We start from the raw sequence: 56,066 nt of genomic DNA on the forward strand, positions 1-56,066 counted from the left end.
GAGGAAGTCTCATGCACGTTCAACTTCACCCGAAATACCGCGTTTGCAAATTGATGCTGGCCGTGGCCGCCGCCGTGATGATCAACACCACAGGCATGCAACTGGCCGCCGCCGAAACCACTCCCGCCGCGACGACAGCCCCCATGCAATGTGCCACTGAAGCCACACCGCGCTACACCAAGACCCCCACCGGCTACCTCATGGTCCTGCGCATGGGCGACAACGCCTTCAAGGAACTGACCAAGCTGGCCATCGCCGAAAAAATCCCCAGCGCCTCCATCACCGGCATCGGTTTCGGCAATGTGAAGTTCGGTTTCTGGAACAAGGACAAGAAAGACTTCGACGCCAAGACCTTGAACAGCGTCGAGATGGCGAGCATCACCGGCTCCGTGGCATGGAAGAACGATCAACCTTCGATCCATATGCACGGCGTCGCCGGTGACGCCACGTTCCAGGCATACGGCGGCCACATCCTCGACTTCGAGGTCACCACCGGTTCGATGGAAATCACCGTGATCGTCCATCAACGTCGCCTGGAACGCGGCATTGACCCATGCATCGGCGCCAACGTGCTGGGTATTTAACTCAAGTTTCACGCTCCCGCAGGCCGTTTGCCTTGCCGGCATTCGCCACGGCGGGAGCCACTCTCCCCCTATTCAAACTACAAAAAAAGGGCGATTTCGATGAGCACTAAAACCACGGCGGTAACGATTGCACTGGGCGCCATTGCGCTGAGCACCCAGGCGCACGCCGACTTCCTGAGTGACAGTAAAGCCACCCTGGGACTGAGGAATTTCTACTTCAACAATGACAATCGCGACGGCACCGCCGCGCCTTCGAAAACCGAGGAGTGGGCGCAGGGCTTCATGCTCGATTACAAGTCGGGCTACACCGATGGCACCGTCGGTTTTGGCGTTGATGCATTGGGCTTGATGGGGGTCACGCTGGACAGTGGCAAAGGACGGCATGTCGGCAGTTCGATGATTCCTTCGGACAGCGACAACAGCGCCGTCGACGAATGGAGCCGGCTGGGATTGACCGGCAAGGTCAAGGTCTCGAAAACCGAACTGCGCCTGGGCACGCTGTTGCCAAAGTTGCCGATCCTGGTGGCCAACGACGGCCGCCTGCTGCCGCAGACCTTTGAAGGTGGCCAGGTCACCTCGGGCGAGTTCAAGGATTTGACCTTCACCGCAGGGCGAATCGAACACGCCACTGGTCGCGGTTCAACCGATCAGACGGGCTTGGCCGCCACCGGCGGCACCCGTGAAAGCAATGCGTTCGACTTCGCCGGCGGCGACTGGAAAATCACCAAGGACCTGACCGCGCAGTATTACTACGCCAACCTGGACGACTACTACACCCAGCAGTTTTTCGGCCTGATTCACACGCTGACGATCTCGGAAGGACAGTCACTGAAAACCGACTTGCGCTACTTCAAGACCGATGCCTCCGGCAAAAACAGTTCGGGCACCTCGGGCTACAAAATCAGCGGTTTCACCGAAGGTAACGATGGCGAGATCGACAATAAAACCTGGAGCGCCGCACTGATTTACACGGTGGGTGGCCACGGCATCACCGCCGGCTATCAGAGCGTTTCAAGTGGCAGCAGCTTCACCCAGCTCAATCAGGGCGGCCTGGTCAACAAGGGTGCTGGCGGCAGCAGTCTTTACCTGTACACCGACCGTTTGATTCAAACCTTCACCCGCGCGGGCGAACGCACCGCCTTCGGTCAATACGCCTATGACTTCGCGGCCATGGGCGTGCCCGGACTGAAAGCGTCCGTCATGTACCTCAGCGGGGACGACATCAAGACGACTTCGGGCGACTCCCAAAAGGAATGGGAGCGCGACATTGCCCTGGACTATGTGATTCAGTCCGGTTCGCTCAAAGGAGTGGGTTTTGGATGGCGCAACGGCAAGTCCAACAGCGAAGCGTCCCGTGACCAGGACCAGAATCGCTTGATCGTGAGCTACAGCATTCCCTTGCTGTAGAGCCACCGCGCGTACTGCAAGGTTTCAAGAGATCAGCGCTGAGTGGTCGTCAGCGCTGTTTTTTGGGGCTGCTTGATCAGTGTCGCGTCTTGCGCTCCAGCAATCGCACGCCCAGAGACAGCGGATAACACAGCGCAAAATAAATCGCGCCGACGAGGATGTAGATCTCCAACGGCATAAAGTACACGGAACTCAAGTCCTGAGCCCGCAACATCAGGTCGGGTGCCGCAATCAGCGAGGCCACCGAAGTGTCTTTCAACAGCGAGATCGCGACGTTGCCGATTGGCGCCAGCACGATACGAATGGCCTGGGGCAACACGACCCAGCGCAACACCTTCAGATGAGGCATGCCAATCGCCTTCGCCGCTTCCACCTGCCCCTTGGGCACCGCCTCCAGCCCCGAGCGGTAGATCTCCGACAGATAAGCCGCCGCATTCAATCCCAACCCGATCATCGCCGCCTGGAACGAACTGAACTGAACGCCGATTTCGGTCAGGCTGAAATAGACGATGAACAGTTGCACCAGCGCCGGGGTGCCGCGAAAGACCTCGATGTAGATCAGCGCCGCACGGCGCAATGGCCGGCTGTTCGACAGACGTGCCAGCGCCACCAGCAAACCGACAATCAAGCCGATGACCAACGCCCCGAACGCCAATTGCAACGTCGCCCAGGCCGCGGCCAACAATTCGACATGGGTTGCTTCCCACAACTCGCCATAACCCATATCAGTTCTCCTTGACCACTTTGAGACGGCGTTCGGTACGCGCCGCCCAGTGGGACAGCACCAGGCTCAACACCAGGTAAATGGTCGCCAGCAGAAAGTAAATCAGGTTGGTCTGGTAGGTTTCGCTGACCAGCATCCGTGCCTTGAACGTCAACTCTGGCACCGCCGCCGCCGAGGCCAGCGAGGTGTCCTTGAGCAGCCCGATGGCGAAGTTGGCCATCCCCGGAATCGCCACCTTGAACGCCTGGGGCAGCACGATGATGCGCATCGCCAGGGAACGGGTCATGCCGATGGAATACGCCGCTTCGCTTTGCCCGCGATCGATGGTGCGGATGCTTGAACGGAACACCTCCGACAGAATCGCCGCGCCATTCAGGCCGAAACCGATGATCGCCGCGCCAATCGCCGGCAAGGTGATGCCGATGTAGGTCAGGCCGAAGTACAGGATGAACAGCTGGGTGAGGATCGGGACGTTGCGAAAAATCTCCAGGTAGACGCTCGCCACCAGGCTCAACACCCGGCTGCGGGAAAGACGCATCAACGCCAGGCAAAATCCCAACAACGTCGCCACCACAAACGCCGCCGCCGTCAGGCCGATCGTCGTCACTGCACCGAGGCCCAGCACATTCAAAAAGTACGGGAGCATGTCGATGGCTTTGTGCAGGGCAATGGAATCAAACATCGATCAATGCTCCTGCACGGCACGGATGAAGGAGCGGGTGCGTTCGATCTGGCTCTCGCGAAAGATCTGCCGGGGCGGCCCCTGTTCGACGATGTTGCCGTCGGCCATGAAGATCACTTGATCGGAGACGCTTTCAGCGAAGTGCATTTCGTGGGTCACGATAATCATCGTCATGCCCTCCTCCGCCAGCTTGCGCATGACCCCCAGCACTTCACCCACCAGCTCCGGGTCCAGCGCCGAGGTGGCTTCGTCGAACAACATTAACTTGGGCTGCATCGCCAACGCCCGGGCGATGGCGATGCGTTGCTGTTGCCCACCCGAGAGCTGTTCCGGGTAGACGTCTCGCTTGGCGAACATGCCCACCTTATTCAGCAGGTCCTCGGCCAGTTCAACGGCTTCGGCGCGGCTGCGCTGTTGCACCTTGAGCGGGCCGAGGATGATGTTTTCCAGCACCGAAAGGTGTGGAAACAGGTTGAAGCGCTGGAACACCATGCCGATTTCGGTGCGCATGCGCGCCAGTTCCTTGTCGCTCATGGGCACTTTGCGGGTGCCCACCAGTCGCTGGCCGATCAGTTCGTTATCGATGTAAATGTCACCTTTGGTCGGCTCTTCCAGGTAATTGACGCACCGCAGCAACGTGGTCTTGCCCGACCCGCTGGGGCCGATCAGCGAAATCTTCTGACCTTGCTGCACACTGAGGTCGATACCCTTGAGCACATCCAGGCTGCCGAAGGACTTGTAGAGTCCCTCGATGCGCACCAGTGGAGTTGATTCAGCCATGAGCTATATCCTCGACTCAGGCAAAGGCCTGACTGAAATCACGCGGCGGGTGTTCGAATGGCCCGATCAGGCTGCCTTTCTCGTCACGGTCGACGCCGATGCGCGGGTCCTTGGCCGGAGGCACAAGGTAGTCAGGGTTCTTGATCCCGTACTTGGCGAGGATCGGGCGGATCTGATCCGTGGATTTCAACCAGCGCAGGCCCTGATTGATGCCGTCGAACAAATCCTGGTTCTGCGGATGAACGCCCCAGATCGCCTCGAACTTGGCGGTCAGGCTGGGGAATTTTTCATCGTAGGACATAGGAATCTGTTTGAGCTTGAGGCTCGGGTCCTGAAGGATCATGTAGTCGATGGTCGGGGCATCCAGCACCGCGAAATCCAGGCGCCCGGCCCGCACGTCGCGTAGGCACGAGTCGGTGTTGTCGTAGAGTTTGACCTCCTTCACCCCTTCGATTTTCTTCATGTCCGGGATGGTGAAATAGCCGGTGATGGCGCCGATGGTGCGGCCCTTCACGTCGTTCACGGTGATGGCGGTGTCGAACGGTTCGCTGTCACGCATGATCACGTAGGCGCCGGTGTAAAACACCGGGTCGGTCAACAGCAGGATCTTGGAGCGCATCGGGTTCCAGGCGAAGTTGCCGCCGAACCAGTCGGCGCGGCCTGATCTTACGGCCTCGACCACTGCCGGGAACCCCATGGTCAGCACGTCGAGCTTGAGCTCGAGGCGATCGGCAATGATCTTGAGCAATTCCAGATCGGTGCCGACCGGAACACCTTCGCGCAACGCCCCCAAAGGCATGTCGCCCAGGCAAGCGGCGGTCAGATAACCGGGACGCACGGTCTTGATCGGTTGGCCGGCGGCAAAGGCGAAGGACATCGGGCCCATCGCACTCCCGACCAATGCCGCCAATGTGCCGTAGCCAGTGGCCTTGAGCAGGCCGCGTCGGGAAAAACCTTGGGAATCAAACTTGAAGTCGGACATAGATCACCTATGGGCAAATTATTGTTTTGACCGGTGCAAGCCTTACTACTCAACAGCCCTCCGTGGCTCGATATCCCTGCGTTTCAAGACCGTGTCGCAACCCCCGCCAGAATGTCGATTGCGCTGAGGTGGGGCTTGCTGACCTGCTGACGACGGCGCTTGAGCACCACGTAAGCGGCGGAGACCACGCCAAGACTGACGAGGCTGGCAAGGAACTGGGTACGCAAGGATTCCTGGAACGCCATGGCGACCAAAACACCCGCAATCACTGCCACCACAGCATAGGACAGCCACGGAAACAGCCACATCTTGAGGGTCAGTCGGGCCGGCGCCGTGGCTTCTACCTGGCGGCGAACCTTGATCTGCGCCAGCGCCACCGCGAGGTACACGAACAGCATCACCGCACCGGAGGCATTGACCAGGAACAGGAACACGCCTTCTGGAGAAATGATCGCCGCCATGATCGCGATGTAGCCGATCACGCTGCTCAGCAGTACGGCCGCCCGGGGCACTTTGCGCCCGGTCAGCATCGACAGTTTTGCTGGCGCATCGCCGCGCTGACTGAGGCCGAACAGAATCCGCGAAGACACGTACAACCCGGAGTTCAGCGCCGACAGCACCGCCACCAGCACCACCGCTTGCATGATCATCGCGGCGCCAGGAATGCGCATGACTTCAAGCGCCGCCACGAACGGCGAGTGACCGGCAACGATTTGCCCCCACGGCACCACGCAGACAATCAGGAAGATCGAGCCGACATAAAAGGTGATGACCCGGAAGATCACCGAACGGGTCATGTTAGCCACGTTCTTGGATGGATCGTCGGACTCTGCGGCGGCGATGGTCGCAATCTCTGCGCCGCCGACCGCAAAGATGACCGTCGGCACACCCGCCAGAATCGCGCTGACGCCGTAAGGCATGAAGCCGCGGTCATTCACCAGGTTGCCCAGCAGGTCGCTGGTGCTCGGGGCGAAACCAAAGAGGTAGGCGCCGACCACGAAGATGAAGACGATGATCGCGAAGACTTTCAATGAAGCGAACCAGTATTCGAACTCGCCGTAGGACTTCACGGACAGGCAGTTGATGGCGGTCATGACTGCCAGCAGGCTCAGGCCGATCATCCACGCCGGCAATGGTATCCATTGCTGGAGAATATTGGCGCCGACCACCGCTTCCACCGCCACCACGATCACCCAGAAGTACCAGTACAACCAGCCGCTGGTAAAGCCGACCCAATTGCCCAGGCCGATTCGGGCGTATTCGGTAAAGGAACCGACGCCGGGCAGCGCCACGGCCATTTCGCCGAGCATGCGCATGACCAGCATCACCACGATGCCGGCAGCGAGATAACTGAGGAACGCCGCCGGGCCAATGGCCTGAATCGTTGCACTGCTGCCGACGAACAGGCCTGCACCGATGATCCCGCCGAGGGAAATCATCGTGATATGGCGCTGACGCAAGGCCCCGCTAAGGCGCTGCTGGCCGGGTTTTGTATCGGTTGGCTGGGCGTTGTTCACTGGATGACCTCCGCTTCAGGGTCTGGGGTCGATTGACCGGATAATTTCATCGAAGACTTTGCGCGAGGGGGACAACACACCGGATACTCTGTGCCGCCCGCTGACAGCCTGAAGAGTCGGTGGTGCCGGGACGAACCCGGCTGGAACGTTTCGATAGTCATGTGCGTACCCGTTGGGCTGAGCATGGCAGCCATTTTCTTATTGTGTTGCATGACAAGCATTACAACTCACACACTAATCACGGATTTTTAGCTTGTCAATGGGCTTTGTATCGGATAAAAAGCAATACAAATTTGCTTATTGTCTTGCTACAAGCATGACAAGCAGGGAACAGCACCATGAGTCAATTCGAACAATTGCTGGATGAACTGAAAGCCAGTGCCGCGTTGCAGCGCGACAAGGCCGAGACCCTTTACGCCCAATTGGCCGATTCATTGGCTGAAGCGATCGGCAACGGCAAGCTCAAACCGGGCGAGCGTCTACCGCCCCATCGCGAGTTCGCCAGTGCACTGGGGGTGAACATCACCACGGTGACCAAAGCCATGGCGGTGTTGCAACAGAAAGGCCTGGTAGAAAGCCGTCCCGGTCGTGGCACACAAGTCGCGCAGCCACGCCATCCCGCCGCGCAGTTCCAGTCGGCGCCGAGCAATGACCCCGGCACCGTCGACCTGAGCGTCAACCGCCCCGCCACCGACGGGTTCAATCGGGTCCTGGCGCAACTGCTGCCGCGACTGTCGAGCGATCCGCGTTTCGGCGACATGAAGGACTATCACCCTTCCGAAGGTCCGCTTTGGGCCCGTGAAGCCGCCGCCCAGTGGTTACGACACACAGGCGTCGAGGCCCAGGCCTCGCAAATGCTGATCGTCGAAGGCGCCCAGCATGGCATTGCCAATACACTGCGCAGCCTGACTAACAGCGGCGATACCGTGTTGGCCGACAGCGTGACCTATCAAGGCATCAACGCCTTGTGCCGTTCGCTGGGCCTGATCCTGGTCGGGGTCGACGCCGACGCTCGCGGCATGTCGCCCGAAGCGTTGCGCCTGGCGTGTGCCGAACATCAGCCACGGCTGCTGTTTCTGGTGCCGTCGATTCACAACCCTACTGCCATCACCCTGGACACCGAGCGCCGTGAAGAACTGGCCGCGGTGATCCGTGAAACCAACCTGCTGGTCATTGAAGACGACGTCTATCGGCCGCTGCTGGACCAATCGCCGCCCGCCTTTGCGGCGCTGATGCCGGAGCGCACGATCTACATTTCCGCCCTGTCCAAATGCATCGCGCCGGGGTTGCGCATGGGCTTTGTCATGGCGCCGCAACCGCTGGTGCAAGACATCGCCGCCATGCAACGCATCGACTGCTGGAGCACTTCGCCGCTGACCGCCCTGATCGCCACCCGGTTGATCGAGGACGGTCATGCCGATCAGTTGGTCTCGGAACAGCGCGAAGAACTGCGCATCCGCCAAGCGTTGCTGGCCACTCACCTTGAAGGCCTCGAATTTCAGCACAGCGCCACTGGCACGCACGCCTGGCTGGTGTTGCCGGAACCCTGGACCGGCTCACGCTTTGCCCGTCTGTGCCACGACCGCGGCGTCGTGCTGCTGGCCGGTGGCGCCTTCACCCTGCGTCCGGAACTCTCGCCGCAAGCGGTGCGAATCAACATCTCGGCGGCCCTGTCACGGGACTCGCTGATCAAAGCCTTGAACGTCATCAGTCAATTGGCGCGCCAGGGTCATCTCTACATGCACAACCGGATCTGAGGAACATGACACAGCCAGTTCATTGCGAAATCGCCGTCATCGGCGCAGGCGTTGTCGGGGTTGCCACCGCACTCTGGCTGCGCCGCCAGGGTTATCAGGTGGTGTTGCTGGAGCGCGATGCGATAGCTAGCGGAGCGTCCTACGGCAATGCCGGCACCCTGGCACCTTACGGTGTGATGCCGATTGCGCAGCCGTCGCTGCTCAAGGCGATTCCGTCGCTGCTGTTCTCGCAGGAATCGCCCTTCGTCATCAACTGGGCACGTCTGCCCCGACTGATGCCCTGGCTGTTGCGTTTTCTCAATGAATGCCGTGCTTCGCGCTGTGAAGCGAACACCCTGGCGCTGACAAAAATCCTCCAGCACACCTACGACGGCTATGCACCGTTGCTGGCTGACTGCCCGCAGGCCGATCAACATTTGCGCCACAACGGTTGCCTCTATGCCTATGGCACGGAGCAAGGTTTCGCCGGCGCCCAGGCCGCGATCCAGCTGCGCCGTTCGCTGGGGATTGCGCAACAGGTGCTGAGCGCTGCCGATGTCGATCAGCTGGAGCCGGCCCTCGCAGGCAAATCAGTGGCCGGCATCCTGTTCCCGGAGTCGTCGCACATGGACGATCCGCGCGCCTTCATCGAAGCGTTGGCCGCACCACTGGTTGCCGAAGGTGTGCTGCATCAGGCAACAATCACCGGTGTACAACGCCAGGCCGATGGCCTGCACCTGAGCAGCGCCGAAGGCAAGACCTGGCGCGCAGACCGGGTTGTGTTGTGCGGCGGAGCGTGGTCCGCCGCGTTGGCGCGTCAGGTCGGGGATCACATCCCAGTGGATACCGAACGCGGCTATCACATCGAATTTGATCTGCAAGACACGCTGCTCAATCGCCCCTGCTGCCCGGTGGAAAGCGCGTTCTACATGACGCCCATGGCCGGCCGCCTGCGCGTGGCGGGCACAGTGGAACTCGGTTCGATCAACGACCCGGCCAATCCAAAGCGCTTCGACTATCTGGAGCGACATGTACGCCGCGTCATGGGCCTGACTGAACCGGTCGCGCGCCGCTGGCTCGGGTTCCGCCCTTCGTTGCCAGATTCGCTGCCGGTCATCGGTCCATCGCCTAACGAGCCGCGAATGATCTACGCCTTCGGTCACCAGCACCTGGGCCTGACACTGGCGGGGGCCACCGGGCAGTTGGTCGCTGACTGCATTGCCGGTAAAGCCCCCTCCTGGCTGGACAGTTTTTCAGTGCAACGCTTCTGAACGATTCCATTTCAAAGGAGAACAATTGATGCACATCATCGAGCGTAAACACACTAACCAGCGCATGAGCCAGATCGTTATCCACGGCAAAACCGTGTACCTGGCCGGGCAAGTCGGCGAACCTCATCATGACGTCGCCGACCAGACGCGTGACGCGCTTGCGCGCATCGATGTCTTGCTCGAAGAAGCCGGTTCGTCCAGAGAGCAGATGCTGCAGACCACTATCTGGCTGGCTGACATGACGGATTTCGAAGCGATGAACGCCGTGTGGGATGCCTGGGTCCCGACAGGGCACGCGCCGGCCCGTGCCTGTGGTGAGGCGAAACTGGCGGATCCACGGTTGTTGGTGGAAATCATCGTATGCGCGGCGAGAGGCTGAGTCTTCCAGCAGACGCTTTTGAATGGATAACGCATCGCCAGGGAACTCCTGACAACCCCCATGCATCCTAAATTATGAGGTACTTCTTTTTTGCTTCACGCTTCAGAGGACTTTGCCATGCGCCGTCTGATTATCGTTTCATCATTCATGTTGTGTTTACCCTTCGGGTCGGCCTTCGCCAAAGTGGATGCGGGCGATGTCGCCACCTCAGCAGGGGTTTCTGCGTCGCTTTACTCGACGTTCAAGGATCACAAACTGGCGATTCCCGCTCGTGATGATGCCTCCAGCTTCGTGGCCAGTGGCGGTACGATTCGTGGGGTTTATCTCGAATCGGTGTTGAATAAAATCCGCCAGGACAATCCAGGCCTCAAAGCCAGCGACGAAGAGTTGGCCAGAGCCATCCTTATTCAGGAAAGCACAGCGGGTCAGTAAGGATTGAAATGTAGCGGTAGGGCTAGCGACACCTGGATCGTTTGCAGCCCTGCCTCGTTTCACCGCGGCAATGAACGCGCCCAGCCAGCGACCAGCTGTGCGCTGATGCTGACCCCGCCACACACCACAATAACCACGTCATGGGCCTGGGCAATCGCCGGATGGTCAAGGTACGCGACAGCCAATGAAACACCGCATGCCGGCTCGACCAGTTGACGCAGGTCGCTGGCGTAACGCACCACGCCCATGATCGCCTCATCATCTCCGAGCACCACGCATTCGTAGGGAAACTCGCGAATGTGCTGCACGGGCCAGGCGGCCACTTGTGCAGCGCCAAGCGAAGTGGCGACGGTATCGATTCGCGGTAATCTGACTGGATGGCCAGCCTCCATGGCGGCCGCAAAAGATGCCGCCCCCAGGGTTTCGCAGGCGATGATCCGACAGTCCTTGCGGTTGTGCCTAATCAACCCGGTCAGGATGCCCGACAGCAAACCGCCGCCCCCCACCGACGTCACGATTGCATCGACTTGAGGACAGTCCTCCAGGACTTCATCGATCAGCGTGCTGTGCCCTTCCCACAACACGGGATGGTCAAACGCCGGTACGTATTGAGTATCCGATTCTTGCGAGAGTTCTTTCGCCCGTTGATTGGCCTCGTCCCAGACCTTGCCATGAACGATCACCTCGGCCCCGGTTTTGCTGATCCGCGCGCGAGTGGTTTCTGGCGTGGTGTGCGGCACCACGATGCAGGCTTGCAACCCGAGGGCCGCGGCCGCCATGGCCGTGGCAAAACCGGCGTTACCACCGGATGGACAAACGACTTTGCGTTTACCCTGTGCCTTGGCCTGACTGCACAACAGGCCCATGCCGCGTAATTTGAATGAACCGCTGGGTTGCAGGTTTTCCAGTTTCAGCCAGATACGTCGGGCCGGCGTCGACAAGCCCGGGTGCAGAATCAACGGCGTTCTGATGTGCAGCATTTTGCGCTCCCTAGGGCAACACCGACCTGTCGGGATTTTCGACACGTCGGTGTGAATGGTCCTTATTCAAGCTTAGTTCACCTTGCCCCCAAGGTTACCTTCTACCGATAGCGCGGCGCCACCGACGAGTGGCCAAACGACCCGGACAGCACTTGGCGCTGACTTTCGTAGGTATCCCACTTGTCGCCCTCGTGCAAACTCGGGATCGTCACCACTTCCCCTCTCGCCAGTCCCAACAACGCGGCATCGACCATATCCTCGGCGGACATGACGATCTCTTGCGGCAGGTTTTCCACCGGGTTGCCGGCCTCGCTCCAGAAGTCGGTGGCAGTAGCCCCGGGCAGCACGGCTTGAACATGAACGCCCTTGTCGGCCAGTTCATGCTGCATTGACTGGCTCAATCCCAAGACAAAGGCCTTGGTCCCACCGTAGACGCCATTGAGAATTTCCGGGGCGATTGCGACGATTGAGGCGATGTTGATCACAGTGCCGGTGCCGCGTGCCACAAACCCGGGCACCACGGCATAGGACAAACGCATCAAAGCGGTGACATTGAGCGCGACCATGTCTTCCATGTCGTCCACCGGGCTGCCGAGTAATGGCATGACACCACCAACGCCGGCATTGTTGACCAGCAATGTGATGCTCGCGTCGTTGCGCAGAATGCTTTCGACCCTGAACAGGTCGGCCTTTTGCTTGAGATCAGCGGCGACCACTTCGATGACGCGGCCGGTTTCGTTGCTCAGGTGGTTGGCCAGCGCGTTGAGCTTTGCCTGGCTGCGAGCCACCAGAATCAGGTCGTAACCCTGGCGCGCGAGACGGTCGGCATAAACCGCGCCGATGCCCGAAGAAGCGCCAGTAATCAGTGCGGTGCCTTTGGATGAGAGGGCCATGTTCAATTTCCTTCACAGTGAGGCGATAAGGTCGCCGGGTGTGAACTGTTATAAATTGACTTACGCTCGTCTCAAATGACGTTTAAAGTACGTTTTTCGGACATGACCGTTTGAGGGCATCATCGATGACATCCGTGGCGTTCGTGGTTTTCGAGGGTTTTCAGTCCATGGCGCTGGCCGCCATGCCCGTGTTCGAGTACGCCAACTTCAGCGCCGGCCAAGCGCTGTATGACGTGAGCGTTATCTCTGAGGACGGCCGCACGTTGCGCGCTTCCGGCGGATTGAGCGTCGGGACCCAGGCGTTCGATGAGCGGGTGTTCGACACGGTAATCGTGGTCGGTGGCGATTGCGTCCTCCAACAGGCACCCGAAGGCGTGTTGTCCTACTTGCGCGCCAGCGTGAAAACCGCACGGCGCACCGCCTCGATTTGTTCGGGGGCATTCGTGCTGGCCCAGGCCGGGTTGCTCGATGGGCGGCGCGCCACCACGCACTGGGCTTACGCGCGAGAACTGCAAGCGCGGTTTCCCTCGATCAAGGTTGAAGAAGACCGCATTTACGTGGTCGACGGTGCCTTCTGGACCTCGGCGGGCATGACCGCCGGCATCGACCTCGCGCTGGCGATGGTCGAAAAGGACCACGGTGCCGAACTGGCCCGCGCCGTCGCGCAGAAACTGGTGATGTATCAGCGCCGCGGGGGTGGCCAATCACAGCATTCGGCGTTGCTGGAACTGGCGCCCAAATCCGACCGTATACAGACCGTCCTCGGCTACGCTCGGGAACACTTGGCGTCACCGTTATCGGTGGAGCAACTGGCGGAAGTCGCGCGCCTGAGTCCTCGCCAATTCAGCCGGACCTTTCGCGCCGAAACCGGCCAGTCCCCGGCCAAGGCCATCGAAAACCTGCGGCTGGAATCGGCGCGACAACTGCTCGAACACGGGCGCCTGACCCTTGATCAAATCGCCACCGAGTCTGGATTCACTGACCGTCGCCGCATGCGCGAAGCCTTCCTGCGCGCGTTTGGTCAGCCGCCACAGGTGATTCGGCGCAACGCCAGGTCCCGGATGACCGCGTGATGCCGAGTGAGAAGGCTGCGCCGAAGAATCAGCCTGACCCTCTACACTAAAGAAGTCGGTGCAACTCCGGAAGGATGCCCATGAAAATCTCGCCCAAACTGGCGTTTTTCGCCATCGTCTCCACCCTCGCCTACCTCGGTCTCGCGATCTGGGGGCTGGGCGGTTTGGCGGCGTTCTTTTCTCATGCGCCACTGGTGGTCATTGCCCTCGCCACCTTGGCGATGGTCATTGCCTCGCTGTTCACCGAGGTCAATTTGAGTTCCGGCGAACGCGAAGACCGGGCTAATCGCTGGGTGCTGCCGGCGTTCGGGGTGATCGGTTTGTTGAGTGGCTACCTGCCGGCCTATACCGACCGGATCGACTTCTGGACCTTCGGTGGCGAAGGTGTGCGCTGGCTGGGGGCATTGCTGTTTATCGTCGGCGGCGCGCTGCGGATGTGGCCAGTGTTTGTGCTGGGCAAGCGTTTTAGCGGGCTGGTGGCGATTCAACCGGGACACCGTCTGGTCACCGACGGCATTTACCGGCGTTTGCGCAACCCCAGTTACCTGGGAATGATGGTGATCGGCGTGGGCTGGGCCCTGGGGTTTCGCTCGGCTGTTGGACTGCTGCTGGCGGCGCTGACGGTGATTCCGCTGATTGCCCGCATTCACTCGGAAGAGGCGCTGTTGAGGGCGCAGTTCGGGAGTGAATACGAAGCTTATTGCGCGAGAAGCTGGCGGTTGATTCCCGGAATTTATTGAAGCCCGCCCCACACTTAGAATTGCATCAGGCAGAGTTTTCCATCGGGATCTAGTTGCGCGGTCACCCGGTCATAACCGGCCAACGTCGCATGTCGCGTCTGGATCGGATGGTCATGTGTCGCGGTGATGATCACAAGGTCTGCCCCGGCAGCTTCCGCCGCCAGAATGCCCACGGCGGCGTCTTCGAATATCAGACAATCGTTGACCTGAAAACCTAGCCGTCCAGCGGCCAGTCGATAGCCCGAAGGATCCGGTTTGCCGGCGCTGACGTCTTCGGCGGTGACCATCACGGCAGGCTCGGGAATCCCCGCAGCGGCCATTCGGCGCAAGGCCAGCGCTCTCGGCGCCGAGGTGACGATCGCCCATTGATTCGCCGGCAAGCCGTTCAGGAAATTCGCCGCGCCGGACACCTCGACAATCCCCTCGACGTCCTCGATTTCCGCTTCGGTTATCCAGTTGGCTTCTGCCTCGGCATCAACAGCCGGCAAGGCCAGACGATTGATGGTGTCGATGGCCCGGGCGCCATGAATGGTCGGCAGGAAAGATTCGACATCCACCCCGTGGCGCAAGGCCCAGGTTGTCCAGATCCGCTCGGCGGCGGCGATGGAGTTGAGGACGGTGCCGTCCATATCAAACAGAAAGGCACGATACGGCGTATTCAAAATGCAATCGTGGGCAGACAAGGATGAGCTTCCTCTCGCAAGAGCCAGGACGGGTTCGCCGAGCAATGTAGCACTTGCAAAGAGACAACGACGTATCAGCCGAGTGTTTTGGACTTCAAGGCTACGTCTACGCAATCGAGCAATTGGCCGATTGCCCAGGGCTTCTTGATGAACGTGACCGGGTGCTTCACTCCGGAGGTTTCGGGGGTTTCGAAACCGGACATGATCATGATTGGCGTCTGCGGCCAGCGATCACCGCACAGATTGGCCAATGCCGCACCGTTGATTTTCCCTGGCATGGTGATGTCGGTCAGCAGCAGCGAGACGCCGTCGGCATGCTGCTCCAGATACAGTGCTGCAGCGTCCGCGCTGGTTTGCGGTGCAACCTTGAAACCTTCTTCCTGAAGAATTTCGCAGAGAAATTCCAGGATCAACGGGTCATCCTCGACCACCAGAATCAACCTTTCTGGAAGGTGCTCGCCCGCCATCGATACTGGACACATGACTTCGTCACTCCCTGATTGCACAAATGATTTCGCGGACTCAAATCCGCCGCCTACAGGTATGAGCAGCGGACTCGACGGAAATTCACTTTTATACAGGAGTGCGACAAAATGAGGCGCCTTGCAGTCTGCTTCGGCGCCTTAATGCCCTGTTTCGGCCCGTACGGGCGGCCTTCGAGTCAGTACGAGGGGGCTTCTTTTTTCATGGTGTCCTTGGACATCGCATCCTTTTTCATCGTGTCCTTGCCCATGGCGTCCTTGGACATGGTGTCTTTCTTCATTGTGTCCTTGGACATGGCGTCCTTGGACATGGTGTCCTTTTTCATCGTGTTTTTCTGCATGGCATCTTTGGACATGGCGTCCTTGCTCATGCTGTCGTTGCTCATGCCGTTATTGGTTGTGGCCTCGGCGGCAAAAACGCTGGCGGCGCCCACGGCGAGGCACATGGACAGGACAACGGTGGTCAGCTTTTTCATGATGAGACTCCAGAAGCACAGGTTGCGATTGAGCGCAGCACAGGCTGCGCGATGAATAACCAGGGCCGTCAGCTACCGCCGAACCAGTTGTAGCCCTGGTCTTCCCAGTAGCCACCCGGATAGGTGTTGGTGACGAAAATCGCCTGAATGTGTTTGGGATTTTTGTAGCCCAGCTTGGTGGGCATGCGCAGCTTCATCGGGAAGCCGTACTGGCGCGGCAGGACCGCGCCGTCATAGGTCAGTGTCAGCAGGGTTTGCGAATGCAGCGCGGTGGCCATGTCGATGCTGGTGTAGTAATCGTCAGCACATTTGAAGCCGACATATTTGGCGTCCGTATCGGCACCGACCCGCTTGAGGAAGTCACTGAAGCGCACGCCGCCCCAGCGCCCGATCGCGCTCCAGCCTTCGACGCAGATGTGCCGGGTGATCTGGTCGGTCTGGGGCATGGCGCGCAGTTCTTCGAGGCGCCAACTGCGTTTGTCCGCGACCATGCCGGTGACTTCCAGTCGATAACTCTCCTCCTCCACGCTTGGCGCCTCTTCGACGCTGTAAAAGGCATTGAAGGGAAACGGCCGGGTGATCATCGACTCGGGATAGGTCGGTGCCAGTGCGTTGGGGTTGAACAACCAGCCCTGCACCCGATCATTGAACCGGGACATGGAAGACAGTGCGGTATCGACGCTTTCGTTGTCGGTAAGGTCGCAGCCGGACAACAGGGCGACGCCACCGAGGGTCAAGCCGCGTAGCAGGAACGAGCGACGCGAACGGTCTTCGATCTGCGGGGCAATGATTTTACGGGCGTCGGACAGGATGGAGGACTCGTCCAGCCCTGAGCCTACGATGCGCTTTTTCATACAGGCTCCTTGTGCCCGAAAATCATGGCCCACAACGTTTTTGGCACCACCGCGACCATCACCAGATGAACCGCGACGAAGGCCACCAGCAGCGACATCGCGATGAAATGCACATGCCGCGCCGTGTCGTACCCACCCAGCAGTTCACGCAACAACGGAAACTGGACGGACTTCCACAACACCAGCCCGGACAGCACCAGCAGCGTGATGTCGACCATCACGAACAGGTACGCCACACGTTGCACCTGGTTGTAATGACTCAGGTCGGCATGACCCAGCCGGCCGCGCAAGGCTGCCCACAGGTCATGCAGGACGCCGTTGGGTGAAACAGGGAAAAAGCGCCGCGACAGACGGCCGCTGGTGATGTTGATGATCAGATAGACAAGGCCGTTGATGGCCAGCAACCACATGGCTGCGAAATGCCACTGCAAGGCGCCCCCCAGCCAGCCGCCCAGCGTGATGGCCTTGGGAAAACTGAAATCGTAAAGCGGGGAAGCGTTGTAGATGCGCCAACCGCTGGTGACCATGACCAGCACCGCCAGGGCGTTCAGCCAGTGGGTTAGTCGCAGCCAGCGAGGATGCGTGCTGACCGTGGGTGAAGCGGTTAACTTCGACATGTCGGGCTCCCGGTGGCTGTTGTTATTGGTTGGAGCCGATTATGCGAGCCGACTGTTCGCCAAATCCTCACGCAAAGTTAAATAAAACGTGATAACTCTCGATGCCTGACTGCGGTGCTCGCCCCGCAATTGTGGTTAAAATGCCGCCCCCCAAAATTGCCGACGCTGCCCGATGAACTCAGACGCCCTCTCCACCCTGCACAACCATTTGCTGACAGCGCTGGCAGCGGCCCCTGCGGAAACCCGCCGGCTGTTCCACGGCCGTGGCCGATGCTGGCCGGGGCTGGAGCAATTGACCGTCGATTGGTTGCAGGGCGTGGTGCTGGTGTCGCTGTTCAAGGAACCTGAGGCATCGCAGCTGGAAGCGCTGAAAGGCGTGCTGATGGACATCACCCAATCGTCGGAATGGAAACAATCCGGCGCGCAAACCCTGCTGCTGCAACACCGTTACCTGCTGCAAAGCACCACCGAATGGTTGCTGGGGGACGCCATCGAGGAAATGACCATCACCGAAGGTGGCCTGCGCTATCGCGTCGACCTGGGCCGCAAGCAGAACACCGGGCTGTTCCTCGACATGCGCTATGGCCGTGATTGGGTCAGGGCCAATGCCGAGGGCAAACGGGTGTTGAATCTGTTCGCCTATACCTGCGGTTTTTCGGTGGCGGCCATCGAGGGCGGCGCCGAACACGTGGTCAATCTGGACATGTCCAGCCCGGCCCTGAACCGTGGCCGCGACAACCACCGGCTCAATGGCCACGACATGAGCAAGGTGACGTTTCTCGGCCACGACCTGTTCAAATCCTGGGGCAAGGTAATTGGCAAAGGCCCTTACGATCTGGTGATCATCGACCCGCCGTCCTTCCAGAAAGGCAGTTTCCTGCTGACCAAGGATTACCAGCGCGTGCTGCGCCGCCTGCCGGAATTGCTCAGCCCCGAGGGCACAGTGCTGGCGTGCATGAATGACCCGGCGTTCGGTGCCGACTTCCTGATCGAGGGTGTCGAGCGAGAAGCGCCGAGCCTGCGTTTCGTGCAACGGCTGGAGAACCCGCCGGAGTTTCCGGACGCTGATATTGAATGCGGGTTGAAGGCGCTGGTGTTCAAGCTGGGGGCCTGAGTGCGCCCACAGAGAATCAGCTGATCAATGCGGCTGAAGTACCAGCGCAAACAACTCGCCGTGACCATTCACATTGAGCTTGTGATAGAGATTGCGCCGGTGCACTTTCACCGTCTCCGGTGAAATGCCCATTTGCTGGGCCATGGCTTTGCTGGAAAAGCCCTGGAGAATCAGTCTCGCCGTTTCGATTTCCCGTACTGACAAGCGCGCATCGAAGCGATCCAGCAAGGTTGCCAGATCGCCGGCCACAGGCTCGGCGGTAACGCCTTGCGGCGGCATCAATTGCAGATGACGGCGCATCGCCGCCAGCACCCAGTCACGCACGCACAGCAAGCGGCCCTGCTCCTGGAGGGTGAATCGCGTTGAGCGGCCCATCGACAGGCCGAGCACGGCGCCGTCGACGTTGACCATGAATTGCAATTCATCACTGCCCACCACCGAGCGGAAATAGCTCAAGTAGTACTCGCTCTGCAGGAACTGGTCGGCGGCCACCGAATCCAGGCTGTGCAAACCATCGACAATACCGGCACACACCGCTTGGTAAAAAGGATCGAGCAGGTACATGCCGGCGCTGTAATCCGCCAGTTCTTCCTGCTCGGTGGCGCTGCCTTTTGAGTCGAAGTCGATCAACAACCGTGGCACTCGCCCCGAGTGCAGCAGCGCCACCAGAGCGTTGTCCATCGGCACCAGCAGCCGCAGCGTGTCGACCAGCGCGCGCCAGAAACCGTCCTGCCCCAACGCACCAAATACCCGCGCCAGCCCCTGATGCACCGGTAACTCTTTCAACAACGCGTCCACGCACTACCCCTTTCGAGTAACCCATGATGGGAATGGGTGTGTATTACGCCTGCCGATACGCTGCAAGCACCTGATCATTACCGGCCTGCAGTAGGCCAGGAGTGCCGCATCATGAGTCGTCCCCGTCAACAGATCAATCTCGGACTGAGCGCCCTTTTGTGCGTTTCGCTGTCGGCCTTCGCAGTGGATGGCCCGACCGTTCATGTCTACAACTGGTATGACTACATCGGTCCCAACACCCTGCACGACTTCAAGCGTGATACCGGTATCGAGCCGGTTTACGACACCTTCGACAGCGCCGAAGTGCTGGAAGGCAAACTGCTGACCAGCCGCAGCGGATACGACGTGGTGGTGGCGAGTAACTTCAGCCTGCCGACCCTGATCAAGGCCGGTGCCCTGGCGCCTCTGCCCCGCGCGCAGATGCCGGATTTCAAGAACATGGACACCGACCTGTTGGCGAAACTGGCCAACAACGATCCGGGCAACCAGTACGCCGTGCCGTATCTGTGGGGCACCAACGGCATCGGCTACAACATCGATAAGGTCCGCGCCGCACTGGGCGACAAGGCCCCGGTGGATTCCTGGGACCTGGTGTTCAACGAAGAGAACCTGACCAAGCTCGGCCAGTGCGGCGTAGCGATGCTTGACTCGCCCTCCGAGATGCTGCCGGTCGCCCTGCACTACCTGGGCTTGCCGCCCAACAGCACTAACCCCGAAGACTACAAAAAAGCCGAAGCGCTGCTGCTCAAGCTGCGTCCGCACATCACTTACTTCAATTCGTCCAAGTTCATCAGCGACCTGGCTAACGGCGACATTTGCGTGGCCGTGGGTTGGTCGGGCGCCATGCTGGAAGCCAAGAAAAACGCCGAGCAGGCCAACAACGGCGTGAAAATCGCCTACAGCCTGCCCAAGGAAGGTGCGCCGGTCTGGTTCGACACGCTGGTGTTGCTCAAGGACGCACCGCATCCGGAGCAAGGCCTGGCTTTCATCGACTACCTGATGCGCCCCGAAGTCATCGCCCCGGTCAGCGATCACCTGTCCTACCCCAACGGTAACCGCAGCGCGACGCCGCTGGTGGCCGAAGCGACCCGCAACAATCCGGCCGTCTACCCGTCCGCCGAAGCCCTGGCCACGTTGTTCACCCTCCAGCCTCTGCCGCCAGCCACCGAACGAGTGCGCACGCGAGTCTGGAGCAAAGTGAAGAACGGCCAGTAAAACGCAACCGATCCTGTCCCTTGTGAATTAACCATTCGATGAACATGAGAGAAACGATGAAACCACGTGCCCGCGACTTGAACATCCAGTTCGGCCAACTGCAACCTGGCCCCCTCAATGCCATCACCGATGTGCCTGGCGTGCGCGTCGGCCACAGCGATGTGCGCGGACGCACCGCCAGCGGCCGTGACATCTTCACCGGTGTCACCCTGATCGAACCGCGTGCCGGGTCGACCAATCAGCAACCGTGTTTTGCCGGCGTCCATGTGCTCAACGGCAATGGCGACGCCACCGGTCTTGAGTGGATTCGCGAAGCCGGTCTGCTGACCAGCCCGATTGCCTTCACCAACACCCACAGCCTTGGCGTGGTGCGTGATGCGCTGATTGCGCTGGATCGCGAAACCCAACCCGACGACGGTCGACTTTACTGGAACATGCCCGTGGTGCTGGAGACCTACGACGGCCTGCTCAGCGACATCAACGGTTTTCATGTGAAGCCCGAGCACGTGGCCCAAGCGCAACGCAACGCAGTGGGCGGCGCGGTAACGGAAGGTGCCGTGGGCGGCGGCAGCGGGATGATCTGCCACGAATTCAAGGGCGGCATCGGCACCTCCTCCCGGCAATTGAGCAAGGCGCAGGGCGGCTGGACCGTCGGCGCTATCGTCCAGGCCAATCATGGTATTCGCAACGAATTGCGCGTCGACGGCTATCCCGTCGGGCGGTACATGGAAAAGGCCGACTCGCCGTTTCTCAGGGCGTCGTTGCCTCATCCGGGGATGGGTTCGATCGTCGTGTGCCTGGCCACCGATGCGCCATTGCTGCCGCACCAATGCACGCGCCTGGCACAGCGCGCCAGCCTGGGACTTGCCCGCACCGGCGGCGGCAACGAAGACCACAGCGGCGACATTTTCATCGCCTTCGCCACCGGTAACCAGCACGTGCCGCCAGCGGCCTATGAAGGCAAAGGGGCGCCAACCTGCGACAACCTGCGCATGGTCAACAACGACCACATCAGCGAGTTGTTCCTGGCCGCAACCGAAGCGGTCGAAGAAGCCATCATCAACGCCCTGCTGGCCTCTGAAACGACGGAAGGCAACGGTCACGCCGTACCGGGTCTGGATGAGAAAACACTGCTCAAGGCCCTGCGTCAGGCTGGATGGCCCGGAGATTCAACAACCAATCTCTAAACCCGCGGTTTGAACAAGACGCCCGGTGCAACGCATCGGGCGTCCATCGTTTATTGCTCCAGCACCACCAGCGGCGCGTCTTTGTTCACGATGTAAGTCGCCAGTTCCGAGGCTTTGCCGTCACCAACGTTTTTGGCAACGTGCGCGGTGCCGGCGGGGATGTACAAGGAATCGCCCGCCTTGAGCGTGACCGGTGCCTGCCCTTCAAGCTGATACTCGAACGTCCCCGAGATGACGTGGGCCACTTCAACCCCTGGATGAGAATGCTTGGGGGAAGCCACGCCCGCATCGAAATCAACCAGAACCTGAATCACTTCACGCCCTGAGACGTCGAGGTCCTGACGCAACAGATCCGTGCGATGCAGCCCCGCCTGCCAGTTTTTTGCCGGCGCGGCTTGTGCGGGGACCTTCACCTCTTCGGCTTGAGAGAAACTCGCGATTGCGCTGAGCGATACGACGGCAGCCAGGGCGATGCCGAGCCTGCCAGGGATGTTACGAAGATTGATACGGGACATCTCGACTCTCCAATGGGTGCACGGCAAGGCCGGCGAGCGCTGCATTAAGAAGTCGCGGTGTATCGCGCAAGTGTCAAACATGCCTGAATTTGTATGCCAGGTTGTCTGCCCGTGCCGGGGATACGTTCAGATACAAGCCTGGGCGTACACGTCAGTGCGGTACGCCCAATTTGGTCACGATATCTTCTGGCTGGAGCTGACGCCCGTCCGTCGAAACCAACTGCAGTTTCTGGATGGGCTTGCGGTCTTTTGCATCGACCATGACCGACCCCGGTTCGCCGGGTTCGTACAAAAATTCGTTGCCCCATTGCGACAGCGCAATCAGCACAGTCTGCAACGCCCTGCCCTTTTCGGTCAGCACATACTCCTTGTAAATACTGCCGTCAGCCGCCGGTTCCATGCGCATCACGCCCTCTGCCACCAGGCTTTTGAGGCGGGTGCTCAAAATGTTTTTCGCGACATCCAGGTTTTTCTGAAAATCACTGAAGCGCTTCGTCCCCGAGAGCGCATCACGGATGATCAGCAACGACCACCAATCGCCAATGAGATCCAGGGATCGAGCGACGGGACAGGGACTGCCCTGCAAACTTTTGCGTTTCACGTCAATAAACCTCCACCCGAAAAGGTTGCCGGCACTGACGCGCATCCGTCGGTCCGGCAGGTGGTTGCATAATACAACCAGCGCTGGTAGAAATAACACCACTTGGTTTCATCATGAAACCATTAACCTGTTCTCAGGTAGCTCGCAGCTGTGCCAGACGCACAGTCACTTCGTCATCAATGGTTGCATGATAAAACCGTAGGAGAGTACCCATGAAACTGGCTGGAAAAACTGCATTCATCACCGGCGGCAACAGCGGCCTGGGCCTGGCCACCGCCAAACTGTTCATCGCCGAAGGCGCAAAAGTGGCGATTACCGGTCGCAGTCAAAAAACCCTGGATGAAGCCAGGGAAGCACTTGGACCAAACCTGCTGGCAATCAAGGCCGACCTGACGGATGTGAGCGAGATCGAGCGCGCCGTCACCGAAGCTGTTGCCACCTTCGGCAAGCTGGATATTGTTTTCGCCAATGCCGGCATTGCCGGGCAAACCCCGGTTGGCGGCACCTCGCTGGAGACCTTTCAGAACATTATCCAGACCAACCTCACCGGTACGTTTTTCACCGTGCAAGCGACCGAGCCGCATCTCAATCCGGGTGCATCGATCATCTTGAACGGGTCGGTGCATGCCATCCTCGGATGGCCGGGCTACAGCGCCTACGCGGCCAGTAAAGCTGCGGTTCGCGCCATGACACGCGTGATGGCCGCGGAATTTGCTCCACGGGGTATTCGCGTCAATCAGATTACCCCTGGCGCAACGCGCACCCCGGTATGGAACCCTCACGCCGTCAAGGTTGGCATGGATGCGCTGGAGGAAAAGCTGATCACCACCATTCCGCTGGGTCGCATTGGTGAAGCCGATGAAGTCGCCTCGGTCGCGCTGTTCCTCGCCTCCAGCGATTCTTCAAACGTGGTTGGCGCAGAGATCGTCGTCGATGGCGCTGCAACCAGTTCACCCATGGGCGCACCTGCTCACCGGAAAAACTGGCAGGCGTAACGAAGGTGAAAAGTGAGGACGTCGCATGCAGCCTGTGTAGCTCGCAGGTTGCACGCCGTTGTTATCGATAGCATTTTTCCATCCTGCGGGCGTACCTCAAGGATGAAATCGGTCTAAAAATCCAGAGGCGCATTTCGCACGCTTTGCTAATCTGAATTTTGTAGGTGAAGACGCAGACTGATGCGCAAGAGGATAGCGAGGAAGCGTGGGGCGCGCTCCTAAGGGTACACGGTTAGAAAGATCTCCAAGGTGAGATCCAGCCCTTACGCCGTGTGAAGCAAGACAGCACAAGACTGTTCTGTCAGAAGCCTGAGAAACCTCGTAAGCCAGAGACCAGCGCTGGCCACCTACTCGATTCCAAAGCCCGCCCTGTGCGGGCTTTTCGTTTTGCGCCGACGCAAAAATCGGTATCCAGCCCTCTTCAAAGCCATTCGACCATTCGTCGCCAAGTACGCCCATGCCCTCTTGACTTCACGTGGCGCCTGCGTGAATATTATTTAAATCGGATGCGATCTAAACGTGTACGACATACAAATTTGATTGAACATTAACGTTGAGGATTCACCCCATGAGCAAGATCGAAAAAGTCCTGGCCTCCGGCAAAACCCACACCACCCTGAGCAGCGCCGGCGTCACATCGCGTGGCCATAACGGCAGCCTCGACATCGTGCTGTCATCGCCGGGCAGCGATAAGCCAGTCCATGAATTCAAAGGCACCCAACCGCACCCGAAAGCCGAGCAACTGTTTGCCGGCGCATGGTCGGCCTGCTACATCGCCGCCGTCGGCCTCGCCGCCAAGCAGCGCAACGTCGAGCTTCCCTCCGACCTGTCCGTCGACATCGAAGTCGACCTGGGCCAGACCGGTGACGCTTACTTCCTGCAAGCACGCCTGACACTGCGCGCTCCTGGACTGGATCACGCTGTAGCAACAGAAATCGCCCATGCGGCCGACCAGATTTGCCCGTACTCCAAGGCGACCCGCGGAAACATCAATGTGGCGCTGAACGTCCTCACGGCTTGAAGCAGCCGTTGAATTTCTAGAAGCGCCACATATATCGCATGCGATGCACGCGTATGCGATACGTAAACCTTATTAACGCATTCAGGTAATCCCCCATGAGCAAGATCGAAAAAGTCCTGGCCACCGGCAAAACCCACACCACCGCCAGCAGCACCGGCAACACCTCGCGCGGCCACAATGGCAGCCTCGACATCGCGCTCTCGTCACCCGGCAACACAACGCCTGTGCACGTGTTCGCCGCCACCCAGCCTCACCCGGCTGCCGAGCAACTGTTTGCTGGCGCCTGGTCGGCCTGCTACACCGCCGCCGTCGGGTTGGTGGCCAATGATCTGAATGTGGTGCTGCCGTCCGATATGTCCGTCGACATCGAAGTCGACGTAGGCCAAACGGGTCTGGACTACTTCCTTCAAGCTCGCTTGACCCTGCGCGTACCCGGCCTGTCGGACGATATCGCAAAGACGCTGGCGCACACTGCCGACCAGATCTGCCCGTACTCGAAGGCAACGCGAGGCAACATCGACGTGGACTTGAAGGTCCTCACGGCTTGATGCAGCGCACGGCGGGTTCGACATTTTGTGTCGAACCCGTCACTGGCCGTTGATCACACAGCGACTTAGAGCACTTACGACACCATCGCACACGAGGTATATTTCAGGATTGCGTGACAGCCGTCTTCGACGAACGAGGCCCCCATGAAGTCCACACAAGACGCCGTACCCGCCGACCTGAAACTCTCCGATTTTCTGTGTTTTGCGGTCTATTCAACCAACCTCGCGTTCGGCAAAGCCTACAAGCCGATCCTCGAACGATTGGGCCTGACCTACACGCAATACATCACCATCGTCGCGCTGTGGGAGCAGGACAATCAGACCGTCGGCAGCCTCGGCGAAAAGCTGTTTCTTGAATCGAACACGCTCACGCCGATCCTGAAAAAACTCGAAGCGATGGGTTTCCTGCAACGCCAGCGCGATCCTGAAGACGAACGTCAGGTGCGAATCAAGCTGACGAAACAAGGCAAGGCGTTGCGCGAAGACCAGCCGGAAACCGGGCTGTCAGGAGCGACGGGCCTGACACAAGAGGAGTTCACGCAGTTGCAGAAGTCGATCGTGACGCTGCGCAACAACCTGATCAAATCAATGAACACTGAGGAGTAAGCAATGACCACGCACACTGAAACTGCACTTCTGGCCGGTGGCTGCTTCTGGGGCATGCAGGATTTGCTGAGGAAACAACCCGGCGTGCTGTCGACGCGAGTGGGTTACTCCGGCGGCGATGTGCCCAACGCCACTTACCGCAACCATGGCACTCACGCCGAAGCGATCGAGATTGTGTTCGACCCGAACATCACCAGCTATCGGCAGATCCTCGAGTTTTTCTTCCAGATTCATGATCCGTCGACCGCCAATCGTCAGGGTAACGACATCGGCCTCAGCTACCGCTCGGCGATTTTCTATTTGAATGAAGACCAGCGAGCGATAGCCGAAGACACGGCGGCCGATGTCGATGCCTCCGGTCTGTGGCCCGGCAAGGTCGTGACTGAAATCGTGCCCGCCGGCCCGTTCTGGGAAGCAGAACCGGAGCATCAGGACTACCTGGAAAGATTGCCCAGCGGCTACACCTGCCACTTCATCCGGCCAAACTGGAAACTGCCGAAACGCGCTTGACGCAAAAAATCCCCGGGGCCGGCGTTGGCCCCCGGGGACTATTCAAATGCCATCAGGTATTGGTCTTCAACTTGGTCCACAGACGTGTGCTCAGCCGTGCAATCGCGGCGGGCAGATCCTCGACGGTGAACAGCTTGTCCATCACCGATTTGGGCGGGTAGATCGCCAGGTCCTGCTTCACCGCCGGATTGACCAAGGCATCCGCCGCCAGGTTCGGGTTGGCGTAATGAATGCTGTTGCTGATGTTGGCGATGACGTCAGGCTTCAACAGGTAATTCATGTACGCGTAGCCATTCTTCTCGTGTGGTGCACCTTTGGGCATGACCACCATGTCGAGCCACAGGGTCGAACCTTCGTCCGGAATCGAATAGGCAATCTCGATGCCGTTCCCCGCTTCCTTGGCGCTGGCCGCCGCTTGCACCACATCACCGTTGAAACCGATCACCACGCAAACATTGCCGTTGGCCAGGTCGCTGACGTATTTGGACGCATGGAAATACTGGATGTAAGGCCGAATCTTGAGTAATGCCTGCTCGGCTTTCTGGTAATCCGCCGGCTCGTGGCTATGGGGCGGCAGTCCCAAGTAATTGAGGGTGATCGGCAGAATCTGCGTCGGATTATCGATAATCGCCACGCCGCACTCACTCAACTTCTTGATGTTGCTCTCATCAAAAATCAGCTTCCAGGAATGGGTGACATCGGTGGTGCCGAAGATCGCCTTGATCTTCTCGACGTTGTAGCCAATACCGGCGGTGCCCCACATGTACGGATAGCCGTACTGGTTGCCCGGGTCGTTGACCTCGAGTTTTTTCATCAGCGCCGGGTCAAGGTTTTTCCAGTTGGGCAGCTGGCTTTTATCCAGCTTCTGGATGGCGCCAGCCTTGATCAAGCGCGACAGAAAATGGTTCGAAGGGCTGACCACGTCATAACCGGTATTGCCGGTCATCAGTTTTGATTCCAGGACTTCGTTGCTGTCGTGAATGTCGTACGTCGCCTTGATCCCGGTTTCCTCGGTGAAACGGGTCAGGGTGTCGTCGGCGATGTAGCCGTTCCAGTTGGAAATGTTGACCGCTTCAGCCGCGTAGGTGGTTGCCGAAAATGCCGCGAGCGCGAGCGTCAGGGAAACAGTGTTGATCTGCATGTTGAATCACCTTTTTATTCTTTTGTGATAACCGGAAATCTAGATTTCTGTGCGGGCCCGAACGGCTTCGAGGCGCATCCGCAGCAGCGCGCCGATGTCGAGCAAGGGGCGCGGCGGTAGCCAGCCGGGTTGGGCCCTGCGCATCACCGCATCGAGCATCGGCGAGCCAATATCCGAGGCCAGTTCGGCGAGCAGTCGTCCCCAAAGGGTGCCGCGCGCCACGCCTGAACCGTTGCACCCGGCCACGGCAAACACGCCCTCTTCCACTCTGGAAAAAAACGGCTGCCCGGAGCGCGAGGCGCTCAGGTGTCCGGTCCAGGTGTGCTGGATGTCCTGCTCGGTCAGCCACGGAAAACGCCGTTGCAAACCCACCGCATGGTGCTGTCGACGAACCCGCAGTTCATTGCCGGACAAATCCCGCGAGCGGTATTCCGCCGTGTTGCGGATCATCACACGACGGTCGGGTGTCAGCCGGACCGTCGCACCCAGTGGACGGGTAGACAGCACGCCCCAAGGCTCCACGCTACCGATGTGGCGAAATTCCTCATCACTCAACGGCCGCGTGAGGCTGGCACTGAGTTCCATCGGGAACGTCCCGCTGTCATGAAGGCCTGCGCGTGGCACAAAGGCATTCAGGCAGACCAGCACCTGTTTTGCCTCGATGCTGCCCTCGGTGCCGTTGGCACGCAGGCGTCCTTTTGCCAGCCGTTCCAGCCCTACGATGTCGGTGTTTTCGTAGACGTTCACGGTGTCTGGCAGCGCCTCCAGCAAGCCTTTCACGTACTTCGCCGGCTGCAGCAGCGCATTGCCTTTGCCACACCAGATCGCCGCGCGGTAATGCCGGGTGCCGAGCTTTTGATTCAGTTGATCACCTTCCAGAAACTCGGCGGAGGCGCCCAGTGTGCGCAGTGTCTGGAGTTTGGCGTCGATGTGAGTCAGCTTGCCGGGATCGCTGACCGCGAAAAAATAGCCGGCGTCCCTGAAATCACACTCGATGCCGTGCCGGGCAATCATCGTGCGGACTTCCGTGCTGGCCGCACGTGAAATTGAAGTATCGACTTCGAAGCCGGCGAACCCGGGATTGCCCATCAATTCGTCACGGGTCGGGTGTTCGTGGGCCACCACAAAACCGGAATTGCGCGCCGAAGCGCCCTGCGCCGCCCGTTGCCGGTCGACCACCACGATGCGTGCCCCGGGGTGCAATTGCGCCAGTGCATGGGCGGCGCTCAAACCGGTGATGCCGGCACCGATGACCAGCCAATCGGCGTCTTGCGGCCCTTTGAGACGATCACGCGCCGCAGCACTCCCTGCTTGCGCGATCCAGCCACATTCATTCTTCATGCGTCACCTGCCCAGATTGTCGTTCTGCGAGCCGGCTCATGCAATCGTCGCATGGACGATGTGTGACGGCGGCTGCTAGCGCTAGAATCTATTAGGTCTTCGGTGATACAACCAACGTTATAAACTCATTGAGCTATTCATAAAACGCATGGATAAGATTCGCCACGTCCCATCCCTCCAAGCCATGCAGGCACTGGTGGAAGTCGCTGAGTCGGGCAGCTTCACTCAGGCCGCGCACAAACTCTGCCTGACCCAAAGTGCGGTCAGCCGGCAGATACAACAATTGGAAAGTCACTTTGGTGTGCCGATGTTTATCAGAAGCAGCCGCAGCATTCGGCTGACCTCGGAAGGCGAACAGGTTCTGGCCAGCGCGCGCACGATCCTTGAGCAACTGAAAAACCTTGAGGATCGGCTCTCGCCGCAAAAACGCCCGTTCCGCATTCGCATGCATGTGTCATTGGCGGTGCGCTGGTTGTTGCCGAAGTTGAGCGACTTCTATCGGTGTTACCCGGACATTTCCCTGTCGATCGAAACCGTCGCGACGGAGATCGTCGAACCGGCCAGCGACAGCGATGCCTACATCCGCTATTTGCCCGAACCGTCCAGCGATCCGGCTTGCCTGACCCTGTTCGAGGAAGCGCTGGTGCCGGTCTGCGCGCCTGGCCTTGGCAGCGCCATTCGACCTTTGGCGTCGATGGAGGACCTTGTCGACTTCCCGCTGCTCCACCGTTCGGCAGACCAGCAAGCCTGGATCGAATGGTTGGCGGCCAATGATGGAAAACCGCTGGAAGCCTATCGACACATCCCCTTCAATCTCGATGAACTGGCGCTGGATGCCGCCGCGCGCGGACTGGGGGTGGCCGTGACAGACCTGACCCTGGCGGAAGAATCGATTGATCGTGGGGTGCTCGTTGTCCCGTTCGGGTTGCCGCTGAAGACTAGAGGGGTTTATTCGCTGTGCCTGCAACCTTCGGCGGCGTCGCATCCAGGGTGCGCGCAGGTGATGCAATGGTTCGCCGGCCAGGCTGAACAGCCCATCGATTAAAAGAGGAATGACTACCCCTGTGGGAGCGAGCCTGCTCGCGATGGCGGTGTGACAGTTATCAACTTTTTGACTGATAAACCGCTATCGCGAGCAGGCTCACTCCCACAGGGGTTTTGCGTTTATTCAGGAATTGCGGCTGCTTGCTGAACCACGCCGCGCTCTTCCAGCAAACGCACAAACATCGTCAGGCTCTGCGACACCGTGCCCCTGCGCCACACCAGCCAGGTGCGCAAATAACGGAACGATTGCGACAACGGCCAGATGCTCACGGTGCTGCAGCCCGGCATGCTTTCGAGCATGCTGCGCGGCATCAGCGCCAGGCCGGCACCGGCGCTGACGCAGGCCAGCATGCCGTGATAGGACTCCATCTCGAATATCTTGCCGGGCACCGCCGCGTCGTTGGCGAACCAGCTTTCGAAATGGTGGCGGTAGGAGCAATTGGAACGGAAGGCGTAGATGTTTTCGCCGTTCACATCCTGCGCACGCTGGATGGGGGAATGGTGCAGCGGCGCGATCAGCACCATCTCTTCCTCGAAAGCCGGCACGCCCTCCAGCGCCGGGTGCAATACCGGGCCGTCGACAAACGCAGCGGCCAATCGGCCCGACAACACGCCATCGATCATGGTCCCGGAAGGTCCGGTAGACAGGTCCAGTTCGACCTTGGCGTGCTTCTGGTTATAGGCGGCCAGCAGTTCCGGAATGCGCACCGCCGCCGTGCTTTCCAGCGACCCGAGCGGAAATGACCCTTGCGGTTCTTCACCGGCGACCGTCGCCCGGGCTTCCTGCACCAGGTCAAGAATGCGCCGGGCATAGTCGAGAAAACTCCAGCCGGCCGGTGAAAGGCGCAGGCGGCTTTTCTCGCGGATAAACAAGTCCACGCCCAAATCCAGCTCAAGCTGTTTAATGCGCGTCGTCAGGTTCGATGGCACCCGATGGATATGCTGGGCGGCCACACTGATGCTGCCGTGCTCGGCGACAGCTTTGAAGATCTCGAGCTGAACCAGATCCAAGTCATTCTCCAAACGTGAACGATATGCTCAGTATTATTCAGTTTCCAGAAAATTAACACCGCCGTAATCTGAGCACATCCCCACCTCGCAGGACGGTGCCATGACCAACGTTTCCAGCCTTACCCATGCCATTTCGATCAACCCCGCCAATGGCGAGCAGATTGGTCACTATGCGTTTGAATCCGAGTCGGCGCTGCAAGCCGCACTGGCACGTGCCGCGAGCGGGTTCCGTGCCTGGCGCAGCAAGCCGGTGGCGCAACGCGCGCAGCTGTTGATCGTGCTGGCCAAGGCCTTGCGCGACAACTCGGCAGCCATGGCCAACATGATCACCCTGGAAATGGGCAAGCCGATCACCCAGGCCCGTGGCGAAATCGAGAAATGCGCGCAACTGTGCGAGTGGTACGCCGAACATGGCCCGGCGATGCTCAACGCTGAATCGACACTGGTTGAAGGTGGCAAAGCGCGCATTGAATACCGCCCGCTCGGCCCGATTCTCGCGGTGATGCCGTGGAACTTCCCGATCTGGCAGGTCCTGCGCGGCGCCGTTCCAGCCTTGATCGCCGGCAACACCTACGTGCTCAAGCATGCACCGAACGTGATGGGCAGCGCGTATTTGCTGCTCGATGCCTTCAAGCAAGCCGACTTCCCTGAAGGTGTGTTCGAAGTTATCAACGTCACGCCCGACGGTGTTTCCACGGCGATCAAAGACTCGCGCATCGCAGCGGTCACCCTCACCGGCAGCGTGCGCGCCGGCATGGCCATCGGCGCTCAGGCCGGTGCGGCATTGAAAAAATGCGTCCTGGAACTGGGTGGCTCCGACCCGTTCATCGTGCTCAACGATGCCGACCTCGACGAAGCGGTCAAAGCCGCCGTGATTGGTCGCTATCAAAACACCGGGCAAGTCTGTGCGGCGGCCAAGCGCCTGATCGTCGAGCAAGGCATCGTCGAGGAATTCACACGCAAATTCGTCGAAGCGACCGGCAAACTGGTGGTCGGTGATCCGCTGGCAACCGAGACTTACATCGGTCCGATGGCACGCTTCGATCTGCGTGATGAACTGGATCAACAGGTACGCGAAACTCTGGAAGAAGGCGCGACGTTGTTGATGGGCGGCAAGAAGGCTGAAGGCCCGGGCAACTTCTACGAGCCGACGGTCTTCGCAAACGTCACCGACCAGATGACCTCGTTCAAACAGGAACTGTTTGGCCCGGTGGCGTCGATCATCACCGCTCGTGATGCAGCCCATGCGCTGGAGCTGGCGAACGACAGTGAGTTCGGCCTCGCCGCAACGATCTACACGCGCAATGTCGAACTGGCCGAGCAAATGACCAACGAACTGGAGACAGGCGGCGTGTTCATCAATGGCTACTGCGCCAGCGATCCACGCGTGACCTTCGGCGGCGTGAAGAAAAGCGGTTTTGGTCGTGAGTTGTCGCACTTCGGCGTTCGCGAGTTCTGCAACGCGCAGACGGTGTGGCTGGACCGCCGCTGATCGCCTCCGGTTGCCTGGGTGTCGTTCAACACCCAGGCAACTGCGCTTTATTCGTTGAGGTAATACACCTTGTTGACGATCATCCAGCGCTCCCTGATCTTCAGTAACGACAGATAATCCGTGAACCGCATGCCGAGATAGTCATCAATGACTTTCACGGCAGCGGCATCGCCCGTCACATCAACGCTAACGGTTTGCCAGAACGGATTGACGTCCTTGGCCGCCGGTCCCTCGGCCTTGATCGCGCTGATAAAGTCATTCAACGGCAACCATTCCAGTTCATTGTGATAGTGACCGATGATGCGACAGTCGGGATGAAACGCCTGCCGCAGCAGCACTTCGTCGGCGAAAACCATCCCTTCCACGTAATTGCGCACCACAATGCTGATGAGCTCTTTGTCCAGCGTTTGAGCCGTCATGTCATACCTCCAACTGACTCATGCCACCTGAAAAGTCTAGCACCGCGTTTCGGTCAACCACCCCGGCGGCGACTATGCTGTTGAGGGCAAACTCTGCGGGAGGATTTGAAGATGTCATTGACGCTTTACTACCATCCGTTGTCGTCGTACTGCCACAAGGTGCTGATCGCGCTGTATGAAAACGCTACCGACTTCGACAGGCGAATCATCGATCTGGGGGACGTAGCGCAGCGAGCAGAGCTTCAAGCACTGTGGCCACTGGTCAAGTTCCCGGTCATCCATGACGCCGCTCGCCAGCGAACGGTGCCGGAATCCACCATCATCATCGAATACCTGGACCGGCTTTTCCCGGGCGCCAACGCGCTGATTCCCGGCGATTGGGACAGCGCCTTGGAGGTTCGATTGTGGGACCGGTTTTTCGATAACCATGTGCAGGGGCCGATGCATCAGATAGTCCTTGATCGCATACGCTCGGCCCACGGCGATCTGACCAGGGAACGCGCGGCGCTGGACACCGCGTACGGCATACTCGAACATCAGATGGCCTCCCGGATATGGGCGGCCAGCGCGGATTTCAGCCTGGCCGATTGCGCGGCGGCGCCGGCCTTGTTTTATGCCAGCACACTTCAACCGTTCCACGACGATCACCACCACTTGCACGCTTATTTCGAGCGGTTGATGGCGCGGCCGTCAGTGCGGCGAGTCCTTGACGAAGCCAAGCCCTACTTCTCGATGTTTCCGTTCGCCGAGGCCATCCCGGAGCGGTTTCGCTAGCGCACTCATTTGACGATATCGATCAATTGCTCGCGTTGCGCTCCCGTCAGCATCGGCCCGAAACCGGCACCGGCATTGTCCGCCATGTAGCGCGGATTACCGGTGCCGGGAATCACACAGGTCACCGCCGGGTGGGACAGGAGAAACTTCAGCGCCATTTGCGGCCAACTGTTGACCCTGACATCTGCCGCCCAGCGTGGTAACGGTTTGTCCTGCAAGCGGGCGAGCAAACCACCGCCGCCGAACGGCCGATTACAGATCACCGCCACGCCACGCTCGCGGCACAGGGGCAGGATGCGTTTTTCGACGCCGCGATCATCCAGGGCGTAGTTGATCTGCAAAAAATCCAGTGGCTCGGCCTTGAGCACCGCTTCCACCTCGTCATACGCCGACGCGGTGTAATGGGTGATGCCGATGTAGCGGATGCGCCCTGCTTTCTTCCATTCACGCAAGGTCGGCAGATGGGTTTGCCAGTCCAGCAGATTGTGGATCTGCATCAGGTCGATGCGGTCGGTTTGCAGCAGCTTGAAGGACTGCTCCATCTGCGCGATGCCTTCTTCGCGGCCACGGGTCCACACCTTGGTGGCCAGAAACGCCGGCGAGCGCGGTTCATGGATCGACAGCAATTCACCGGTCGTCTGCTCGGCGCGACCGTACATGGGCGAGCTGTCGATGACCGTCCCACCCTTCTCGAACAACGCGCGCAGCACGGCCGGCAACTGTTTGTAGGCCGCGCTCGCAGGCTCGACATCGAACCCGCGATACGTCCCCAACCCGACGATGGGCAATGGCTCGTTGCTGGAAGGTATGGGCCGGGTCAGCATGTTCTTGCCTCCTGTTTCCGTCGCCGGCGCAGATGCTGCAAAGGCCGGATCGAAGGTGAAAACCGCCGAATCACCGGCAACCAGCGCGAGCAGTTGTCGACGCGTGTACCCATCAGTGTGGCTCATGGAATGGCCCTCGACCGATGAACTAGACTCTGGCTTCGATCCAGTGGATTGCATCCCTCAGCCCAGAGCCGTCAATGTTGCCCACTAAAGCTAGTCGAATGTCGCGAATCCTGATGCTCATCGTCGTCATCCTGGCAGCGTTGTACTTGACGCTGTGTGCGGCGCTGTTCCTGTTTCAGCGCGCGCTGATCTACTACCCAAGGCCCAGCGCCATCCAGACGCCGGAATCGGTGCTGATGCTGGCCGTCGACGATGCGCAAGTGCAGGTGTCCGTCAGGTCGCACGACGGACCCAAGGCGTTGATCTATTTCGGCGGCAATGCCGAGGATGTGTCGCGTAACCTGCCCGAGTTCGCGCAGGCGTTCCCGGACCATGCCCTCTACTTGCTGCACTATCGAGGCTACGGTGCAAGCTCCGGCTCGCCGTCGGAAGAGGCGATCCAGCGTGATGCCATGACCCTGTTTGACAAGGTCTACGGCAGCCACCCGCAAATCGCCCTGGTGGGTCGCAGCCTCGGATCAGGCGTTGCCGTGCGCCTCGCCAGTCAACGCCCGGGTTCAAGCCTGATTCTGATTACGCCCTACAACAGCCTGGAAGACCTCGCCGCGCGCCAGTTCCCGTGGTTTCCAGTGAGGTGGCTGCTACAGGAACGATTTGAATCATGGCGGTACGCGGCGCACATCACGATACCGACGCTGTTGATCGTGGCCGAACACGACGAAGTCATACCGCGCGCCAGCACCGAGCAGCTCTACGCCCACTTCGCCAAAGGCGTGGCCACGCTGCGGGTCATCGATGGTGTAGGCCACAACTCAATCTCCGAAAGTCCCCAATACCTGCCGTTGCTGGGCACAGGGCTGTGATGGCAAACGATGCGGTGATAGAGCCCGTCGATCACTCGGTCACAAACAGTGATTGGACGGCCCGCCCCCTTGCTCTTAGCCTGCGCCCGACCGGCTATCAAACATCTGGATCACACGTATTTTCCGTAGGCAGGACACCATGATCGTCAGACCCAAACCGAACTTCCTCAACATCATGAGTGCGATCAAGGGCTCGATCGCCAAACGGATTGCCCTGCGCTGCCTGATGGTGACGCTGCTCGCGTCAGTGATCGTGCTCGTCGAGACCTTGCACCCCAGCTACTTCTCCAAGGTCAGCGCGACACCGTTCACGTTGCTGGGTCTGTCGCTCTCGATCTTCATGAGTTTTCGCAACAACGCCTGTTATGACCGCTGGTACGAAGGCCGCAAAGCCTGGGGCGACGTGATGGTCGCCATCCGCTCGATGATCCGCGAAACCCGAATCATCCAGGACGCAAACGAGCGTCGCACACTCCTTCGTCATCTGTGCGGGTTTGCCCACGCGCTCAACGCGAAGCTGCGCCTGGAAAATGAGCTCGCGGCCAGTGGCCGCTGGCTCGACCCGTTGCCGGAAGACAGTACGCCAGACTTCAGTGGACAGATATTGCAGCAGGTCGGACAGCAGTGTTCGACACTCAGCGAATCCGGCGTGATCAACGAATGGCGCTACACGATCATGAGCAATCATCTGACTCACCTGACCCAGGCTCAGGCGACCTGCGAACGCATCAAACACACGCCGCTGCCCTTCGCCTACACCTTGTTGCTGCACCGAACCAGCTACCTGTTCTGCTTCTTGCTGCCCTTCGCGATGGCCGAGCCCCTGGGCTGGCTGACACCGATTTTCACCGCGATTGTCAGCTACACCTTTTTCGGCCTGGATGCGATTGGCGACGAGCTGGAGGACCCGTTTGGGCGCGATGAAAATGACCTGCCAATCGATGCCATTGTGCGCACTATCGAGCGGGAGATTCTTGCGGCACTGGGAGAAACCCCGCTGCCTCCCGTGCTCAAGCCGGTGGATTTTGTGTTGGGGTGATAACACCTGACAGCAGCGCTACTACCACACCACATATTACAATATGGCAAGTTTGATTCTCAATTACAGTAACGCTTATAGACCTGTTCCTTATTAAGTCCCGCTCATTAGTTATAGCGCTGTGATAGCAGCGACTTGCTCTTTACCCCAAGCCTCCATTATCGGGGGATTGCAACGCAACATTCAGCCACGCCTGACTATTAATAGTTTAAAAAGTTTAAACCATCCGACGGAAAAAAATTCATACCTAAAAACAATCAGTTAAGCACTGGCGAATTCACTATTGGATAAAAGGCATGTTTTTTGGCGAGGAACGTTTGACAGGGCGCCAAGACTGGTCGATAACTACACCGGTCCATTAGAACAGGGCGCGAGCGCATATTACTCATTTCTCTCTGTTCCCCGGACAACTTGAAAATGACTTGTCTTCAGGCCCTTGTATGGACCGTGCGGTAGCTTTGCCAACGGCAATTGCCAGCCTCACATACCCAATATGCCACCTCAGATATATCCCGATTATTTACCTCACTGTTGCATGGACACAACAGTGCCTGACTCACTATTGATACACGCCCAAGCAAACCACATAAAAATTATAATACTGTCCAACTTAACACTTTCCGGGACGCCAATAGAGCCACTGCCTGCCTAAACTTTCGATAATTACGGAGTTTACCAGCATGTCTGCGATCAGTTGCGAACGTTCCGCCTGGTACCTGTTGCAATGCAAACCTCACCAGGATGAACGAGCCCGTATCAACCTGATTCAACAGAACTTTGTCGTGTTCCATCCTCAGTTTATAAGTGATCGCATCATTCGCGGAAAACAACAGCGGGTGCGCGAATCACTTTTCCCCGGTTATCTGTTCATCCATCTTGGCGGCAACGACAATTGGGCGCCCATACGCTCTACTCGCGGCGTCAGTCGTATCGTCGAATTCAATCATGGTCCCGCAACGGTGTCCGAGAACGTCATCGAGCACCTGCGTGCGCGCTGTTTCGAATCATCGATCCCCCATGATGACCCGCCGCTGACGCCCGGAGACCACCTGCAAATAATCCGCGGACCGCTGTCGACACTTGAGGGCGTTTTCATCGCGTCGCATGGGGCCGAGCGCGTGATGATCCTGCTGCAATTTCTGAATCGCGAGCAGCCTATCTGTGTGCCCTTAAGTGACCTCGAACGCCAGCACACCCCGTTGCAGCTCAATATTTGACTGATTGATTATTCCAGGAGCCATCACATGGCCTTGAAATCACGCTGCCTTATTGCACTGATCACGGCCTCGCTGTATCCCTCAATGGCCTGGAGCATTCGCCCGGCGCCGATCGATCTATACGGGTTGGACTTCACACCGACCTTCCTGCTTTCAGAAAGTTATGACGATAATTTCCGGGAGCTGGAAAGCAACAAGCAGTCTTCCATGATCACCCAGTTGCTGCCCTCCTTCGAGCTCAAGGCCGAAGATCGCAACAGCGCCACGCGATTAATCTGGCAACCCTCCCGGCATATTTACCACGACGAACCGGATGCTTCGTACACGGCTCAACGGGTGCGGGGGGAAAGCATTATGGAGTTCACTGACAGGCACCGACTGAAACTTGAAGCCGAGTACCACAAATACCAGACCACGGAATCAACGGCAGTCGAAGGCGTCAATGACAAGATCAACAACAAACTCGTGGGCGGCCTCTACACCTATGGCGCCAGGAGCGCTGACAATCAGCTGGATTTCGGCGCCAATTACGCTGAGCTTCGCTACGACAATGCCGACGGCATCAACAACGACAAAGAGCGCAATACCACCGGCCTGACCACCACCTGGTATCACCGCATCGGCAGCAACACCCGCAGCCTGCTGGAATACGATCACACCCGTTTTGATTACCTGCAATCCAACAGTCCGCGCAGCAGCAATTCCGATGCCGTCCTCGCCGGCGCCGTTTGGGACATCACCGCTCGCACCACCGGTAAAGTCCGCGTCGGTTATGAGAAAAAGAACTTCGATAGCAGCCAATCCAACGACCTCAATAACCCCACCTGGCAAATAGACCTGCAATGGAAGCCACGCACTTATTCGACATTCACCTTCGTTGCCCGCCAGGCCCTCGCCGAGGGCGATGACGGTGCCGAGGCCGTCAAGTCGACCTTTACCCAGGTCGGTTGGCGCCACGGCTGGACCGAGCGGATCACCACGGTGGCCGAAGCCGGGATCGGTCGATATGTCTACGAAGGCCAAACTCGCACGGACAACCTGCAGGACTACAACCTGGCCGTGATGTACGCGATGCGCCGCTGGCTGGATATCGAACTCGGTTATCGATTCCGCGATAACAGCTCCGATGCCGACAATCAAAGTTTCACCCGCAATGTGGTGCACATCAGCTTCAACGTAAGCCTCTAAGAGGGTTTAGACATGAACTCACAGACGCTTGGTTTGTTGTTCGCGCTGGCGGTTCTACCCAATACGTATGCAGCAGACCCCGGGACCCAATACAAACTGGCCGCCGGCGATGTCTTGCGCATCACCGTGTTTGGCGAACCGGAGTTGAGCCTGAAAAGAATCCGCCTCAGCGACGCCGGCACGTTTTCCTACCCGTTCCTGGGTGAGATATCCGCAAAGGGCCTGACCCCCGGCCAAGTTGAAAAGATCATCGCCGACGGACTTAAACAAGGTTATCTGATCGACCCGAAAGTCAGCTTGAGCCAGATTGAATACCGTTCGTTCTACATCAATGGCGAAGTACAGAAACCTGGCAGTTACCCATTCGTCCCCGGCCTGACACTGGAGAAAGCCATCGCCCTGGGCGGCGGCTTGACGGAGCGTGCCTCGATCAAACGCGTGACCATCGTGCGCGGTGATGGCGGCACCACGCTCACCGACGAAGTCACGCGTAGCACCACGATCGCCCCCGGCGACACCATTTCCATTGCTCAAGGGTTCTTCTGATCATGGACAACAGCCCCAGCACCTACGTCGAACGTCCTCTTCAAACGCATCTGCATCAGCAGAACAGCGAAGACCAGGACACCATTGATCTGCTTAACGTCTGGCGGGTGATCTGGCGCGCCAAATGGAGCATCGGCTGGCTGGTCCTGCTGTGCTGTGCGTTGGCGACGATTGTGGTCTGTACCCTTATTACGCCGCAGTACATCGGCAGCACCACCTTGCTGTTCAACGATAAAACGCCGCCGGTGGTGTCCTTCGAGCAGGTCAAGGATTCAGGCGGTACCGCCACCGAATACTTGCAGACCCAACAGGCGCTGCTGCAATCGCGGGACCTTGCCGAACGCGCGGTGAGAAAACTCAACCTGACGACCAACCCGATCACAGACCCACGCCAGCAGCCGAAATCCTGGTTCACCCCACGCCAATGGCTGGCGGACCTCGACCTTGACCAATGGCTGCCAGGGTTGAGCAAGTTGATACCGGAAAAAAATCCGCCCACCGAGGAGGACATTTTCAACGAGGTCACACAAAACCTCATGCAAAAAACCAACGTCAAATTCGTCGGCAAAAGCCAGTTGCTTCAAATCGACGTCGAATTGCCTGACCCGGATCTCGCGGCCGCTGTCGCCAACTCGCTGGCCCAGAGCTTTACCGACAGTCAGCTCGACACCAGCGAGAAGTCATCGCAGACCCTCACGGCCTGGATGAACACACGACTGATCAACCTGCGCGATAACTTGCGTGCGGCTGAGAAAAAGCTACAGGGCTACCGGGAAGAGCAAGGTCTGGTAGACGTTGGCGGTGTTGCCACCATCAGCGCCAACGAACTGGAAATGACCGGCAATCGCATGGTCGACGCCCGTCGCAATCGTGCTGAAGCAGAGAGCGAATACCGCCAGGCGAAGGCCCTGAGCAATGGCGACCTGAGCCGACTGTCCAGTGTGCCGGCAGTCTTGAGTAACCCGTTGGTCCAGCAATTCCAGGCGGACCGAGCCAAGGCGCAAGCCAAGGTCGATGAGCTGTCGGCACGTTACGGTCCAAAACACCCGAGCCTGATTGCCGCACAGTCCGATTTGCGCGCCGCCACCACCAGCCTGCAACTGCAGGTGCAACAGGTGGTCGCCGGGATCGAGCGGCAATACCAGCTCGCCACGGCCAGTGAGGCCTCGCTGCGCCAATCCTTCAACAGTAACAAATCGCAGATCCAGGACATTGCCCGCAAGGAATTCCAGTTGCGTGAGTTCCAGCGCGAAGTCGACAGTACCCGCGCGCTGTATGAAACCTTCGTCACTCGCTTGAAGGAAACCGCCGCCACCGCCGACATGGACTCCACCAAAGTACGCATCGTCGACCCGGCTATCGTGCCGGTGGAAGCGAGCAAACCGCGCAAAACCCTGATTGTCGGGATCGTCGGCTTGCTCGCGGCGATGATCGGTGTGGCGCTGGCGTTGCTTCAGGACAAACTGAGCAATACCTTCAAGACCGACGAGTCGATCGAAAGCACGCTTAACATTCCGCTGCTCAGCGTGGTGCCTTTGGTCATGAAGAAAAGTCGCCGGCAACTGGCGCGGTTGTTCGAAGACAATGACAACCCGCGTTTCTCCGAAACCATTCGCAACCTGCGCACCTGGCTGATGTTGCAAAGCAGTGATATGCCCTCGCAAGTGGTGCTGGTCACCTCGACCGTTGCCAGCGAAGGCAAAAGCACCATCGCCAACAACCTGGCCAGCTCGCTCACCCCGCTGGAGCGGGTGCTGCTGATCGATGCCGACATGCGCCAGCCGACGCTCTCGCTGAATTTCGATTTCCCACCGGAAAGTCAGGGGCTGGCCAATGTGATTGCCGGCACTGCCCGACTTGAAGACTGCATCGTCTCGGTGGGCAATCTGGACATGTTGCCAGCTGGAAGTATGGCGCCTCCCGCCCTGGATCTGTTCGGCGCGCCGCGCTTGCCTTCCCCTGCGGACACCAACGATTCGGCGAATCAGCCGCCGCCACAGGACCTGCTCAGCTCACCGCGCATGGCGCGCATGCTTGAGGTGCTCAAGACGCGTTACCGGCACATCATTATCGATTCACCCCCAGCAGAAATGATCAGCGATGCGTTGTTACTGGCCAGGCATTCGGATGCCGTGATCTATGTGGTCAAGGCCGACAGCACGCCGATCAATCAGGTGCAGAGAAGCATTGCGGTATTGCAGCAAAGCCACGTTCCGGTATTCGGAGCCGTGCTCAATCAGGTCGATCTGCGCAAGGCACGCAAGTACGGCTACAACCATTCACGCCCGTTCTACAACTACGACTTCGTGCCCAGATAACCCGAGACCACGCTTGCCGCTGCACCTCCTTGCGCCCTCAACATCACTTGCATCACCTGCGCCGAGCTTAGGACTACCCGGCGGGAGCCACGCCATGTCTCCCGATCAGTGCCTATGGAACATCCTGTCTCGAGGTCAAGCAAATGACACCGCAATACACCCAACACATCGCACACCGCCGAGGCCTGACGTTCTGGCTGCAATGGTTGAGTGCGATGACGCTGACCATCTCGCTGCTGACGCTGCTCGTGTATTGGCGCGTCGGCACCCTGACCAGCGACTACCGCATTCTGATGATCATGACCGTGCTCGGTTCAGTGCCGGTCTACAGCATGATGCAGGTTTACCACAAGCGTCATGGCCTGCTGGTCGGACTTGGCCGATTACTCGCTGCCTGGTTGATTCTGCTGGCGATTCTGGCGGCCATTGCCTTCATTACCCAGACCAGCGCGATTTTCTCGCGTCAGGTCATCATCGTCTGGATGGTGCTGGGCTTTGTGGTGCAGGCCGCGAGTTTTCTGCCCCTGCACTGCCTTGCCCGATTGCATTCGCGGATGATGTGCAACGAGCGTCGCTCAGTGATCATCGGCACCTGCCCGACCGCCCATGAGCTGGCGAAAAAACTCAACAGGCCGAACCGCGCGCTGGTGCTGGGATTCATCGCCGCCGCCGATGACAGCGGCCCGGCACCCAGTATTCTGCCGCTGTTGGGTCGCGTCGACGCGATCCGCGAAATCATCACGCGCCTGAACGTGCGCCGCGTCTACATCGTGCTCAATATGGCGCATGCCGCCACCATCGAAGCGCTCTACATCGACCTGCTGGACATGAACGTCGACGTGGTGTGGATCCCGGATTTCAGCAGCATGGTGCTGCTCAATCACTCGATCTCGGAAATCGAGCGGATGCCGGCCATTTACCTCAACGAGAGCCTGATCAGCTCGCATCCCGCCAGCCTGTTTTGCAAGGACCTGTTCGAGCGCAGCCTGGCCGCCACGGCCATTATCGTGCTCAGCCCGTTGCTGTTGGCGGTGGCGATTGCCGTCAAGCTGACCTCCCCGGGCCCCGTGCTGTTCAAGCAGAGTCGCCACGGCTGCAACGGTGAAGTGATCAAGGTCTGGAAGTTTCGTTCGATGCGCCAGCACGATGATAACGAGGTACGCCAGGCCACTCGTGACGATGATCGGGTCACCCCGCTAGGGCGCTTTCTGCGCCGCAGTTCCATCGACGAACTGCCGCAGTTGTTCAATGTGCTGTTCGGCCAGATGGCCCTGGTCGGCCCACGCCCACATGCCGTCACCCACAACATTTACTACACCGGCAAAGTGCGCGCCTACATGGCCCGTCATCGCCTCAAGCCAGGCATTACCGGGCTGGCCCAGATCACCGGGCATCGAGGCGAAACCGAAACGGTGGAAAAGATGCAGCTGCGCGTCGCCCAGGACCTCAACTACATCAACCAGTGGTCGCTGTGGCTGGACATCAAGATCCTCATCAAGACCCCCTTCACGTTGTTCTCCAAAAACATCTACTGACGCCCCGCCCCATCGTAGATCCGTGTCACCTCCCCGTTGATCTGAATGGAGTCGCTCCATGATCAGGCTGCAAATAGTCAGGCATTACTCACCGAAGTTACTGGACGCCAACCAGGCCTATTCCTTCATTAACTTTGCCTCCATCGGCAGTTTGTTCGAACAGCCCCCCAGCACCGTCGCGTTTTTTTGCGACGGCATGCTGATGTCGACGTTCATGTCCCGCGTGACGGGCAGGACAGTGGGCCGGGTCAGCTTCGACTTCACGTCGATTGCCGACCGCGTCCTGGGCAGCGCCGAGCAACAGGGCAAGCGCGTGTACTTCGTCGGTGCCCGGCAAGCTGAACTGGAACTGTTCATCGGCAAGATCAAGCTGCTCTACCCCGGACTGGCCATCGCCGGTTATCACCATGGCTACTTCAACCCGGATCAGGCCGAAGGCATTCGGGCCGACATCTGCCGTAGCCAGGCGAACATCCTGATCGTTGGCCTGGGAGCCGGGCTGCAAGAACAGTTCGAGCAGGAGGCGTTGCGTGCCGGTTTCAGGGGGGTCGCCTTTTCCTGCGGCGGCTTCATTCGCCAGGAAGCGTTGGCCACGCGTAACTATTACCCAGCCGTGATCAATCGCCTGCACCTGCGCGCGTTTTATCGCATGTATCGCGAGCCCCATACGATCAAACGCTACCTCGTCGACTATCCCGGCAATTTTCTGCAGCTGCTGGCGATGATCCTTCAGCGCAAAGTCGCTATCAGCGTTGGGGAATGACCATGCACATCCTGTTCATTCTCAAGGATTTCAAGGCGGGTGGCGGCGTCGAGCGCGTTCAGCAGCGGCTGTCCGAGCAGTTTCTCAAGGACGGCCAGCGCGTGAGCTTTTTCGTCATGAACGGCGACACGCCGGACACCGAGGGGGTTCACCGTCACAACAGTGGCGGCGGTGGTCTGCTCAGGTCGATCATCCGGGTGCGCCGGCTGATTCGTCGTGCGGGGGTCACGCATGTGATTTCCGCCAAGGAGCAAGCCAATCTCTGCACCTGGTTCGCCACATTGGGCAGCCCCTGCAAAGTGATCTATAGCCGCCACGCGGCACTCGATTGCACGGAACAGAAAACCGGTCCCTCAAGCCTGCGTCTGCTCTATGCGTTGTACCTGTGCGGCGGCGGCAAGGTGGTAACGGTCTCCAGCGCCCTGCGCCAGTCGATGGTCGATTTGCTCCCCTGGGGTCAGCAGCGAATCCGTTATTGCCCCAATGCCGTGGTCACCGATCAACTGCTCCAGGCCTCGCATGCGCCGCCGCTGGCCGGCCTGCCCAACGATTACTGGTTGAGCCTGGGCCGTCTGGTGGAACCCAAAGGTTTTGACCTGTTGCTCGATGCCTACGCCCTGGCGTTGCGCAGCGACACACTGCCGGATCTGGTGATTGCCGGCGATGGTCCGTTGCTCGACGCGCTGACCATCCAGGCCCGCCAACTGGGGATTGCCCATCGCGTGCATTTCACGGGTTTCCTGGCAAACCCCTATCCGCTGCTGCGGCACGCGCGATTGTTCATCCTCAGTTCCGTGCAGGAAGGCATGCCGACCGCACTGATCGAGGCCCTGGCACTGGGCACGCCCGTACTGGCCTGCGACTGCGAGACCGGGCCCCGGGAGTTGCTGGACAACGGCCGACTCGGGCAACTGGTCAGCGTCAACGACGTACCGGCGCTGGCGAATGGAATGCTGCAAAGCCTGACGTCACGAGGTTGCGTTGTGCCAAGCGCAAAAATGCTCGATGACGCCCTCCATCCTTACACCAGCCGGCACGCCGCGCAGGCTTATTACCAGGTATGGAATCAATGAAAAAGTTGCTGATTATCCTGCATGACTTGAGTGCGGGCGGGGCCGAAAAAATGATGGCGCGCCTCGCCAGTGCCCTGGTGGACGCGGGCAATGACGTGACATTGCTGATGCTCACCGGGGGAGGCCTGCATGCGACGCACCTTGATCCCCGGGTAAAAAAAGTTGAATTGCGCAGCCCGCGCACCGCGCGCGCAGTGCCGGCCCTCACGCGATTTCTGCTCGCCAATCGCTTCGACGCACAACTGGCGGCCCTCACCCACGTCAACGTGGTGGCCATCGTCGCGGCCTGGCTGTCAGGGACGCTGGCACGGCTGCACGTCAGCGAGCGCAACGCCTTTTCCCATGACAAGCACGTCAACCCCGACTTCATGGTGCGGCTGGCGTACCGGGTAGCGCCGCTGCTCTACCGGCTGATTCCCAACCCGGTGATCTGCGTCTCGCGAGGCGTCGCCCAGGATCTGGTCAACACCACCATCGCACGACGCCAGGACGTGACCATTGCCGACAATCCGGTCCTGGACGATGACTTTCGCGACAAGCTGCCGGGGCCGCCCAGTCACCCCTGGCTACTGGAAAAATCCGGCCCGGTGCTGGTCGCCGTGGGACGACTGGCCCCGCAAAAAGGCTTCGATACCTTGATCGCTGCCTTGGCGGCATTGCCGGACCCCAATGTGCGCCTGATCATTTTTGGCGAAGGCGCGCTCAGGGACAGGTTGCTTGAACAGGCGCGCCAGCTGGACGTGGCTGATCGTGTCGACCTGCCGGGTTATACCCCCGATCCCATGGCAGAAGTGGCCGCGGCCAGTTGCTTTGTGCTGTCGTCGCGTTTCGAGGGCAGTCCCAACGTGCTGGTCGAAGCGTTGTCCACCGGCACGCCGGTGGTGTCGACCCGCTGCCCCCATGGCCCGCAAGACATTCTTATTGGAGGCCTGGTCGCCCCGCTCGTGCCCGTCGACGACCCGATCGCGCTGGCGCGGGCCATTGACCTGCAACTGTCGATACCACGGGATCTGCAACGTCAATCGCGCATCGATGCCGCTGCGCGCTTCATGAATGCCAGCGCGGTAGAAACCTACCTCGCCGCGTTGCTGCGCAGGCCATCGCCATGAACACACTTGAGATCAGATATTCCACATTGCGCGACGCCTTCACCTTGTTCGGCGTGCTGTTCTACATCCAGATGATTACCTTTGTTCTCGGGCTGGGCAGGGGCTCCAGCCTCGACGACTTCGATAAAGACCTCGAAGGTAACGTTGTCAACCAGGTGTGCGGCCTCATCACGCTATTGGTGCCGTTGTTCTTTTTCATCCGCAACAAGGTGTTCCTCAGCAAGACCTTTTACCGCAGCAACTTCTTTCTGCTGATGTTCTTGCTTAGCGTCATCGCATCGATCGGCTGGTCCCAGGACCCGATGCTGAGTCTCAAGCGATTCATCGCGATGCTCAGCGTGGTGTTTTTTGCCGGGTTCATCGCCTACAACTACAGCCTCGAAAAAATCACCTTCATGCTGGGCTGCGCCATCGGCGTGGCGGCCTTGATCGGTTTGATACTGGCATTGGTCATGCCCAGTGCGGCGTTTATTTCCGGTGGCATCCGCGACGGCGCGTTCAAGGGGATATTCACGGAAAAAAACGCCGGCGCGCGGCTCAACGCGGTCGCCATCCTGCTATTGCTGCCGATGATTCGCCAGCGCAATCGCTGGGCCCTGTTCTGCTCGTTCTTTTCGTTTATCGCCATTGTGCTGGCCCAATCGGCCACCGGGGTGGTGCTGATCATTGCCGGGACGGTCAGCTATGGCTACTTCCTGGCGTTGATCCGTTTGCGCGTCCATCGCTCCAGGCTGGCGTTCCTCGGTTGCACCCTGCTCTACCTGTCGGTGTGCCTGTTTCTCTACCACTACTCCGCGGTGTTGCTGGAACTGGCCGGACGCGACCCGTCACTCACCGATCGCACCATGATCTGGGAACTGCTCGGCCCCTTTGTCGACAATCATTTCCTCAAGGGCTACGGCTTCGGCGCGTTCTGGTCCAGTATCGATGCCGATGAATTCATTACCCGCTGGGGCTACATCGGCAACGCTCACAGCGGTTATGTAGAAACCCTGCTCAATGGCGGCATCATTCAATTGACCGCGTTGACACTGTTGCTGGCCGAGGCGCTGTTCAAGCAGTACCGGGCCGTGACCGCCAACCAGTCCGCTCAGTATCGCGCCAGCGCGCTGGTGATCATCGGCTTGTTCGTCGTCACCAATTACGTGGCCTACGTCATCCCCAACTATCGCTCCGCCGAGTTTCTGGTGTTTTGCACGCTGGCGCTGTCCTTCAAACATCACGCTGTGCAGCGCCCTTTTGCGGCGGTCACGTCCGCCCCTCGCGCTGAGCGCGTGTCTCCCGGCGCAGCAGCCCAGAGCTTTCGCAAGGAGAAACACCCATGCTGAACGAAGCCGCCTGCGCCCCAGGCTCGGTGTGCGTAGTCATCCCGATGTACAACGCCGCCGGTAGCATCAGACAGACGCTCGACTCCCTGAAAGAACAAACACGCATGCCCGATCAGGTCATCGTCATCGACGATGGCTCCAGTGATGAAGGGCCGCAGATCGTCGAGCGCTACATCGCGCCCTTTCCCTTGACCCTGCTGCGCCAGGCCAACGAGGGGCCGGCCAGTGCGCGCAATAAAGGCGTGTTCAGTGCCCGGGAAACCTTTATTGCCTTTCTCGATGCCGATGACCAATGGCATCCACAAAAACTGGAAAAGCAACTGGCGCTTTACGCACAGCTGACGCGCGACGGGCATAAGGTCGGGCTCATCGATTGTTACCAGATGAGCGAATTCAGTGACGGCACACGTCAGTTGGAAGACCGCTGCAAAGCGGGTCATCATTTTGCCGATTTCATCCACGAAAACGTGATCAACGGCACATCCGGCGTGCTGGTGGTACGCGACGTGGTGACGGCCCTCGGCGGCTTCGACCAGTCCCTGCGCTATGCCGAAGATCGCTTGCTGTGGACCCGGATCGCTGAACATTGGGAGATCCACACTGTGCCGCAGATCCTGCATCGGCGTGGCGTCAACAGCGGCAACATTACCGCACAACCTCAAAAGTACTATCCGCACAAAGTCAAATTCATCGAGCTGTACCTTGACCGTTACGGCGACCGGCTGAGCGAGCAACAACGCATCCATTTCGTGCTGGCCAATCACGCCGATTTCCTCAACGCATTCTCCCGACGCGGCGAACACGTGCAGGTCATCCAGGTGTTCCAGCGGATGCTGGAGCATTCCTGGAAGGCGATGTTTTTCTTCAACGGCAAACCGATCCTGCGTTACCTCTACGCCCTGGCAAAAACGTTTGGCAGGACTTCCTGAGTCGGCATCCCTCTATCTTCCGCGGTTCAACCATGGCCAATCATCGTCTGGTGACATTGATCTGGATCTTCACCGAGAAATTCGGCCTGATTGTCCTGTCCATGATCACCTTCGTTGTCTACGCCCGGCTACTGTCACCGGAAGAGCTGGGGGTGGGCACCGTGATCATCGCGAGTGTCGAGTTGATCGGCATGATCTACTCCTCGGTGCTGGAAGACCCGCTGGTACGGCTTGAACGCCTGGAAGACAAACACATTTCCACGGCGTTCTGGGCAGCGGTGCTGGCGAGCCTGGTGTCGATCGTCATGATCTCGCTCGCGGCGATCGTGTATTCACCCTCCCCGGTACTGCGCTGGATGGTGGCGGTGGCCTCGGTGAAAATCCTGTTCACCATGATGGCGAGGGTCTACGTGGCGCAGATGCGCCGCAGCAGCAACTTCAAAATGCTGGCGTCGCGCACGTTGTTGGGCAAGGTGTTGGGCGGTGCCGGCGGTATTGCGGTCGCGCTTTGGGGCCTGGGAGCGTGGGCCGTGATTGCCCAGGCACTGCTCATGGAACTGGTTTCCATCATTGTGTTGATGCTCGGCGACCGGCGCCGAATCGCTTTTCACATTGACGGTGCGGTGCTGCGCGACCTGCTCAAATCCGGCTTCCCGGTGGCGATCAACGCGCTGAGTTCGCAAGCGTTGCAGCGCGGGGTCAATGTGGTGCTTGGCATGACCGCTGGTGCCCATGCCGTGGGCATGTTCAACATGGCGATGCGGATCATCGATCTGCCGCGTAGCGCGATCTATAACGGCTTGATGAGCTATGCGCTGCCGGTGTTCGCCCGGCGCAGCAGCGAGCCGTCGCGGCTGTTGGGGATCATCGGCGACTCGACGGCGGTCAGTGGCTTTCTGTTGACCCCGCTGTTCATCGGTATCGCGCTCACGGCCAGCGACCTCATCCTGTTGATCTTCGGCACCAAGTGGACCGAGGCCATTCCAATGCTGCAAGTGCTGGCCTGCACCGCGGCCATCGGCAATACCGCGATGTTCGCCACCACTGCGCTGGTAGCGGTCAATCGCAGCCACCTCACGATCAAGGCCGAAGTCGCCACCACGGTTCTGGCGCTGGCGCTGGTCTACAGCTTCGGCACCCTCTATGGCGGCATGGCCGCCGCGCTGGCACTGCTGGCGCGAATGCTGCTCATCACACCGCTGCAAATTCGAGGGTTGAACGCGGCCATCGGTTACGGCTGGCGGCGCTTCTTCGACTCCAACTACCGCAGCGTGATTGCCTCGCTGGTCATGGCCGCGACCGTGGTCTGGGTCTCCGGGCAATGGAGTTTCCAAGGCTATCTGCACCTGATCTGCAACATCGGCATTGGCGCCCTGACCTATGCCGTGGCCTATAGCGTGTTGCACCCGCGCTGGCCGCAAGAATTCAAAACGGTCTTCACCGCACACTGAATTCAGTCCCGAGACAGGAACACCTCACCATGCGCAAAACTACGCTGATCACTGGCGGGGCCGGCTATATCGGCTCCCATACAGCCGTCGCACTCATCAACGCCGGGCACCGCGTGCTGGTGCTCGACAACCTGTGCAACAGCTGTCGAGAGTGCATTGCCCGCCTTGAACTGTTGACCCATACCCGCGTCGATTTCATCAATGGCGATATTGGCGACTCGATCTTGCTCGACAAGATTTTCAGCCGCTACGACATTGATGCCGTGGTGCATTTTGCGAGCCTCAAATCCGTCGAGGAAAGCATTCGCAAGCCGCTGGACTACTACGCCAACAATGTCGCCGGCACGTTGAATCTGTGCCGGGCGATGGCCAGGCATGAGGTGTTCAACCTGGTGTTCAGCTCCTCGGCGACGGTGTATGGCGACCCCGTAAAAACCCCGATCCCGGAAGACATCGGCACCGGAAAACCGGTCAATCCCTATGGCCGCACCAAGCTCATGATCGAGGAATTGCTCACCGACCTGTGCTACGCCGATCCGCGCTGGAGCATTGGCCTGCTGCGCTACTTCAATCCGATCGGCGCCCATGAAAGCGGGATGATCGGCGAAGACCCCAGCGGCCGCCCGAACAACTTGTTGCCGTGCCTGACGCAAGTGGCGATTGGACGGATTCCCGAGCTCACGGTGTACGGCTGCGACTATCCCACGGTGGATGGGACCTGTGTGCGCGATTACATTCATGTGGTCGACCTTGCCCACGGCCACCTCAAGGCGCTGCAGGTGTTGCACGAAAAAGGCGGCGTCAACGCCTGGAATCTCGGGACCGGCGTTGGCTATAGCGTGTTGCAGATCATCCACAGTTTCGAAGACATTACCGGCATCAGCATCCCCTACCGTTTCGCCCCGCGTCGCGTCGGTGATATCGCCAAATGCTGGGCCGATCCCCGCAAGGCGGGACGTGAACTGGGCTGGACGGCACAACGCGACCTGGAACAGATGATTGTCGATACCTGGCGCTGGCAGTCACGCAATCCGCAGGGGTATCGGTCGCCTTGTGTCATACCGTCCTTGATGACGGTGAAATAATGCAGGGGGTCAGGGCCGGTCTGCTGCTGGGGCTGTTGTGGTGTGCGCTGGCCTGCACTGCCGCGCCACTGCCCTCCCGACCACCGGCGACCGGGCTGGTGCTGTGGCTCGACGCGGCCGACGCATCGAGCATGACGGTCGACGGGCAGAACCGTGTGCAGCTCTGGCGCGACAAGTCCGGCCTGGTCAATGACGCCACGGCGGACGATTCCGCCAAGGGACCGCAGCGGGTGGCGAACGCCCTGAACGGCCACCCAGTGGTGCGGTTCAGTGGCGCTTCGGCGTTTCTTGGCAAAACCATCCGCCGTGAAAAAGGGCCGGTCACGGTGTTGATCGTGTCGCTTCGGCCGCCCGAACAGGCCAACGTCGGTCCCTGGCAACGGCTGTTCAGCTCTCGGCCACACACCGACAGCAACGATAACGTGTTGCCGAATTTCGCCATCAGCCTGGAACAGGACACCGCGTATGCGCCGACCATTTCCGTCCTGGAGCTTTACGATGTGCCGATTGGCCCGTATGCCGTCGGGCGCAACGCCATCGGCACCGCCGACAACTTTCGCGGCGACATTGCCGAAGTGCTCGTCTACGACCGGCCGTTTGCCTCTCTTGCGCAGCGCCAGCAAGCCTTTCAATACCTGGCAAACAAGTGGTCCGTTGCTGTCCCGCAACAAGCCGACACCTGGACCCGGGTCGGACCACTGGGCCCATTACCGAGCCAGACCGACGCCAACCTGCCACTGTCCGATCAGAGCAATACCGGCCAATGGACGCTCGATACCAAGCTGTCTGACAACTTCAACGGCACAACCCTCGATCCCGCGCGCTGGCACGTCAACAATGCCATCGGCAACGAATCGCTGGGACGCAAACCGGCGCTGTTCAAGCCGGACAATGCCAGCGTCGAAAACGGCCACCTGAACATCGTCTTTCGCAAGGAAACCTTGCCGCAGAAATACGTCCAGCTGGGTTTCAAGGACTACACCTCTGCAATGGTCCGCACCAATGAGCGCGGTTTATATGGCTACTACGAAGCCCGCGCCAAACCGATGAACTCGGCAGGCTCCAGCGCCTTCTGGCTGGCGTGGACGGGCATGACCGACAACGCCACCGAAATCGACATCTTCGAAATCGGCGGCAAGACCAAAAACGCCGCCTTCGACCGTCTGTACAACATGAACGCCCACTTGTGGGCTACGCCGCAAAGTACCGAACATATCGCCAACGGCAGCACCTGGGTCGCGCCCTGGCGTCTGGCGAGCGCCTTTCATGTCTACGGATTCGACTGGCAGCCCGACACCTTGCGCTGGTACGTCGATGGCGTGCTGGTGCGGGAGTCGAAGAACACCCACTTCTTCTTCCCGATGCAGATTGTCTTCGACAGTGAGGCTATGTGGAGTTGGTTCGGCGTGGTCGACGATGCAGACCTGCCCTCCACTTTCAGCGTCGATTACGTCAAGGTCTGGCAACGCAGTCGATAAACGGCAGCACCGTTTATCTGCGTCTCTTCTGCACGCCCAATAAAAACATATTTGTATGCTTTAATTGATATTGTCGAACAATCCCACGACCAGAGGGTGCCGTCATGACTATCAAGACCTTGGCTTTATTGCTGTTGGCTTTCTGCGCACAACCTGCCTGGAGCCAGACTCCCCCCGCCTCACCTCCGGCAGCCGATAGCGCTGCGCTCAGCACACGACTGTCGATGCGCGACCTTTGGGTCGAGCATGTTTTCTGGATCAGGAATTACGCGATCGCCAACCAGGCCGCTGACAAACAGCAAGCCAAGGTCGCGGCTGACCAAGTCGTCGACAACGCCACAAAAATCGCCAACAGCCTCGCTCCGCTTTATGGACAGCCCGCCGCCGACCAGCTGCTCAAGCTGCTTGCCGGTCACTGGGGCGCGGTGAAACACTACAGCGACGCCACCGTCGCCAAAGACACCAAAGGCAAACAAGCCGCCGTCACTGACCTGACCAGCAACGCCAAGGCCATCGCGGCATTCCTGGCCAAGGCCAATCCGAACCTGCCTGAAGCGACGCTGGTGACGATGCTGGCCGCTCACGGTGGCCATCATGTGACCCAAGTCGATCAACTCGCCGCACACGATTATGCCGGCGAAGCGAACACCTGGCAGATGATGCGCAGCCACGTGCTTGCTCTGGCGGACGCGCTGACGGCCGCAGTGGTCAAGCAGTTCCCGGACAAGTTCTGATCTCGCGCGAGGGCACACCATGCTTGAAGGATTGGGCCGAACACAGCAGGACTTGCTCAATGCGTTGCTGCACCATGCCGGAGGCATGAGCATTGATGAGTTGGCTGACCAACTGGCGGTCACACGCACCGCGATTCGCCAACATCTGGCGGCGCTGGAGCGTGACGGCCTGGTGCTGCGCGGCGAAACCCGGCCGACGGGTCGGCGTCCCGAGCAGTTGTATCGGCTCACCGAGCATGGAAAGGAGCAGTTCCCGCGCCAATACCAGATGCTCGCCAGCGTGCTGATCGACGAAGTGGCCGACATCATCGGCCCCGACGCGCTGAAGACGCTGATGCGCAACATGGGCCGCAAACTGGCCCTGGACCGTGAGCATCAGGTTGTTGATGAAGCGCGGATCGTGCAACACATGAACCAGGCGGGCTACGAAGCCGAGGTGTTCTTTCGTGCTTCGGACGCCCCGGAAATCGTCGCCCACAACTGCGTCTTCCACCGCCTGGCCGCGGCGCATCCGGTGGTTTGCGAGCTGGATCTGGCCTTGATCGGGGCGTTGGGCGGTGGAGACGTTGATCACACCGAATGCATGGTCCGGGGCGGCAACGTCTGCCGTTTCAAACTTCGCCCCCAGGCCGATGCTGATCGACCTGAGGGCGAACACCCGATTGCATCAGACCCGGACGTTACGTCCGGGCAACGATGACCGCTGGCGGGTTTCCCAATCCTGGACAAGACCGACCGGTGCGTCCGAGGCAGGCAGCATGTTGCGCCCGCGAACCAGATCGGAGGCCCGCTCGGCGAGCATGATGGTCGGTGCATTGAGGTTGCCGTTCGGCTCGGTCGGGAACACCGACGAATCGATCACCCGCAATCCCGCGATGCCACGCACACGCAATTCGGAATCCACCACCGCCATGTCGTCCTCGCCCATGCGGCACGAACCGCAAGGGTGGTACGTACTTTCGAGGTTCTCGCGGACGAAGGCGTCGATCTCTTCATCGGTGTTCACCGACGGCCCAGGCGCAATCTCGCCATCGCGGAAGCGATCCATCGCCGGCTGGCCGATGATCTCCCGGGTCAGGCGAATGCAGCGGCGGAAACCCTCGCGATCCTCTTCGCGTTGCAGGTAGTTGAATTGGATCTGAGGATGTTCGTAAGGATCAGCGGAGCGCGCCCGGACGTAACCACGACTCTTCGGTTTGTTCGGCCCGGTCAGCACCATGAAACCATGGCCCTTGATCGGCTTGTTGCCGTCATAGCGCATGGCCGCTGGCAGGAAGTGGAACTGAATGTCCGGCCAGCGCAGGCCTTTGTCCGAGCGGATGAAACCACCGGCCTCGAAATGGTTGGTCGCGCCGAGTCCATCCTTGAACAACAGCCAACGCAAACCAATCATCAGCTTGCTCAGAGGGTCCATTTTGCTGTTGAGCGTCACCGGTTCCTTGCAGCCAAACTGGATGTACACCTCGGCGTGATCCTGCAGGTTCTCGCCGACGCCCGGCAGGTCATGGCGCACCTCGATCCCGGCTTTGCGCAAGACGTCCGCCGGGCCGATACCGGAGCGTTGCAGCAAGTGCGGCGAGCCGATGGGACCGGACGATATCAAGACTTCCCGGTTGCAGTAGACCTGATGGGTCTGGCCATCGTGGTCATAACTGATGCCCACCGCGCGCTTGCCTTCGAGGATGATCTGACGGGTCATCGCGTGGGTGATCACAGTCAGGTTAGGTCGACCCATGGCTGGCCGCAGGTACGCGTTGGCCGTTGAACAACGCACACCATTTTTCACCGTCATGTGCATGGCACCAAAACCTTCCTGCATGTAGCCGTTGCAGTCCTCGGTCTTGATATAACCCGCTTCGGCGCCGGCTTCGACCCAGGCCCCGTACAACGGATTTTTCATGTGATTGCCGTTGGTGGTGTGCAACGGGCCGGTGCCGCCGCGATACCCGTCACCGCCCTCCTCGTAGTGCTCAGCGCGTTTGAAGTACGGCAGGCAATTGCGGTAGCCCCAACCCTGTGCGCCAAGAGACTCCCATTCATCAAAGTCATAGGCGTGGCCACGGATGTAGACCAGGCCATTGATTGACGATGAGCCACCCAGCACCTTGCCCCGTGGACAATGGATGCGACGCCCGTTGAGGTAAGGTTCGGGCTCGGTTTCGTAGCGCCAGTTGTACTTTTTGGTGTTCATCGGAATCGAGAATGCACTCGGCATCTGGATCACCACACTGCGATCGCTGCCACCGAATTCCAGGACCAGGACCGAGGTGGCCGGGTCTTCGCTCAGGCGGTTGGCCAACACACAACCTGCGGAGCCTGCGCCGATGATGATGTAGTCGTACTTTTGCGTAGCCATGATTATCTCCGGACCGCCGATTCGTTGAAAACGGGCAACGACGGTTTGGTCAAAGTGTCACCGGTGGTGTATTGCGGGCAGGTTATTTCGATGTGCTGGATCACCGCTTCTTCGCGCTTGAGGTCAATCGAGCGGCTGAACCAGTAGTACACCAGCCCCGACACGATCAGACCGACGAGCCAGGCGATGTCGATGCTGCCGAGCGCCTTGGCGAGTGGGCCGACATACACCTCACGCTGCTCGACGCCGTCATAGATGTAGAAGAACGGAATCATCGAAATGAAGCCGATGGCATACGCCGCGATGCCGCGCAGGCCCCAGCTGCCGTAGATATTGCCGTGGGGCATGAAGAAGTGCGGGATGGCGTAGCGGCCCTTGCGGACGAAAAAGTAGTCGGTCAGGTTGACCGAAGTCCAAGGCACCAGGAAGTACAGCATCACGACCAGGTAGATGCCCAGCACCGACAAGCCTTTGCCCGAA

Annotated in this window: 58 protein-coding genes (1 of these 58 only partly in view); 36 read left to right on the forward strand and 22 right to left on the reverse strand. The window is 59.5% G+C overall.

The window, feature by feature from the left end; translation table 11 throughout:
- The first annotated feature begins 11 nt into the window (after positions 1-11).
- Both ACM6I0_RS12770 and ACM6I0_RS12775 read left to right on the forward strand, forming a co-directional pair.
- A complete protein-coding gene (locus tag ACM6I0_RS12770; RefSeq protein ID WP_414922436.1) occupies positions 12-584 on the forward strand; it encodes a PPC domain-containing DNA-binding protein in 573 nt (190 codons plus the stop codon).
- 99 nt (positions 585-683) lie between these two features.
- Positions 684-1,991: an OprD family porin gene (locus ACM6I0_RS12775; RefSeq protein ID WP_414922437.1), complete on the forward strand. Its 1,308-nt coding sequence runs from the start codon at positions 684-686 to the stop codon at positions 1,989-1,991.
- 76 nt (positions 1,992-2,067) lie between these two features.
- On the opposite strand, the gene ACM6I0_RS12780 is transcribed toward ACM6I0_RS12775, so the two are convergent.
- From ACM6I0_RS12780 to ACM6I0_RS12800, 5 genes are all read right to left on the reverse strand, one after another.
- Complete coding sequence (locus ACM6I0_RS12780; protein ID WP_222587191.1) at positions 2,068-2,715, reverse strand: amino acid ABC transporter permease; 648 nt, start codon at positions 2,713-2,715, stop codon at positions 2,068-2,070.
- A gap of 1 nt (position 2,716) precedes the next feature.
- Entirely contained in the window at positions 2,717-3,397 is a 681-nt protein-coding gene (locus ACM6I0_RS12785; protein WP_222587192.1) for an amino acid ABC transporter permease, read from the reverse strand.
- A gap of 3 nt (positions 3,398-3,400) precedes the next feature.
- Positions 3,401-4,177, reverse strand: coding sequence for an amino acid ABC transporter ATP-binding protein (locus tag ACM6I0_RS12790; RefSeq protein ID WP_285431144.1), 777 nt, complete (start codon positions 4,175-4,177; stop codon positions 3,401-3,403).
- Positions 4,178-4,193: 16 nt separating this feature from the next.
- On the reverse strand, positions 4,194-5,159 hold the full coding sequence (locus ACM6I0_RS12795; RefSeq protein ID WP_285431142.1) for a transporter substrate-binding domain-containing protein: 966 nt from the start codon (positions 5,157-5,159) through the stop codon (positions 4,194-4,196).
- Positions 5,160-5,242: 83 nt separating this feature from the next.
- Positions 5,243-6,676, reverse strand: a complete 1,434-nt coding sequence (locus tag ACM6I0_RS12800; protein ID WP_285431141.1) for an amino acid permease — start codon at positions 6,674-6,676, stop codon at positions 5,243-5,245.
- A gap of 338 nt (positions 6,677-7,014) precedes the next feature.
- On the opposite strand from ACM6I0_RS12800, the gene ACM6I0_RS12805 reads away from it, so the two are divergent.
- The 4 genes from ACM6I0_RS12805 (at position 7,015) to ACM6I0_RS12820 (ending at position 10,494) form a co-directional block, all read left to right on the forward strand.
- A complete protein-coding gene (locus ACM6I0_RS12805; protein ID WP_285431140.1) occupies positions 7,015-8,433 on the forward strand; it encodes a PLP-dependent aminotransferase family protein in 1,419 nt (472 codons plus the stop codon).
- A 5-nt stretch (positions 8,434-8,438) separates the two neighbouring features.
- Positions 8,439-9,683, forward strand: coding sequence for an NAD(P)/FAD-dependent oxidoreductase (locus ACM6I0_RS12810; protein WP_414922438.1), 1,245 nt, complete (start codon positions 8,439-8,441; stop codon positions 9,681-9,683).
- 28 nt (positions 9,684-9,711) lie between these two features.
- Positions 9,712-10,062, forward strand: coding sequence for a RidA family protein (locus tag ACM6I0_RS12815; protein WP_414922439.1), 351 nt, complete (start codon positions 9,712-9,714; stop codon positions 10,060-10,062).
- Between the two features lie 117 nt (positions 10,063-10,179).
- The gene (locus ACM6I0_RS12820) at positions 10,180-10,494 is read left to right on the forward strand and encodes a DUF2388 domain-containing protein (protein WP_222587199.1); all 315 of its coding nucleotides are present in this window, start codon (positions 10,180-10,182) and stop codon (positions 10,492-10,494) included.
- Between the two features lie 59 nt (positions 10,495-10,553).
- Here ACM6I0_RS12820 and ACM6I0_RS12825 read toward each other — a convergent pair whose 3' ends face one another.
- Positions 10,554-11,474: a pyridoxal-phosphate dependent enzyme gene (locus ACM6I0_RS12825; protein WP_222587200.1), complete on the reverse strand. Its 921-nt coding sequence runs from the start codon at positions 11,472-11,474 to the stop codon at positions 10,554-10,556.
- A 101-nt stretch (positions 11,475-11,575) separates the two neighbouring features.
- A complete protein-coding gene (locus ACM6I0_RS12830; RefSeq protein WP_285431130.1) occupies positions 11,576-12,367 on the reverse strand; it encodes an SDR family NAD(P)-dependent oxidoreductase in 792 nt (263 codons plus the stop codon).
- 125 nt (positions 12,368-12,492) lie between these two features.
- Between ACM6I0_RS12830 and ACM6I0_RS12835 the strand changes: the two genes are divergently transcribed.
- Together ACM6I0_RS12835 and ACM6I0_RS12840 are read left to right on the forward strand one after the other, a co-directional pair.
- On the forward strand, positions 12,493-13,440 hold the full coding sequence (locus tag ACM6I0_RS12835; protein ID WP_414922440.1) for a GlxA family transcriptional regulator: 948 nt from the start codon (positions 12,493-12,495) through the stop codon (positions 13,438-13,440).
- An 80-nt stretch (positions 13,441-13,520) separates the two neighbouring features.
- Complete coding sequence (locus tag ACM6I0_RS12840; protein ID WP_414922441.1) at positions 13,521-14,180, forward strand: methyltransferase family protein; 660 nt, start codon at positions 13,521-13,523, stop codon at positions 14,178-14,180.
- 14 nt (positions 14,181-14,194) lie between these two features.
- Here ACM6I0_RS12840 and ACM6I0_RS12845 read toward each other — a convergent pair whose 3' ends face one another.
- From ACM6I0_RS12845 to ACM6I0_RS12865, 5 genes are all read right to left on the reverse strand, one after another.
- A complete protein-coding gene (locus ACM6I0_RS12845) occupies positions 14,195-14,863 on the reverse strand; it encodes an HAD-IA family hydrolase (protein WP_414922442.1) in 669 nt (222 codons plus the stop codon).
- A 74-nt stretch (positions 14,864-14,937) separates the two neighbouring features.
- Complete coding sequence (locus ACM6I0_RS12850; protein ID WP_414922443.1) at positions 14,938-15,345, reverse strand: response regulator; 408 nt, start codon at positions 15,343-15,345, stop codon at positions 14,938-14,940.
- A gap of 179 nt (positions 15,346-15,524) precedes the next feature.
- Positions 15,525-15,821 carry a pentapeptide MXKDX repeat protein gene (locus ACM6I0_RS12855; RefSeq protein ID WP_414922444.1) on the reverse strand — a complete coding sequence of 99 codons (297 nt, stop codon included), beginning with the start codon at positions 15,819-15,821 and terminating at the stop codon, positions 15,525-15,527.
- Between the two features lie 68 nt (positions 15,822-15,889).
- Positions 15,890-16,675 (reverse strand): molybdopterin-dependent oxidoreductase, encoded by a 786-nt coding sequence (locus ACM6I0_RS12860; protein WP_414922445.1) that lies wholly within the window; start codon positions 16,673-16,675, stop codon positions 15,890-15,892.
- Positions 16,672-17,292 (reverse strand): cytochrome b/b6 domain-containing protein, encoded by a 621-nt coding sequence (locus ACM6I0_RS12865; protein ID WP_414922446.1) that lies wholly within the window; start codon positions 17,290-17,292, stop codon positions 16,672-16,674. Before ACM6I0_RS12865 ends, ACM6I0_RS12860 begins: the two co-directional genes overlap by 4 nt.
- A 172-nt stretch (positions 17,293-17,464) precedes the next feature.
- On the opposite strand from ACM6I0_RS12865, the gene ACM6I0_RS12870 reads away from it, so the two are divergent.
- Positions 17,465-18,406, forward strand: coding sequence for a class I SAM-dependent methyltransferase (locus ACM6I0_RS12870; protein ID WP_414922447.1), 942 nt, complete (start codon positions 17,465-17,467; stop codon positions 18,404-18,406).
- 24 nt (positions 18,407-18,430) lie between these two features.
- Here the strand turns inward: ACM6I0_RS12870 and ACM6I0_RS12875 are convergent, their stop codons facing one another.
- A complete protein-coding gene (locus tag ACM6I0_RS12875) occupies positions 18,431-19,204 on the reverse strand; it encodes a helix-turn-helix transcriptional regulator (RefSeq protein ID WP_414922448.1) in 774 nt (257 codons plus the stop codon).
- A gap of 111 nt (positions 19,205-19,315) precedes the next feature.
- Here ACM6I0_RS12875 and ACM6I0_RS12880 point away from each other — a divergent pair, with 111 nt between their 5' ends.
- Together ACM6I0_RS12880 and ACM6I0_RS12885 are read left to right on the forward strand one after the other, a co-directional pair.
- Positions 19,316-20,419, forward strand: a complete 1,104-nt coding sequence (locus tag ACM6I0_RS12880; RefSeq protein WP_414922449.1) for an extracellular solute-binding protein — start codon at positions 19,316-19,318, stop codon at positions 20,417-20,419.
- A gap of 56 nt (positions 20,420-20,475) precedes the next feature.
- A complete protein-coding gene (locus tag ACM6I0_RS12885) occupies positions 20,476-21,606 on the forward strand; it encodes a P1 family peptidase (protein ID WP_414922450.1) in 1,131 nt (376 codons plus the stop codon).
- Between the two features lie 50 nt (positions 21,607-21,656).
- Here the strand turns inward: ACM6I0_RS12885 and ACM6I0_RS12890 are convergent, their stop codons facing one another.
- Both ACM6I0_RS12890 and ACM6I0_RS12895 read right to left on the reverse strand, forming a co-directional pair.
- On the reverse strand, positions 21,657-22,121 hold the full coding sequence (locus tag ACM6I0_RS12890; protein ID WP_414922451.1) for a cupin domain-containing protein: 465 nt from the start codon (positions 22,119-22,121) through the stop codon (positions 21,657-21,659).
- Positions 22,122-22,272: 151 nt separating this feature from the next.
- Complete coding sequence (locus ACM6I0_RS12895; protein ID WP_414922552.1) at positions 22,273-22,722, reverse strand: winged helix-turn-helix transcriptional regulator; 450 nt, start codon at positions 22,720-22,722, stop codon at positions 22,273-22,275.
- 212 nt (positions 22,723-22,934) lie between these two features.
- Between ACM6I0_RS12895 and ACM6I0_RS12900 the strand changes: the two genes are divergently transcribed.
- The 5 genes from ACM6I0_RS12900 (at position 22,935) to msrA (ending at position 26,402) form a co-directional block, all read left to right on the forward strand.
- Positions 22,935-23,717 carry an SDR family NAD(P)-dependent oxidoreductase gene (locus ACM6I0_RS12900; protein WP_285431111.1) on the forward strand — a complete coding sequence of 261 codons (783 nt, stop codon included), beginning with the start codon at positions 22,935-22,937 and terminating at the stop codon, positions 23,715-23,717.
- A 568-nt stretch (positions 23,718-24,285) separates the two neighbouring features.
- Positions 24,286-24,738, forward strand: a complete 453-nt coding sequence (locus ACM6I0_RS12905; RefSeq protein WP_285431109.1) for an Ohr family peroxiredoxin — start codon at positions 24,286-24,288, stop codon at positions 24,736-24,738.
- Between the two features lie 95 nt (positions 24,739-24,833).
- Positions 24,834-25,286: an Ohr family peroxiredoxin gene (locus ACM6I0_RS12910; RefSeq protein ID WP_414922452.1), complete on the forward strand. Its 453-nt coding sequence runs from the start codon at positions 24,834-24,836 to the stop codon at positions 25,284-25,286.
- A gap of 144 nt (positions 25,287-25,430) precedes the next feature.
- Positions 25,431-25,892 carry a MarR family winged helix-turn-helix transcriptional regulator gene (locus ACM6I0_RS12915; RefSeq protein ID WP_414922453.1) on the forward strand — a complete coding sequence of 154 codons (462 nt, stop codon included), beginning with the start codon at positions 25,431-25,433 and terminating at the stop codon, positions 25,890-25,892.
- Positions 25,893-25,895: 3 nt separating this feature from the next.
- Positions 25,896-26,402, forward strand: coding sequence for a peptide-methionine (S)-S-oxide reductase MsrA (gene msrA, locus ACM6I0_RS12920; protein ID WP_285431107.1), 507 nt, complete (start codon positions 25,896-25,898; stop codon positions 26,400-26,402).
- A 52-nt stretch (positions 26,403-26,454) separates the two neighbouring features.
- Here msrA and ACM6I0_RS12925 read toward each other — a convergent pair whose 3' ends face one another.
- Together ACM6I0_RS12925 and ACM6I0_RS12930 are read right to left on the reverse strand one after the other, a co-directional pair.
- Positions 26,455-27,543, reverse strand: a complete 1,089-nt coding sequence (locus ACM6I0_RS12925) for a polyamine ABC transporter substrate-binding protein (protein ID WP_414922454.1) — start codon at positions 27,541-27,543, stop codon at positions 26,455-26,457.
- Positions 27,544-27,582: 39 nt separating this feature from the next.
- The gene (locus tag ACM6I0_RS12930) at positions 27,583-28,884 is read right to left on the reverse strand and encodes an NAD(P)/FAD-dependent oxidoreductase (RefSeq protein ID WP_414922455.1); all 1,302 of its coding nucleotides are present in this window, start codon (positions 28,882-28,884) and stop codon (positions 27,583-27,585) included.
- Between the two features lie 148 nt (positions 28,885-29,032).
- On the opposite strand from ACM6I0_RS12930, the gene ACM6I0_RS12935 reads away from it, so the two are divergent.
- Complete coding sequence (locus ACM6I0_RS12935) at positions 29,033-29,929, forward strand: LysR family transcriptional regulator (RefSeq protein ID WP_285431102.1); 897 nt, start codon at positions 29,033-29,035, stop codon at positions 29,927-29,929.
- Positions 29,930-30,048: 119 nt separating this feature from the next.
- Here ACM6I0_RS12935 and ptrR read toward each other — a convergent pair whose 3' ends face one another.
- The gene (gene ptrR / locus ACM6I0_RS12940) at positions 30,049-30,939 is read right to left on the reverse strand and encodes a putrescine utilization regulator PtrR (protein WP_285431101.1); all 891 of its coding nucleotides are present in this window, start codon (positions 30,937-30,939) and stop codon (positions 30,049-30,051) included.
- Between the two features lie 100 nt (positions 30,940-31,039).
- On the opposite strand from ptrR, the gene ACM6I0_RS12945 reads away from it, so the two are divergent.
- Complete coding sequence (locus ACM6I0_RS12945; protein WP_414922456.1) at positions 31,040-32,431, forward strand: aldehyde dehydrogenase family protein; 1,392 nt, start codon at positions 31,040-31,042, stop codon at positions 32,429-32,431.
- A 47-nt stretch (positions 32,432-32,478) separates the two neighbouring features.
- On the opposite strand, the gene ACM6I0_RS12950 is transcribed toward ACM6I0_RS12945, so the two are convergent.
- Positions 32,479-32,850 carry a nuclear transport factor 2 family protein gene (locus ACM6I0_RS12950; RefSeq protein ID WP_414922457.1) on the reverse strand — a complete coding sequence of 124 codons (372 nt, stop codon included), beginning with the start codon at positions 32,848-32,850 and terminating at the stop codon, positions 32,479-32,481.
- Between the two features lie 111 nt (positions 32,851-32,961).
- Between ACM6I0_RS12950 and ACM6I0_RS12955 the strand changes: the two genes are divergently transcribed.
- The gene (locus ACM6I0_RS12955) at positions 32,962-33,624 is read left to right on the forward strand and encodes a glutathione S-transferase family protein (RefSeq protein WP_414922458.1); all 663 of its coding nucleotides are present in this window, start codon (positions 32,962-32,964) and stop codon (positions 33,622-33,624) included.
- 5 nt (positions 33,625-33,629) lie between these two features.
- Here ACM6I0_RS12955 and ACM6I0_RS12960 read toward each other — a convergent pair whose 3' ends face one another.
- Positions 33,630-34,574 carry an aldo/keto reductase gene (locus ACM6I0_RS12960; RefSeq protein ID WP_414922459.1) on the reverse strand — a complete coding sequence of 315 codons (945 nt, stop codon included), beginning with the start codon at positions 34,572-34,574 and terminating at the stop codon, positions 33,630-33,632.
- Positions 34,575-34,648: 74 nt separating this feature from the next.
- Here ACM6I0_RS12960 and ACM6I0_RS12965 point away from each other — a divergent pair, with 74 nt between their 5' ends.
- The 17 genes from ACM6I0_RS12965 (at position 34,649) to ACM6I0_RS13045 (ending at position 53,930) form a co-directional block, all read left to right on the forward strand.
- The gene (locus ACM6I0_RS12965; RefSeq protein WP_414922460.1) at positions 34,649-35,437 is read left to right on the forward strand and encodes an alpha/beta hydrolase; all 789 of its coding nucleotides are present in this window, start codon (positions 34,649-34,651) and stop codon (positions 35,435-35,437) included.
- Between the two features lie 139 nt (positions 35,438-35,576).
- A complete protein-coding gene (locus tag ACM6I0_RS12970; RefSeq protein WP_285431089.1) occupies positions 35,577-36,476 on the forward strand; it encodes a bestrophin family protein in 900 nt (299 codons plus the stop codon).
- 680 nt (positions 36,477-37,156) lie between these two features.
- Complete coding sequence (gene rfaH, locus ACM6I0_RS12975) at positions 37,157-37,693, forward strand: transcription/translation regulatory transformer protein RfaH (RefSeq protein WP_285431087.1); 537 nt, start codon at positions 37,157-37,159, stop codon at positions 37,691-37,693.
- Positions 37,694-37,720: 27 nt separating this feature from the next.
- Positions 37,721-38,881, forward strand: coding sequence for an outer membrane beta-barrel protein (locus ACM6I0_RS12980; protein ID WP_414922461.1), 1,161 nt, complete (start codon positions 37,721-37,723; stop codon positions 38,879-38,881).
- Between the two features lie 12 nt (positions 38,882-38,893).
- On the forward strand, positions 38,894-39,427 hold the full coding sequence (locus ACM6I0_RS12985; protein WP_414922462.1) for a polysaccharide biosynthesis/export family protein: 534 nt from the start codon (positions 38,894-38,896) through the stop codon (positions 39,425-39,427).
- A gap of 2 nt (positions 39,428-39,429) precedes the next feature.
- Positions 39,430-41,745 carry a GumC family protein gene (locus ACM6I0_RS12990; RefSeq protein WP_414922463.1) on the forward strand — a complete coding sequence of 772 codons (2,316 nt, stop codon included), beginning with the start codon at positions 39,430-39,432 and terminating at the stop codon, positions 41,743-41,745.
- A 143-nt stretch (positions 41,746-41,888) separates the two neighbouring features.
- Positions 41,889-43,280, forward strand: a complete 1,392-nt coding sequence (locus tag ACM6I0_RS12995) for an undecaprenyl-phosphate glucose phosphotransferase (RefSeq protein ID WP_414922464.1) — start codon at positions 41,889-41,891, stop codon at positions 43,278-43,280.
- 58 nt (positions 43,281-43,338) lie between these two features.
- Positions 43,339-44,043, forward strand: a complete 705-nt coding sequence (locus tag ACM6I0_RS13000; protein WP_414922465.1) for a WecB/TagA/CpsF family glycosyltransferase — start codon at positions 43,339-43,341, stop codon at positions 44,041-44,043.
- 2 nt (positions 44,044-44,045) lie between these two features.
- Positions 44,046-45,116 (forward strand): glycosyltransferase, encoded by a 1,071-nt coding sequence (locus ACM6I0_RS13005; protein WP_414922466.1) that lies wholly within the window; start codon positions 44,046-44,048, stop codon positions 45,114-45,116.
- Positions 45,113-46,225 carry a glycosyltransferase gene (locus tag ACM6I0_RS13010; protein WP_414922467.1) on the forward strand — a complete coding sequence of 371 codons (1,113 nt, stop codon included), beginning with the start codon at positions 45,113-45,115 and terminating at the stop codon, positions 46,223-46,225. Before ACM6I0_RS13005 ends, ACM6I0_RS13010 begins: the two co-directional genes overlap by 4 nt.
- Positions 46,222-47,553, forward strand: coding sequence for an O-antigen ligase family protein (locus tag ACM6I0_RS13015; RefSeq protein WP_414922468.1), 1,332 nt, complete (start codon positions 46,222-46,224; stop codon positions 47,551-47,553). Before ACM6I0_RS13010 ends, ACM6I0_RS13015 begins: the two co-directional genes overlap by 4 nt.
- Positions 47,547-48,482 (forward strand): glycosyltransferase family 2 protein, encoded by a 936-nt coding sequence (locus tag ACM6I0_RS13020; RefSeq protein WP_414922469.1) that lies wholly within the window; start codon positions 47,547-47,549, stop codon positions 48,480-48,482. Before ACM6I0_RS13015 ends, ACM6I0_RS13020 begins: the two co-directional genes overlap by 7 nt.
- A gap of 32 nt (positions 48,483-48,514) precedes the next feature.
- A complete protein-coding gene (locus ACM6I0_RS13025) occupies positions 48,515-49,933 on the forward strand; it encodes an oligosaccharide flippase family protein (RefSeq protein ID WP_414922470.1) in 1,419 nt (472 codons plus the stop codon).
- 29 nt (positions 49,934-49,962) lie between these two features.
- A complete protein-coding gene (gene galE, locus ACM6I0_RS13030; RefSeq protein WP_285431071.1) occupies positions 49,963-51,018 on the forward strand; it encodes a UDP-glucose 4-epimerase GalE in 1,056 nt (351 codons plus the stop codon).
- Complete coding sequence (locus ACM6I0_RS13035; RefSeq protein WP_414922471.1) at positions 51,018-52,496, forward strand: family 16 glycosylhydrolase; 1,479 nt, start codon at positions 51,018-51,020, stop codon at positions 52,494-52,496. The genes galE and ACM6I0_RS13035 overlap by 1 nt, the downstream gene beginning before the upstream one ends.
- Before the next feature lie 104 nt (positions 52,497-52,600).
- Complete coding sequence (locus ACM6I0_RS13040; RefSeq protein WP_414922472.1) at positions 52,601-53,230, forward strand: hypothetical protein; 630 nt, start codon at positions 52,601-52,603, stop codon at positions 53,228-53,230.
- Positions 53,231-53,249: 19 nt separating this feature from the next.
- Positions 53,250-53,930 (forward strand): helix-turn-helix transcriptional regulator, encoded by a 681-nt coding sequence (locus ACM6I0_RS13045; protein ID WP_414922473.1) that lies wholly within the window; start codon positions 53,250-53,252, stop codon positions 53,928-53,930.
- Here ACM6I0_RS13045 and betA read toward each other — a convergent pair.
- Both betA and ACM6I0_RS13055 read right to left on the reverse strand, forming a co-directional pair.
- Positions 53,898-55,586 (reverse strand): choline dehydrogenase, encoded by a 1,689-nt coding sequence (gene betA, locus ACM6I0_RS13050; RefSeq protein ID WP_414922474.1) that lies wholly within the window; start codon positions 55,584-55,586, stop codon positions 53,898-53,900. The genes ACM6I0_RS13045 and betA overlap by 33 nt on opposite strands.
- Positions 55,587-55,588: 2 nt before the next feature.
- On the reverse strand, positions 55,589-56,066 hold the final stretch of the coding sequence (locus ACM6I0_RS13055) for a purine-cytosine permease family protein (RefSeq protein ID WP_414922475.1). Its footprint extends 1,091 nt past the window's final position; only the last 478 of its 1,569 coding nucleotides appear in the window; its start codon lies beyond the right edge, outside the window; the stop codon is at positions 55,589-55,591.

This window comes from Pseudomonas sp. IT-P294 (genome assembly GCF_949767865.1).
Classification (GTDB): domain Bacteria; phylum Pseudomonadota; class Gammaproteobacteria; order Pseudomonadales; family Pseudomonadaceae; genus Aquipseudomonas.

Bases quoted from the DNA above. Each gene is read 5' to 3' on its own strand.
- ACM6I0_RS13045 (WP_414922473.1), top strand. From the start codon at position 53,250: ATGCTTGAAGGATTGGGCCGAACACAGCAGGACTTGCTCAATGCGTTG.
- ACM6I0_RS12790 (WP_285431144.1), bottom strand. From the start codon at position 4,177: ATGGCTGAATCAACTCCACTGGTGCGCATCGAGGGACTCTACAAGTCC.
- ACM6I0_RS12770 (WP_414922436.1), top strand. From the start codon at position 12: ATGCACGTTCAACTTCACCCGAAATACCGCGTTTGCAAATTGATGCTG.
- ACM6I0_RS12825 (WP_222587200.1), bottom strand. From the start codon at position 11,474: ATGCTGCACATCAGAACGCCGTTGATTCTGCACCCGGGCTTGTCGACG.
- ACM6I0_RS12910 (WP_414922452.1), top strand. From the start codon at position 24,834: ATGAGCAAGATCGAAAAAGTCCTGGCCACCGGCAAAACCCACACCACC.
- ACM6I0_RS12925 (WP_414922454.1), bottom strand. From the start codon at position 27,543: ATGCAGATCAACACTGTTTCCCTGACGCTCGCGCTCGCGGCATTTTCG.
- ACM6I0_RS12780 (WP_222587191.1), bottom strand. From the start codon at position 2,715: ATGGGTTATGGCGAGTTGTGGGAAGCAACCCATGTCGAATTGTTGGCC.
- ACM6I0_RS12915 (WP_414922453.1), top strand. From the start codon at position 25,431: ATGAAGTCCACACAAGACGCCGTACCCGCCGACCTGAAACTCTCCGAT.
- ACM6I0_RS13015 (WP_414922468.1), top strand. From the start codon at position 46,222: ATGAACACACTTGAGATCAGATATTCCACATTGCGCGACGCCTTCACC.
- ACM6I0_RS13040 (WP_414922472.1), top strand. From the start codon at position 52,601: ATGACTATCAAGACCTTGGCTTTATTGCTGTTGGCTTTCTGCGCACAA.
- rfaH (WP_285431087.1), top strand. From the start codon at position 37,157: ATGTCTGCGATCAGTTGCGAACGTTCCGCCTGGTACCTGTTGCAATGC.
- ACM6I0_RS12860 (WP_414922445.1), bottom strand. From the start codon at position 16,675: ATGAAAAAGCGCATCGTAGGCTCAGGGCTGGACGAGTCCTCCATCCTG.
- ACM6I0_RS12775 (WP_414922437.1), top strand. From the start codon at position 684: ATGAGCACTAAAACCACGGCGGTAACGATTGCACTGGGCGCCATTGCG.
- ACM6I0_RS12850 (WP_414922443.1), bottom strand. From the start codon at position 15,345: ATGTGTCCAGTATCGATGGCGGGCGAGCACCTTCCAGAAAGGTTGATT.
- ACM6I0_RS12930 (WP_414922455.1), bottom strand. From the start codon at position 28,884: ATGAAGAATGAATGTGGCTGGATCGCGCAAGCAGGGAGTGCTGCGGCG.
- ACM6I0_RS12990 (WP_414922463.1), top strand. From the start codon at position 39,430: ATGGACAACAGCCCCAGCACCTACGTCGAACGTCCTCTTCAAACGCAT.
- ACM6I0_RS12880 (WP_414922449.1), top strand. From the start codon at position 19,316: ATGAGTCGTCCCCGTCAACAGATCAATCTCGGACTGAGCGCCCTTTTG.
- ACM6I0_RS12995 (WP_414922464.1), top strand. From the start codon at position 41,889: ATGACACCGCAATACACCCAACACATCGCACACCGCCGAGGCCTGACG.
- ACM6I0_RS12865 (WP_414922446.1), bottom strand. From the start codon at position 17,292: ATGTCGAAGTTAACCGCTTCACCCACGGTCAGCACGCATCCTCGCTGG.
- ACM6I0_RS13035 (WP_414922471.1), top strand. From the start codon at position 51,018: ATGCAGGGGGTCAGGGCCGGTCTGCTGCTGGGGCTGTTGTGGTGTGCG.
- galE (WP_285431071.1), top strand. From the start codon at position 49,963: ATGCGCAAAACTACGCTGATCACTGGCGGGGCCGGCTATATCGGCTCC.
- ACM6I0_RS12820 (WP_222587199.1), top strand. From the start codon at position 10,180: ATGCGCCGTCTGATTATCGTTTCATCATTCATGTTGTGTTTACCCTTC.
- ACM6I0_RS12970 (WP_285431089.1), top strand. From the start codon at position 35,577: ATGATCGTCAGACCCAAACCGAACTTCCTCAACATCATGAGTGCGATC.
- ACM6I0_RS12885 (WP_414922450.1), top strand. From the start codon at position 20,476: ATGAAACCACGTGCCCGCGACTTGAACATCCAGTTCGGCCAACTGCAA.
- ACM6I0_RS12950 (WP_414922457.1), bottom strand. From the start codon at position 32,850: ATGACGGCTCAAACGCTGGACAAAGAGCTCATCAGCATTGTGGTGCGC.
- ACM6I0_RS12900 (WP_285431111.1), top strand. From the start codon at position 22,935: ATGAAACTGGCTGGAAAAACTGCATTCATCACCGGCGGCAACAGCGGC.
- ACM6I0_RS12835 (WP_414922440.1), top strand. From the start codon at position 12,493: ATGACATCCGTGGCGTTCGTGGTTTTCGAGGGTTTTCAGTCCATGGCG.
- ACM6I0_RS12795 (WP_285431142.1), bottom strand. From the start codon at position 5,159: ATGTCCGACTTCAAGTTTGATTCCCAAGGTTTTTCCCGACGCGGCCTG.
- ACM6I0_RS12870 (WP_414922447.1), top strand. From the start codon at position 17,465: ATGAACTCAGACGCCCTCTCCACCCTGCACAACCATTTGCTGACAGCG.
- betA (WP_414922474.1), bottom strand. From the start codon at position 55,586: ATGGCTACGCAAAAGTACGACTACATCATCATCGGCGCAGGCTCCGCA.
- ACM6I0_RS13005 (WP_414922466.1), top strand. From the start codon at position 44,046: ATGCACATCCTGTTCATTCTCAAGGATTTCAAGGCGGGTGGCGGCGTC.
- ACM6I0_RS12960 (WP_414922459.1), bottom strand. From the start codon at position 34,574: ATGAGCCACACTGATGGGTACACGCGTCGACAACTGCTCGCGCTGGTT.
- ACM6I0_RS12810 (WP_414922438.1), top strand. From the start codon at position 8,439: ATGACACAGCCAGTTCATTGCGAAATCGCCGTCATCGGCGCAGGCGTT.
- msrA (WP_285431107.1), top strand. From the start codon at position 25,896: ATGACCACGCACACTGAAACTGCACTTCTGGCCGGTGGCTGCTTCTGG.
- ACM6I0_RS13010 (WP_414922467.1), top strand. From the start codon at position 45,113: ATGAAAAAGTTGCTGATTATCCTGCATGACTTGAGTGCGGGCGGGGCC.
- ACM6I0_RS12785 (WP_222587192.1), bottom strand. From the start codon at position 3,397: ATGTTTGATTCCATTGCCCTGCACAAAGCCATCGACATGCTCCCGTAC.
- ACM6I0_RS12805 (WP_285431140.1), top strand. From the start codon at position 7,015: ATGAGTCAATTCGAACAATTGCTGGATGAACTGAAAGCCAGTGCCGCG.
- ACM6I0_RS12965 (WP_414922460.1), top strand. From the start codon at position 34,649: ATGTTGCCCACTAAAGCTAGTCGAATGTCGCGAATCCTGATGCTCATC.
- ACM6I0_RS12980 (WP_414922461.1), top strand. From the start codon at position 37,721: ATGGCCTTGAAATCACGCTGCCTTATTGCACTGATCACGGCCTCGCTG.
- ACM6I0_RS12955 (WP_414922458.1), top strand. From the start codon at position 32,962: ATGTCATTGACGCTTTACTACCATCCGTTGTCGTCGTACTGCCACAAG.
- ACM6I0_RS13020 (WP_414922469.1), top strand. From the start codon at position 47,547: ATGCTGAACGAAGCCGCCTGCGCCCCAGGCTCGGTGTGCGTAGTCATC.
- ACM6I0_RS12985 (WP_414922462.1), top strand. From the start codon at position 38,894: ATGAACTCACAGACGCTTGGTTTGTTGTTCGCGCTGGCGGTTCTACCC.
- ACM6I0_RS12815 (WP_414922439.1), top strand. From the start codon at position 9,712: ATGCACATCATCGAGCGTAAACACACTAACCAGCGCATGAGCCAGATC.
- ACM6I0_RS12935 (WP_285431102.1), top strand. From the start codon at position 29,033: ATGGATAAGATTCGCCACGTCCCATCCCTCCAAGCCATGCAGGCACTG.
- ACM6I0_RS12905 (WP_285431109.1), top strand. From the start codon at position 24,286: ATGAGCAAGATCGAAAAAGTCCTGGCCTCCGGCAAAACCCACACCACC.
- ACM6I0_RS12830 (WP_285431130.1), bottom strand. From the start codon at position 12,367: ATGGCCCTCTCATCCAAAGGCACCGCACTGATTACTGGCGCTTCTTCG.
- ACM6I0_RS13000 (WP_414922465.1), top strand. From the start codon at position 43,339: ATGATCAGGCTGCAAATAGTCAGGCATTACTCACCGAAGTTACTGGAC.
- ACM6I0_RS12945 (WP_414922456.1), top strand. From the start codon at position 31,040: ATGACCAACGTTTCCAGCCTTACCCATGCCATTTCGATCAACCCCGCC.
- ACM6I0_RS13025 (WP_414922470.1), top strand. From the start codon at position 48,515: ATGGCCAATCATCGTCTGGTGACATTGATCTGGATCTTCACCGAGAAA.
- ACM6I0_RS12840 (WP_414922441.1), top strand. From the start codon at position 13,521: ATGAAAATCTCGCCCAAACTGGCGTTTTTCGCCATCGTCTCCACCCTC.
- ACM6I0_RS12855 (WP_414922444.1), bottom strand. From the start codon at position 15,821: ATGAAAAAGCTGACCACCGTTGTCCTGTCCATGTGCCTCGCCGTGGGC.
- ACM6I0_RS12890 (WP_414922451.1), bottom strand. From the start codon at position 22,121: ATGTCCCGTATCAATCTTCGTAACATCCCTGGCAGGCTCGGCATCGCC.